This is a genomic window from Micromonospora sp. CB01531 (assembly GCF_001905095.1).
Lineage (GTDB): Bacteria > Actinomycetota > Actinomycetes > Mycobacteriales > Micromonosporaceae > Micromonospora.
On the sequence record NZ_LWLS01000102.1, the window covers coordinates 1 to 45501 of the forward strand.

Sequence of the window (45501 nt, forward strand, 5' to 3'; positions counted from 1 at the left end):
CCCCCGACGAATTAACGCCGAGCAGCACTTAGCGCTCCCGCCCGGGTGGCCCGAGCGCTTTCCTCAACTGATGCTGGAATTGCCACCGCGCCAGACGGGTTGAGCATGCAGGGCATTGCCTCGTCAGTGCGGCCGGAACCGCACTGACGAGGCAATGATCAGCGGATGGGTGTGGCGCGGGACTACTGGTTGGCGACCGTGATCGTCGTCGTGCGGTAGTTGTTGCGCGTGTCGTTGTTGGTCGGGTCGTAGTTCTGCTCGATGTTGCCGGCGGAGTCGACCGAGAACCACTTGAACGTCGTGGTCTCGGTCACGTGGAACACCTGCCCCGGCTCACGGAACTCGGTCGCCGCGTAGCGGGGCGACTCGAGGGTGGGCCGGCTGCCGTCCGTCGTGTAGTAGATGGTGGCCGGCTCGCTCGTCTCGAAGCGCACGTCGACGGGCCCAGAGTACTTCCCGCCGCCGGGGACGAGCTTGGACGTCGGCTTCTTGTTGTCCTGGCCCCAATCCGCCGCGACCCGGAACATTTCCATGATCCCGTTGGCGTACTCCATCGTCTCGGCGTGGCCGCTGACGAGCTCCGGGTTGCCCACCCAGGCCGGCTGGAACGAGCCGCCCTGCCAGTTGCCGGTGGTGGGGTTGTAGATCGAGCCGCCGACCTCCCAGCCGAAGGCGTAGATCCCGTAGTTGTGGTACAGGTCCTCGCGCACGTTGCCGGCGGAGGAGTAGAGGACGTCCGACGAGCCGCCGACGTTCTCCGGCGTGACGACGGTCTGCCGGTGCGCCTTGACCTGCGACAGGATCCGGGAGGCCGACTGCCAGTAGAACGCCTCGTCACCCAGCGGCGGGCGCGGCGTGGTGATCCGCCCGTCCGCGATGTAGGCGCCCGGCTGCCAGAACAGCTGGCCGCCGTTGGAGTGCACCGACATCATGAACTTGATGTTCCGGTACTTCTCGACCAGCCAGATGATGTTCTTCGACTCGGGCTCGGACAGCTTCTCCGGTCCCTGGTAGGTGTCGCTGACGCAGCTGGTCGACCCGCCCGAGTAGCCGTCGTGGCCCGACCCGACCCGGTAGTTCCGGTTCAGGTCGACGCCCCAGGAGTTGCGCCGGGCCGGATCGGCGTTGTCGTCCGCGCAGTGGTTCGTCATGTTCCGACGCTGCGAGGCGAAGTTGTAGAAGCTGTAGTTCGCCCCGTCGGGGTTGTTCGACAGGATGAAGAAGACGTCGGTGTTGTCGACGATCTTCTTCGTCTCCCAGTCCGACTTGTAGTTGTGCACCAGGCGCTCGGCGGACTCCAGCGACGTCGTCGCCGGCACCCACTCACGGGCGTGGTCCTGCGCCTGGATCAGGACACCTGGGTTCCTGCCGTCGCGGTGCTTGCCGATCCGCAGGACGGGGATCGTCGCCGGACCGCGCGGCACCTCGCCCTCCGGTGCGCCGGCGCGCTTCTCATTGAGGAAGTCGGTCAGCGCGACCGGGCCGGACGTCGCGGCGACGATGCCGGTGCCCGCGTTGGTCCGGTACGGGTGCGCCCGGTCGATCAGGCCCTGGGACTGGGTCTTCAGCGCCGTCGCCACCTGGGCGGCCGTGCTCGCCAGCCCACCGGAGGCATCCTTGGCCAGGAGGACGCGGACCGCCTTGCCCGCCACCTCGACCGTGAGCGGGAGGTTCGCCCCCGGCCGGTTCACGAACTCGACGGTGACGTCGTTGCCACCCTCGTGGCCCCACGCCGCAGAGCTGACGACGACCGCCGATTGCCCGGTACCGCCGATCGTGGCCTGCGCCTTACGCTGGTAGCCGTTCGTCTTGTTGGGCAGGTAGACGATCTCGGCGATGTCCGGGTACTGGCGGGCGATCTCCTCAGCGCGGCTGTAGAGCTGCTGCGGAGTCCGGTAGCCATCGACAAAGTCCCACTTGTAGGCCGGGTTCGCGGTCAGCGGCGGCGCGCCGTCCTCGAGCCAGTTGGAGACGTAGCCGGTGGTGACGCCGCCGGTCGAGCTCGTGACCCGGATCTGGCTCGGGCGTGCGTCGAGCTTGAACAGGTTCCGGTGGAACATGTACTGCCCGGAGTCGACGAACCGGCTCATCGTCCGGGCGAAGCCGAACGACGAGCCCGCGCCCGAGTCGTTCTCGAGCTGCATGGTGACGATCGGGTTCGTCTGCTGCCCCGCGGTGGTCCGAGCCTCGACGTAGAGGAAACCCTGGCCCTTCGTGGTGAACCAGTCGGCGCGGACGACCCGTACCGTCTCCTCGTGGCTGAGCAGCTGGACAGCCTGCGCGCGGCGGGCCTGGATGCCGCCGTCGGCCTCGTTGCTCCATGCGAAGCCCTCGTCGTCGCCGAGGATTTCGACGCCCATCGCCTCGAGTTCGGCGATCTGCTCGGCGGTCACCACCGCCTCGCCTTCGATGCCGTTCGGTACGCGCTTGAGGCCGTGCTCAAGGTCGAAGCCCGCGGCGACGACCTGGTCCAGCATGTCGGCGCCGGCCATCTGGATGTGTACGAGGCGTACCTGTGCCGGGTCCTCGAGCTGGGAGCGCCCCGAGCCCGCCGTCGGCTCCGCGCCGGCGGGCGCGGACGCCATGAGGACGCTCCCCACCAGGGCGGGCAGCGCGAGAAGTGCGATGCGCACTTGGGTACGTCGCATTCTCCCCTCCTTCTGCTTGTGGCATGTGGTTGAAGTGGTGGCCGACCGCGTCTCGGGCCGGTCCAACCAGGACGGTCGTGCTGAGCTCGCGCGCGGTGAGCCTGGGAACGACGATGGTCGCCGTCGTGAAAAGGATCGGGAGGTAGGTCTCCCCGCCGGGGTCGCGTCGATCTCGAACCGCTCCCACACCGGGAGTCGGTTGTGCCATTGCACCTTTTGGATGCCCTTGGGCCTATCTTGGGATGCAACCTCCCTGTGAATCCGAAGCGATCGGAGCGGGCTGGAGCCGAGGGGAGCGTATGTGCATCTATTAGCGGCGTTGTGGCGCGTGAACCGGATTTGAGCATTACTTGAGGCATCGGTGAATCGTGTCTGGACGGTCCGCCATCGCCGCTGCTGGTCGCCCACCGATCACCCGATTTCCAGGGCATTCGCCGTGCGCTCGGCGCGCCGTCAGGTGCTGGTCATGCCTCGCCGAGCCCGGTCAGGGTCGGCCGGGAAGCAGTTCATCGCCGGTTCGCCCACGCGGGACGCCGGCTCGTTCGAAGGTTACGCTGCTGGGGGAGGAGACCCGCGACCTCGCTACTGCCCGTGTCTGCTGGCCCGGTCGACGCCCTTGTGCACCCGCACCGTCCGGTCGACGAGTTCACGCAACGCGCTCTCGTCGACGTCGTCGAGCCGGTTGAGATAGAGGCATCCCTTTCCGGTCTTGTGCGGGCCGAGCCGGGCGAGCACCGAGGCGTGCCGTTCCTCGAATCCGCCCACCAGGTAGACGACGAGCTGCTGCTTGCGCGGCGAGAAACCCACCAGCGGCCAGTCGCCCGTGCGTCCGCTGTCGTAGGTGTAGCGGTAGCTGCCGAAGCCGACGATGCTCGGGCCCCACATCACCGCGGGCTCGCCGGTCACTTCGCGCAGCAACGTGCGGAGGCGTTCGGCGTCGGCCCGCCGGCGTTCGTCGGGGACCGCGGCCAGGAAGTCATCGACGCTGGCGTCGGTCGGGACGGTCACCGGCTGCTTCGATGTCGCCATGCCGGTCATGCTGCCACGGGAGTGTGACACCGAGCTCGCGATGGATGTCGACGCCCAGCCCGGACCGGGCAGCCACCACCGGTCGGCCCCGGCACAGCCGTCCTGACCGCCGCACGGCCGCCGCCGGTCGGATCTCCGCCAGTCACTGGTCGAGCCCCCGTGGGGACGGAGTTGACCGCGACGACTGCCGACGCCGACCGGCGGGAGTGCTAAGCACCTGGCGGCGGGGCCGTCCGAGGTGCCCTGGACACGGGTGTTCCGGGCGGTCGGTTCGGCGATGCTGCGGGTTGGCGTTGCCGTGGGCAGCGGGTCCCGGTCGCCGTGCGGGCGAGCGTACCCAGTGGATCGGTCAGCAGCTCCAAGAAGCCGAGTTCGGCGGCACCGACCAGGGTGGCGTCGTCGCCGAGCGCCGAGGTGTGCAGCCGTACCCGCTCCCTGGCGACCGGCAGCACGTTGGCCGCGATGCGGGCGCGGACCGGGTCGACCGCGCCCGGATACACGTCGCGCAGCATGCCGCCGAAGATCACGATGCCGGGGTTGAACAGGTTGATCAGGTTCGCCACCCCGATGCCGAGCCAGTCGCCGACGCGGTGCAGCGCGTCCCGGGCCACCGGGTCGCCGCGGCCGGCGTCGTCGACCACCGCGCGCAGGGCGTCGCGGCCGAACAGTTCGGCGGGCCGTCCGGCGGCGTCGAGCAGGGCCCGTTCGCCGACCTCCGCCTCCAGGCAGCCGCGCGAGCCGCAGCCGCAGGGCCGCCCGTCGTACGGGTTGACCACCATGTGCCCGAGCTCGCAGCCGTATCCACCCTCGCCGTCCAGCAGTTTGCCACCGACGATGATCCCGCCGCCCACGCCGACGTCGCCGTGCAGGTAGATCAGGTTCCGGAAGCCGACGCCCGCCCCGCGCTGCTGCTCGGCCAGCGCTCCGAGGTGGGCCTCGTTGCCCACGGACACCGGCAGGTCGAGCCCCAGCCGACGGCCGAGTTCGGTGCCGAACGCCTGGTCCACCCAGCCCATGTCGGGTCCGAAGCGGACCATGCCGTCGCCCGGCCGGATCATCCCGCAGTACGACGCGCTGACCCCGACGCACACCGAGGCCGGCGGCGCCGCCTCGTGCAGTTGCCGACCGAACCGGGCGAGGACCTCGACCACCCGGTCGAGGTCGGCTCCGGCACGTGGACGGGGCGCCCGCCGGCGGTCCAGGATGACGCCGCCCAGCCCGACCCGGGCGGCGACGAGCCAGCCCACGGCGACGTCGAACGCCAGCACATACACCCGGGTGGACTCGGGGCGGACCACCAGCGACGGCCGGCCCGCCCGCCCGGTGTCGGTCGGCGGGTCCTCACGGACCAGGCCGGCGGCGGTGAGTTCCGCGGTCAGCGCCATGATCGTGCTGCGGTTCAGCCCCATCCGCTCACCCAGCGCCGCACGGGAGAGCGAACCGCCCAGGTGCACGTGTCGCAGCAGGGTGCCGAGGTTACGTCGGCGGATCTCGTCCTGGACCAACCCGACCTCCGGCGGTGTTGCGGCGTCGCGGGTCCATTATCCCGGCGGCCGTGTGCGGCAGGCACCTCCTTCGTCGAGCGGTAGCACCACAGGGCCAACCGACAAGGAAGATTGTCTTGACAAGAAAAATTGTCGGTGGGAGAGTGGGGTCATGTTCGACATCGCAGTGATCGAGGACCCGGCGGCGGCCGAGGCGTCGCTGGACCCCATGCGGGCCCGGCTGCTGGCCGCACTCGCCGAGCCGGCCTCGGCGACGATGCTCGCCGCCCGGGTCGGCCTGCCTCGCCAGAAGGTCAACTACCACCTCCGCGCGCTCGAGCAGCACGGCCTGATCGAGTTGGTGGAGGAGCGCCGCAAGGGCAACGTCACCGAACGGGTCATGCAGGCCACCGCAGCGTCGTACGTGATCTCGCCGGCGGCCCTCGCGGCCGTGCGGCCCAACCCGTCCGACGCGCCGGACCGGCTGTCCGCGCGGTGGCTGCTCGCGGTCGCCGCCCGGCTCGTGCAGGACGTCGGCGCGCTCATCACCGGCGCGGACCGGGCGAAGAAGCGGGTGGCGACGTTCGCCGTCGACGCCACCGTCCGGTTCGCCTCCGCCCGCGACCGGGCCGCCTTCGCCGAGGAACTGGCCGCCACGGTGAGCGCCCTGGTCAGCAGGTACCACGACGAGAACGCCCCCGGCGGCCGCGAGCACCGGGTGGTGCTCGCCCTGCACCCCAGCGTCAACCCCACGACCGGCAACGAATCCGAGGAGTCCTGACATGACCACCACGACCAGCCCGATCATTGCCCGGACCCGCCCGGCCAGCCGTACCGTCAGCGGCACGTCCCGCCGCCAGCGCGCCCTGGGGGTGGCCGCCGCGGTGGCCGCGAACAGCATGCTCTACCTGGTCGGCCGCGCGGCCGGCGTGGACTTCACGCTCACCGACCCCGGCGCCACCCAGGCACACCCGCTGATCCTGCCGGAGATCGCCGTGTTCAGCCTGGTCTTCGGGCTGCTCGGCTGGGGTGCCCTCACGCTGCTCGAACGGTTCACCCGGCACGCCCGGGCGGTCTGGAGCGGGCTGGCCGGGACGGTGCTGGCAGCGTCGTTCATCCCGGTCTTCATCGAGCAGGCCACGGGGGACACCCGGCTGATGCTCTGCGTGCTGCACGTCGTGGTGGCCGTGGCGCTGCTGCCGATGCTCCGCCACCGGGCCGGCGCGGCCGCCCGCTGACCCACCCCCGGACCCACCACCTCCCGGCCCCAGCCAAGGCGCCGGCCACCAGTAAGCGACTCGACAGAACTCTCGACGACACCGATCACCGGAAAGGCTCCGCATCATGGGACACCACTTCGAACTGCAGAAGGACATCGAGCTGGCCGCCACCCCCGAGCAGGTGTGGGAGGCGATCGCCACCGGGCCGGGCCTCGACTCCTGGTTCATGGGCCGCAACGCGGTGGAGCCGCGCGAGGGCGGTCGCAGCAGCCTCACCATGGCCGGCCACACCGACGAGGCGACGGTCACCGCATGGGAGCCGGGGAAGCGGTTCGCCATCCGCGCCGAGTCCGGGCCGGACGGCGCCTTCAACGCCATTGAGTACCTGATCGAGGGCCGCGACCAGGGCGCCACGGTGCTGCGGCTGGTCCAGAGCGGCGTCCTCAGCGACAACTGGGAGACCGAGTACGAGGCGATGCAGGCCGGCTGGGACATGTACCTGGGCACGCTGGCCGCCTACCTCGCCCAGTTCCCCGGCCGGACCGGTGCCCCGGTCGCCGCGTTCCGCCCCGGGGCCGGCACCCCGGACCAGGCCTTCGCGGCGGTGGCCGACGCGTTCGGCATCACCGGCCCGATCACCGAGGGGCAGCGGGCCCGGCTCACCGTCGACGGCCTGCCGCCGATCGACGGGGTCGTCGACCTCGCCGGCCTGCCGACCTACTTCGGCGTTCGCACCGGCGACGCGCTCTACCGGTTCCTGCACTCCGGCAACGAGCGTGGCAACGTCCTGGTCCTCGGCCACCACATCTTCGCCGCGGACCAGGACCCGGCCCGGGTCGAGCAGGCCTGGCAGAACTGGGTGAACGAACTCCCCATCGGCTGACCGGTCGGCGGCAGCCCGTCGACCGCGACGACCGGGAACGGCCGCTCCCACGCCGGGAGCGGCCGTTCCCGCCGGACGCCTCGCGAAGGACGGCCAACCCCGCCGGGCATCCACTCCGACGGGATGCGCCGGCACCGGCCGACAGCACGAGTCATCGACATCGGGTCACCGGCTCCATAGACTCCGGTCTCTCTGCTACCACAAGTCCAGGGAGGACCACGTGCCGAGCGATATCCGACCGCACGCCATCCCGCAGTTGCTGTCCCGCCTCGCAGGCGTGGCGGTGGTGTCCGCCGCGCTGGTCGCCGCCGGTGGCGCCGCCGCGACCGCGGCACCGGCAGCCGCGCCGGCGCCCACGAAAGGCCCGTGCGCGTACACGCCGACGCCGGACGAGCCGGCCGCCCGGCCGGTGGCGCTGCCGCCGGACCCCCGACACACCCCCGACCGCGGCACCGTCCGGGTCACCCTGCGGACCAGCCAGGGCCCGATCGGGCTGACCCTCGACCGCGAACAAGCCCCGTGCACCGTGCAGAGCTTCCTGCACCTGGCCCGGCACAAGTTCTACGACCGGACGCCGTGTCACCGGCTCACCGCGTACCCGACGCTGAAGGTGCTGCAGTGCGGCGACCCGTCCGGCACCGGCGAGGGCGGTCCCGGCTACCGGTACGCCGACGAACTGCCCACCAACCTGCCGCCGGCGCCGACCGACCCGACCGGCGTGCGTCGGCTCTACGCCCGGGGCACCCTGGCCATGGCCAACGCCGGCCCGGACACCAACGGCAGCCAGTTCTTCCTGGTGCAGTCCGACTCGGCGCTGCGGCCCAACTACACCGTCTTCGGCACGGTGGACGAGGCCGGCCTGGCGACCCTGGACCGGATCGCGGCCGGCGGGATCGCCGCCACGCCGGAGGACCCGGCACCGGTCGACGGCGCGCCGGCCCTGCCGGTGGAGATCGGCCGGGCCACCCGGGGCCGCTGAAACCCCAAGCGGCCCCGCCGCGCCGAGTAGGCGTGACGGGGCCGCCGGTGGGCAACCAAGGCGTCAGGGGCGCTCGGCCCGTGGCCGTGCGTGGTATCAGGGCTCGTCGTTGAGCGTGGTGATGGCTCTGACGGGTGACAGGATCAGCCACAGGGCGGCGGAGACGCCGGCAAGGCCGGCGAGGACGAGGGTGGGACGCAGTCCAATGGTGGTGCCCAGCCAGCCGCCGATCAGCGCACCCAGGGGGCGGATGCCGTAGTTGATGGTGCTGTACGCGCCGGCCGTCCGCCCCCGGGCGCCGTCGGGCGTGACCTTGGTGATCAGGGCGTTGAGGTTGATGTCCATGAGCATGACACCGACCGAGGAGACGAACTCGACCGCAGCGAGCAACGCGATCTTCGTCCAGGTCGGGCCGCCGCCCAGTGCCAGCAGCGCCAGCGGCGCCGGGAAGAGCGCGGTGCCGATGATGGCGGTGCGGCCGACGCCGATCGCTCGGGTCACCCGCGGGGCCAGGGCCGCGCCGGCCAGGCCGCCGAGGGCGCCCGCACCCATGCCCAGCCCGATGGCGCCCGCCGACAGGCCCAGCTCGCGGCTGGCGTAGAGCACCAGCAGCGCCGACACGATGAAGGTGAAGAAGTTGACGGTGGTGGTGGCGCCGAGGGCGGCGCGCAGCACGCGGTGTCTCAGCAGCAGCGCCAGCCCGTCCCGGATCAGCTCGCGGGTCGACGAGCGGTTCGGTGCCGGCGGTGCCTCGCCGGCCGGGATGCGCCGGATCAGCAGCGCGGATCCCAGGAACGACAGGGCGTCGGCGGCGAGCGCGACGGGTGCGGTCAGGAGTTGGATCAGCGCGCCGCCGACGGCGGGACCGGCGACGAACGATCCGGCTCGACTCAGACTGAGCTTGCTGTTGGCGTCGATGTAGGCCGCGCTCGGCACGAGCGTGACGAAGAACGACGGGTAGGCCATGCTGAACAGCACCGCGCCGGCGCCGCTGAGCACCGCGACGACGAACAGCTGGGCCAGGCTGACCACGTCGAGCAGGTAGGCGACGGGCAGGCTGACCAGCACGGCCGCGCGGGCCAGGTCCGCGACGATCAGCAGCCGCCGCTTGTGCGTACGCCGGTCGACCCAGGCGCCGACGAACACGCCGAACAGGTACGGCAGCCAGATCAGGGCGGTGAGCAGGCCGACCTGGCCGGGGGTCGCGGCCAGCATGGTGACCGCGATGAGTGGGAGGGCGAGTTCGGTGATCCGGTCACCGAACTGCGAGATCGTCTGGGCCAGCCAGAACGCCCGGAAGTGCCGGCCGGTCCGGACCGTGCCGGCCGGGGCGGCGGTGACGGCGCTCATGCCTCGGTCTGCTCGTCGCCGTCGGGCTCCGGCAGGACGTACTGCAGCAGCCGTACGCCTCGAGCCCCGGCCGGCGCCTCGGCCTCCGGGCGCTGCACGTATCTGGCGATCAGGGCTTCGACGTCGTCTTTGAGCTGCTGCATCTCCTCGGCGCTGAGCATGATCCGGGTGTTGGCCATGCCCGCGGCCCGCCGCCACGCGGTGTCCAGCTGCGGCTCGTCGTGCAGCAGCCACTGCTGCGGCAGCTCGGCGCTCTGGGCGAACATCTCGCCCTGGAGTTGGCGTGCCGCGTTCTGCCCGTCGGCGTCGTCGGGCAGGTTGAACCGGAACCCCTTGGCCGCCGCCTGCCACCAGCGCTCGCGCCGGTTGGTGGCCCCGTCCCAGTCGGTCACCAGCCCGAACGAGGCCAGGTGGCGCAGGTGCCAGCTGACCACCGAGGGGGTGGCGCCCACGTGCGGCGACAGTTGGGTCGCGGTGGCCGGGCCATGGCGTTGGAGATGGCCGAGGACGGCCAGCCGCACCGGATGCGCGAGGGCCCGCAGCGCCTGTGGGTCGGTGATCTCGAAGTCCCCGTAGGGATTCTTGAGAGGCATGTTTCGAAAGTAGTCTCTCACGTCCTCGCTGGCAACGATGATTCGCTTCGAGGCCTGGACGGGGTCCGGTCAGTGCTTCTTCTTCGCCGGCTCATCGCGGTGGCCGACGATGTGCGGGGACGCGGCCAGCAGGTACACCGCGAGCGTCATCACGATCAGGCCGATGGCCTCCACGGAGATCGCCCCCGGCGTCAGCCGCAGCGTCCCACCGAGCACGCCGATGCCGACCGCGATACCGGCGAGCGGCTCGGCCGCGGCGAGCGGTGGATAGGCGACGGACAGCGGGGCGAGGTCGTACGCGCTCTGCGCGAGCAGCGTGCCCAGCAGTCCGATCAGCACCACGGCGTACGGTTGCCAGCTGGTCAGCAGCGCCAGCAGCCCCTGGGTGAACAGCCGGTGCGAGGCCGACTGGGTCAGCGCGGACTGGAGCCCGAACAGCATGCCCGCCCCGATCGCCAGCATCGGCGCTTCCTGGTTGGGGCGCAGCCGGCGCGCGGTGCGGACGAGTGCCCAGGTCAGCGCGCCGATGGCGGCCGCCGCCACCGCCCAGTCCCAGGCTGGCACGCCCTCCGGGTTGCCCGGTCCGGGACTGCCCGCCACGAGGAAGGCGACCATGCCGACGGTGACCGCGGACGCCACCGCCCAGTCCCGCCGCCGCAGCGGGCGCCGGGTCCACAGCGCCGCAACCGACAGGGCGAACAGCAGGCGCAGTACCAGGACGGGCTGCACCAGCACGACCGAGCCTTGGCCGAGAGCGAGACCGCTGAGCGCGCCGCCCATCAGGGTCGCGGCGAGACCCAGCAGCCACAGGCGCTGCCGGGCCAGATGCCACAGCAGTCCCACGTGCAGCGCCAGGCCGTCCGGGGCCTGGAAGGCGACCCGCTGCTGGATGACCGAACCGGTCCCGAGCAGCAGGGCGGCGCCGAGCGCAAGGATGAAGACCACCGAAGGGCGTACCCCTTCTTCTCCGTCCGATGCGCCGGTTCCCGGCCGGCGCCGAGCAGTTGGCCCTCGTCCGCGGCTGCCGGCGGATGAAGTTGCGGAACGAATCGGTGCGGAATCGTCTCACCTATTCCGCTGCCGCTGGAAAGGCAACGAGCGGCTGCCGACCGTCCGACTACTGGACTTCGGTGAGGATTTCGTAGATACCGGCCACCCGCAGTTGCTTTTGCACAAAAGCGCTGAGTTCACGTACGACCAACGCGGTGCCGAGTTGCTGGGCGGCCCGATGAGCGGAGAGAAGGGTCGTCAAGCCGGTGGAGTCGAGGAACGTCACATGCAGCATGTTGACCACCAGCTTGGGTGGACGTCGGCGGTTGACCTCGTTCACGACAGCGGCCAGCAGTTCGGCGGAGGTGGAGACATCGATTTCGCCGCGGACATGGAGCAGCGTCGTGCCGTCCGCCGCGAAAGACGTACTGATGGTGAAGTTACTCACGAGTCCCGTGTTCTTTCATGCGTCGATTCCCTCGTGGCTCGCCGTTGTTCGAGCACCATATGCTGCTGCCTGTCCACTCAGAGATTGCCCTCCGGCAAGGAACCTGGGCGGGGCTTTGCCAGCCACCCTGGCTATGCCGCCGAGGCGGCCCGATACGGGCAGATCGCCGGGCTGAGCGGGCGGTGGCCGACCCGCCACCGACCCGGGCCGCGCCACATCGGGTACGCGATGCTGCCGTCGGGGAGCCGGAACGGCTCGTGGGCGACGTAACCGTGCCGCGCGTACAGGTCTCGCTCGGCGATCGTGGTCGCCTCCGCGTAGGCGGGGAGCAGGGCCTGGCCCATCCGCGCGCTGCTCGTGGTGAGCAGTGCGGTGGCCCGCCTGATCCGGTGCGGCTTCGGCGCGACCGTGAAGAACGCCAGGTGGTTGTGGGGATTGGCGGGCCGGTGGGTGGCCAGGACGTCGTCGAGGTGGAGGAACCGGTCCAGGTAGTCGCCGCAGGCGACGGCGAGCTGCTCGCCGTACTCGGTCGGCGGTGGAACGGGGCCGTACCGGTGCAGCCATACCGCGGCGGCGGAGTGGCCAGGCAGGAGGTACGCCTCGCCGCAGAGGAGAGCGTGCTCGATCCAGAGGCGGATGGCGGCGGTGAGCACGGCACGTCGGTGGCGTTCGTCGGGTACCAGCCACGCGCCGACGGTGCTGCCGGCGAAGGGATCGACGACGAGCGCGACGATGTCGGGGATGTCCTGCCAACGGGCGCGGCAGACGGGCAGTGTGCGGTGCACGGAGTTCTCCTGGTTTCAGGTGATCGGTGGACGGCCGAGCGGTCCCGGTTGCGAGCGGGCGAAGCCGGCGACAGTTGTGCTCCAGCGGCAGCGGTGACGGCCGCTGAGCCGACGCAGGGATTCGCGACGACCGGGTATCGGGTTGAGCGCACCAGGCGCGGTTACCCGTTCACCACCCGGCCTTGCCGCCGTTCCGTCTCCGCTGGCGGCAGCGGCCCGGGATGCTCAGGCGGGTCTGGGGTCCGGCCGGTACGAGCGGTCCGCGAGCGGGTCGCACCCACCGGCGCACAGGCCGAGTAGGTGCAGGTCCGGGGCCCAGGAGGGCCGGCACGCGTCGGCCGGGAGGCTGATCCCGCCGTGGGTGGAGCCGCTGGCGGCGGTGCGGGCGGGAGCGGCAGGCGTCGCGCCGGGGGTGTGGCCGGGGTGGCCCGGCCATTGCACCCGGGTCAGCGCGGTGGCATCCGGTGGCTCCGCGCCGCGGCCCGCGGGCGGTGACCAGCGGGGCGGTGCCGGGGGTGCCGGATAGCTGGCGGCCAGCGATGGCGCCGGGTGGGCGAGCGCGTCGGGTGCGGTGGCCGCCGGTGCGCCGTCGGCCACCGCCGGTGGCGCGGTCACAACCGGGTCGGCGGGCGTGGCGGGTGGGCCGATGATCGGCTGGGTCAGGTCGAGCACCGGGTCCAGGACCGGCGGCAGCACGTCCACGATCGGCTCGACCAGCGGCCGGAGCACACTGCCGACCGGTTTCAGCAGCCCTGTCCCGGCGACTTCCGCAACGACGGGCGCGGCGAGGTCCACGACCCGACCGGCCACCGGGGTGGCCGCTTCGACGACGGTGTCCACGCTCGGACGGACGGGGGTGTGCGGCGCGGGCCGTGCCGGTGCCGGCACCCGCGCGGGTGGGGCGTTCGCCGGAGCCGGTGCCGGCGGCTGGCGCCTGTTCACCGCCGGCACGCCGCCCCCGACGGCGGATGCTTCAGCCCCCTCCGAACCGGGCGCGGAGTGCGGCGTGCAGCGCAGGGCACCGCCGAGGATCCGGTCGGCGCCGTCGAGCGCGTCCCCGAGGAGGCAGGATCGAGCCGGCGCGGCAGCCTGAGCCGGGTCCTCCGCGACCGCGCCGGACAGGCCCCAGACGGCGAGCACGCCGCCGAACAGGAGGATGCCACGCAGCGTCCACCTGGTCAGTCGGCCTTGACACCGCGACAACGGGCACCTCCGGAGGGAGCACCTCTGCTCACGCCACGACCCCAGATTGTGCCCGTCGTGACCGTCCGGGCACCCTCCGACACACGGGCTGGCTGAATGCCGTCGCGGTTTCCGGGTACGCAGGCGGGTCTTGACGAGTCGTAGGGAGGCCCGATGAGTGACACCGTCGGAGGCCGTGCTGGCGGGCCTGCGGGGCGGGGCGCCCCGGCCGAGCGCCTGGCGGCGGACGTGGCCGACGTGGTCCGCGAGGAGGTGCGGGCGGTGCGGGCGCAGTTGACCGACGCCGCCCGGCCGGCGGGTGTCGGTTTCCTGCTGCTGGCCGCCGCTGGCGGGTGCGTGGTGCTGGGGATCGGGGCGGCCTCGACGACCACGCTGCGGATGCTGGAGGCGGTGCTGCCGCGGCGGATGGCGGCGGCGGGACTGACGGCCGGCTACCTCGCGGCAGCCGTGTTCCTCGGCGGCCTGGGCCTGCAGCGGCTGCGGACCGCGGGCGGCAGCTCCGCACGCCTGGCCGACCAGGTCGGGAACGCCGTGTCGAGCACCGCTGGTCGGGTCGTCCCCGCCGGCACCTCCGCCGCCCGCGACGGCTGGGAGCGATGACACGACCGGGTCCGTGCCGGCCGGAACCGACCGCGGGCCAGCAGCGCCGGCAGGGAACCGCAGGGGAGGGAGCAGCCATGGGGGACAAGCACGAGCAGGCGGAACAGATGCGGCCCGAGGTGCCGTCGACCGTCGCCCGCTCCGACGACAAGGCGGTACGGACGTACAAGAAGACCCTGGAGTCGGCCGAGGAGACCTACGGCGACGGGGAGCGGGCGCACCGGACCGCGTACGCGTCGCTGAAGCACACCCACGAGAAGGTCGGCGACCACTGGGAACCGAAGGAGCACCGGGGACCGTCGGATCCGCAGGCGGCGCTGGGCACACCGGAGTCGGCGCAACGGCGGCGGCCCACCGCGCAGGGCGTGGACGTCAACGCCAGCAAGAGCCATCTCGACGAGGTGGCCCGGAAGGTGGGCATCGAGGACCCGCAGGACCTGAACAAGGACGACCTGGTCCGAGCGATCGAGAAGGCGAACGCGCGCGCCACCGCCCGGGCCCGCAAACGCTGAGCCGGACCGGCCCCGGCACCGGGGTACGCGTGGGCGGGACTACAGCCGCAGCCGAGTGGCCCGGTCGTACGTGTCGGCCGGGTCCTCGCCCTCGGTGAGGTCGACGTCCTCGACGACCCGTCCGTCGTTGAGGCGGATCAGCCGGTCGCAACGGGCAGCGATGGCCCGCTCGTGGGTGGCGAGCAGGATCGTCATGCCGTGCCGGTCGCGCAGGTCGAGCAGCAGGTCGAGGATCTGTGCACCAGTCGTCGAGTCCAGGTTGCCGGTCGGTTCGTCCGCGAGCAGCAGCCGGGGCGCACCCATCAGGGCCCGGGCGATCGCCACCCGCTGTTGCTGACCGCCGGAGAGCTGGGCGGGCAGCGCCCGTTCCCGGCCGGCCAGCCCCACCGCCGCCAGGAGCTCCCGGGCCCGGGTCGGGTGGTCGCCGCGTCCCCGTCGAGGTAGCACCGGCGCGATCACGTTGTCCAGCACGGTGAGCGCCGGCAGCAGGTGGTAGCGCTGGAAGACGAAACCGACCCGCTGCCGGTAGCGGGCCAGGGCGGCCCGGCGCAGCGCGGTGACCTCGACGTCGTCCACCGTCACGGTCCCCCGGTCGGCCTGCTCGATCGCGCCGATCATGTGCAGCAGGGTGGACTTGCCGGAGCCGCTCGGCCCGGTCAGCGCCACGACCGAGCCCGGTGCGATCTCCAGCGACACGTCGTCGATGGCGGTGAGCCGCTCGGCGCCGGCGCGGAACTGCCGGACCAGCCCCGATGCCCGGACCGCGCTGCCGGGGGTCGCATCCATGGTCACTCCTCTGCGAGTAGTCGTGCGGTGGGGAGGCGGTGCAGCAGCGCGGCCGGGACGAGCGCGGCGAGGCAGGTGACCAGCATCCCGGCCAGCGCCACGGCGGCCGTCACCAGCAGCAGCGACGGGGGCAACTCGCCGACCAGCCAGGCCGCCCCGCCCAGGCCCAGGCTCGCGCCGGTGAGCGCGCCGAGCGCGCCGAGGAGCAGTCCCTCGTATCCGATCAGGCGGCGCAGCGCGCCGTCGGTCCAGCCGGTGGCCCGCAGCGTCGCCAGTTCGGCGGCGCGGTCGCGGATGTTCAGGTAGAGCACGTCGGCCACCGCGGCCGCCCCCAGCAACACCGTCGCCACCGCCGCCATGGCGTCCGCGCCGCGCACGCTCAGCGACACGGTGTCGCCGAGCAGGCTGCCGACGATGGCGCCGCGGAAGGCGTACACGGCGGCGGCGACCACGGTCAGCGCGGCCACCCCGATGGCCAGCGCGCCCGCGCCGAGCAGGGTGCGACCGGGGGCACGGACCAGGTTCACCAGGGCCAGGCCGGGCAGCGAGCGGGGTCGGCGTACCCATCGGGCGGTGGCCACCGGCGGGCGCAGCGCGGCGGCCGGGTGGGCGCGCGCGGCCCGCAGCGCCGGCGCCAGGCCCGCGACCAGTCCCAGCAGCAGGGCCACCGGTACGGCGAGCAGCGCTCGCCGCCAGTCGACGGCGATGTCCAGCGCGGCACCGAGCGGGAACGCCAGGCCGACCGAGAGCAGCCCGGCGGCCAGCCCCAGCGCGGTGACCTCACCGAGGATGAGCGCCCCGATCCGGCGCGCCGGCCAGCCGAGGCAGGCGAGCACCGCCAGCTCGGGGCGGCGGTCCCGGACGGCGGCGGAGACCGCGTTGCCGAGGAACAGTACGCAGACCACCAGCACCAGCACGAAGAGCGCGGCGCTCTTGCGGTCCACCGCCTCGACGATCGCGGAGGCCACCCCGAGCGCGGACCAGTTCTCCGTCAGCCGCAGCTCCGGCCGGCCGAACGCGCCGGCGGGCAGCTCCACGGTCTGCGGGGCGGGCGACGAACCGAGGGTGACGTCGACATCCAGGCCGGTCACCTGGGCGATTTGCTCGGCGACCAGCCGGACCCGCTCAGCCGAGCGCTTGCTGTACCCGTGCACGTCGGCGACCCTGACCCGGATCGCGCTGATCGGCGCCGTCAGCTGTGGGCTGCTGCCGCCCTTGAGCAGCTCCGGCACGCTGGCCAGGTTGGTGAGCAGCAGCGGCGGTGCCGAGAGGTAGCCGGCCGGGTTGCCGCTCGGCTCCAGCGGCTGCCCACCCAGCGCGGCGCGGCTGCGCGCGTCGGCGCCCTCCGCCACCGGCGGCTCGTACGTCTCCAGCGGCACCTTGCCCAGATCGCTGAACCCGGCCAGCTGGTCCGGATCGAAGACCCCCACCGCCCGCCAGAGCCGGAACGCGTACGGATCCTTCGGCAGCGCCAGTGGTCGTCCGGCGCGCGAGCCGCGGTCGTCGGCCAGCCAGGGGCGGGGCAGCGGGTTGCCCGTGAAGCGTGCCCCGTACAGGTCCGGTGCGATGGGCGGTCGTGCGGCCGGCCGCAGGCTGCCGTCGGGCGACCATTCGTACCGCACGTCACCGGACTGCAGCACGTTCTGCAGTTGGCCGACGCAGCATCCGGTCCTGCCGAGTCCCGCGGCGAGCGTGGCGCGGTGCCCGTCCGCCACAGTGGACTGGCCCTCGCCGGCGGGGATGCCGGCAGTGCCGGCCAATGTCTTCTCCAGGTCCAGCCCCGGCACGCCGGCGGGACTGGTGCCCGGCAGCCGGGTGAGGCGCGCGGTCAGGGCCTCGTCGATGAAGGACCTGGCGGTGAGCAGGACCGGCAGTTCCCGGTTGACTCCGGCGCCGGCACTGGTTTCGATGATCGTGTCGTCGATGCGGATGGCGCGGCCTGCGATCACCGCGTTGGAGAGGCCGATGAGGCGTTGCTCGGCGGCGGGGTCGACGGCGGCCAGCAGGAACGGCACGCTCAGGTCGTACGCCATGACGAGCCGGTCCGACGTGGTCGTGGCTCTGTCGCCGCCGCTCAGGATGCCGGGTGAGCTCTCGAAGCGGCCGTCGGGCAGCAACCGGACGACGTCTACCCGCCAGGCCGCGCGTTCCGAGTAGGTCCCTGGTTCCCCGATCAGTGCCCATCCCGGGTCACAGACGGGCAGTGACCGCCCGTCCGGCAGCACCTCCCGCGGGACGGGCCCGCACGCCTCTTCGTAGGGATAGGACCGACCGTCCGAGTACGGGGTCGACCGGTTGTCGAACTCCACGGTGAGGCGTGGGTAGATGACCGGGTTCTTGGTGACGTAGACGTAGCGGGGCTTGCCCGGCGCGGCGGAGAGGCCGCGTTCGGCGACGAAGGTCGGGTCGACCCGGATCACCTGGCGCGCGAGCGATCGGTCCACCGCGCCGGTCAGGTCCAGCGGGGTGGGCACGGGAGTGGTGGAGTAGCCGAGCATGGCGATGGGTGCCGCCACGTCGACCCCCGTCACCGCCTGCACCTGGTCGTACTGCGCGGTGGTGATGCCGCCGTAGAGGCCGGAGAGGTAGTTGGGGCGGACCAGCCCGCGCTCGGCCTCCAACGGCGTGCGCGTCCCCTTGGGACGGACCAGGATGTCGTACGCGGCCCGGGTGCTCCGCTCCACCGTGCCGGTCACCGCCAGGCGGGAGGTGGTGGTGGCGCCGGTCAGGACGACGAAACCGGTGGTGGCCACCAGTACGCCGACCAGCAGCGCCACCGACCGTCCCGCACGGCCGCGCAGCTGCCTCCAGACGAAGTTGAGCATGTCGCGCCTCCCCGTGTGCTGCCCCACACTCTGCGCGATACATTGTGACAATGCAAGACCCTACGGGCCGGAGGCGTCCAGCCCGGATTGGAGGAGACGGTGGCGATCCAGCACGCGGTCCTGGCCCTGCTCGCCCGGGGCCCCAGCTACGGCTACGAGCTGAAGAGCGCCTTCGAGGCGGCCGTCGGCCCACAGTGGGGGCCGCTCAACATCGGCCACCTATACCAGATCCTCGACCGGCTCTCCCGCGACGAGCTGGTGGTCGCCGAGCGGCAGCCCCAGCCGGTCAAACCCGACCGGGTCGTCTATGAGATCACCCCGGCCGGCCGCACCGAGCTGCACCGGTGGCTCGCCGAGCCCAGCCCCCGCAGCGGCGGATTCCGGGACGACTTCTTCCTCAAGGTCACCGCCGCCGCCCGCTCGGGTGCCGAGGCAACCGTCCGGACCGTGCTCGGCAACCAGCGCGGCCACCTCATGCGGGAGCTGCGCAACCTCGACGGACTGCGCCGCAGGACCGACGACCCGGTGGTCCGGCTACTGCTCTCGGCCGCCACCCGGCACGTCGAGGCCGACCTCGCCTTCGTCGACGACGCCGAAGCGGCGCTGCTCGCCGACGGTGGCGCGCTGCTCGCCACCCTGGCCGCCGGTCGCAGCCGGACGGCAGCGGACGCCGCCGGCGAGGCCCGCGCTGCCGGCTGAGCTGGTCAGGCGAGGCGTTCGATCGTGGCGGGGAACAGACCATGGGCGCGCGCCACGCCGATGAGCTGGCGGAGCACCCAGGGCAGCGCGTCGCCGCCGGCTGGCTCGGCGGTCACGTCGAGGCACCAGGCGATGCCGCCGCCGACGCGCCGCAGGTCCCAGCGGACGTTCGTGTCATTGACCCGGAGCCGGCCGGTGCCGACCACGCCGGGCCGCGCCCCATCCGGATCGTCTAGTCGGAGCAGCGCGCCCAGCCGGGCCAACCGGCGGTCGTCCAGCTCACCGGCGAAGAGGATCCGGTGGACGTCCGGGCCGTCGCTCAGGCGTAGCGGCGCACCGGTGGCCAGCGGAACGTCGTCGCGGAAGTGGCCGCGCAGCTCCTCCTCGGCGGGCAGGTCGCCGCCGCCGAGGCGGTGGTAGGTCGCCTCGGCGGTGGCCCGGTCGACCGCCGCCAGGCGGGCGCGCAGCCGTGGGTCGGTGCGGACCGCCCGGGCGTACGCGGCCGAACTCCACCAGCCGCCGTCGGCCGGCGTCCACCCGGCACTGCGCAGTCGTGCCGCGGCCAGGTCGTCCGCCAGGACGAACTCCTCGACCAGCAGGCCCGCCAGCTGGCCGGGGTCCGCCTCGGCGCGCAGGACGTAGTAGTCGAGCAGGTCGCTGCTGGTGTAGCGGGCGGCGGTTTCCGTGGTCATCCCGGGACCGTACTCCCGCGCGTCGGCGGATCAGGGGAACGACACCGCGCCGGGGTGGCAGCGGGGCCTACCGAGGCTTGCCCGGCGGGCGGCCCGCGCGGATGCTGAGATGTATCGACCCTCAACGATTGAAGAGGAGCTCTGGATGCGTCGCCTGCCACTCGTCGCGCTCGTCCTGGCCGCTCTGCTCGTCGGCACCCCGGCCACCGCCCAGGCCCGGCCCGGACCGCGCCACCGCGGTGCTCGCGGAGATGCGAACCCCCGGCACCGCCTGGGTCCTCGACCCGGCCACCGGCCGGATGACCCTGACCGTCGACGGCACGGTCACCGGGGCCGAGCTGGCGGCGCTGCGGGACGCAGCGGCCCGCGGCGGCGCCGTGCTCCGCCGGGAGCCCGGCCGGTTGCGCCCCCTGATCGCCGGCGGCCAGGCCGTCTACGGTGGCGGCGGTCGCTGCTCGCTCGGCGCCAACGTCCGCAGCGGCAGCACCAACTACCTCGTCACCGCCGGGCACTGCACCAGCCTCGCCGACACCTGGTACGCCGACAGCGCGCACACCACAGTGCTCGGCTACGTGACCGGCAGCAGCTTCCCCGGCAACGATTACGGCGTGGTGCGCTACACCGGCACGGTCGACCACCCCAGCGCCGTCTACACCTATCCGGGCATGCTCACCATCTACCGCGCCGGCAACGCGTACGTCGGTCAGAGGGTCTGCCGCAGCGGCGCCACCACCGGCGTGCGGTGCGGCAGCGTCACGGCACTGAACGCGACCGTCAACTACGCCGAGGGCACGGTGTACGGGCTGATCCGGACCAACATCTGCGCGGAGCCCGGCGACAGCGGCGGTCCGCTCTACGACCCCTCGACCGGCACGATCCTCGGCATCCTCTCCGGTGGCAGCGGGAACTGCGCGAGCGGCGGCACCAGCTACTACCAGCCGATCGGGGAGATCCTCACCGCGTACGGCCTGACCATCCCCTGAGCCGGCCCGGCAAGCCCGGTGGGGTGCCGAGCGGTCAGCGGGCCACCGAGACGGCCGTGACGACCAGACCCGCGGCGACCAGGTACCGGCCGCGCAGCTCGGTAAGCGGCGGGCCGCCGTCCGCACGCGTGCCGTCCACCAGCAGCCGGGCCGCGAAGGCTCCAGTGGCAGGGTCGACCGACAGTTCGGCGTCCTCGAAGCCGAGCCAGCGCCCGGTCAGCGGGTACCACGCCTTGTAGACCGACTCCTTGGCGCTGAACAGCAACCGGTCCCAGTGCACGCCCGGGTCGGCGTCGGCGAGGCGGCCCAGCAGGTCCGGCTCACCGGCGACGGTCACCAGCGCGCCAACGCCGTCCGGCAGGGGAGCGTGCGGTTCCGCGTCGATGCCGAGGCCGGCCAGCTCGGTGACCCGGCCGACCGCCGCGGCCCGGTAGCCGGCGCAGTGGGTGATGCTGCCGACCACGCCCGCCGGCCACACCGGTTCCCGCCGCGGGCCGGAGCGGATCGGGGCCGGGGCGTACCCGAGGCGGGCGAGGGCCTCCCGGGCGCACCGGCGGGCGGTCACGAACTCGCGCTGGCGGGCCTCCACCGCCCTCGCGACGAGATCCTCCTCGCCCGGGTACGGGGACTCACCGGGAAGATCCGAGAACGCCTCGACGGGTACGGCAGCCGGCGGCAGCAGTGCCTCGATCACGCCGCACCGCCCAGGATCCGCCGCATCGGTCGCGGCTCAGCACCGCGCCGGGTCCACTCGCGCGGGTAGCCCAGCGACACCTCCTCGAAACGCACCCCGTCGTAGTGCGTGGTGCGCGGGATGTGCAGGTGCCCGTAGACCGCGACGACGGCCCGGTGGCGGACGTGCCAGTCGGCGGTCCGGTCGGTGCCGCACCACTGCGCGAACTCCGGGTACCACAGGACCTCGGTGGGTTCGCGGACGAGCGGCCAGTGGCTGACCAGCACCGTCGGCAGCGCCGGGTCGACGGCGGCCAGCCGCCGCTCGGTCTCGGCGAGCCGGGCCCAGCACCAGGACTCGCGGTCCGGGTACGGGTCGGGGTGCAGCAGCAGCTCGTCGGTGCAGACCACCCCGGCGTCGTACGCGCGCTGCAGCGACGCCTCCTTCGACGTGGTGCCGGGCGCCCGGAACGAGTAGTCGTACAGCTGGAACAGCGGCGCGACGGTGACCGGCCCACCGTCGCCGCGCCACACCGGATAGTCGTCCTCCGGGGTCAGCACGCCGAGTTCGCGGCACATCCGGACCAGCGCGTCGTACCGGTCCCGGCCGCGCAGCTGCACCGGGTCGGCCGGGTGCGTCCAGAGCTCGTGGTTGCCCGGCACCCAGATCACCCTGGCGAACCGGTCGCGGAGCTGGCGCAACGTCCGCTCCACGTGCCCGAACAGCTCGGCGACGTCGCCGGCCACGATGAGCCAGTCGTCCACCGACTCCGGTCGCAGGCCGTCCACGATGCGGCGGTTCTCGGCGTACGACACATGGAGGTCACTGACCGCCAACAGCGAACCCGTCACCCGATCGATCTTGCCATTGTCGGCCGGGGCGGGACAGGTGCGCTTGTGCGGCATTCGCCGGAGAACGATGATGGGCCGCATCGGTGTCGCGACCCCGGCGGCGAGCAGGGCCGTACGGGCTGAAACGTCGACTCTTCACGGAAGGGACGACGGCTTGCACCCGATGCTGCGTCGACTCGACGACCTCGCCGCTCACCTCGCCACCCGGCCGGACACCGTGGCGCTGCTCGGCCTCGGCTCGGCCGGCGCCGAGCACGACCGGCTGGACGCCCACTCCGACCTGGACTTCTTCCTCGTCGTCGCGCACGGCGCGGTGCCCCGCTACGTCGAGTCGGTCGACTGGCTGGCCGCGCCCGGCCCGGTGGCGTACAGCTTCGCCAACGAACGCAACGGCCGCAAGGCGCTCTACGCCGACGGGATCTTCGTCGAGTACGCGGTCTTCACCGTGGACGAGTTGCGGCGCCTGCCGTTCACCGGCGCCCGGGTGGTGTGGCAGCGGCCCGACGCGCCCGCCGGGCTGGCCGAGTGCGGGCCACCGGCACGCCCCGCCACGCCGTACGACACCGTCGAGTTCCACCTCAACGAGGCGCTCACCAACCTCTACGTCGGCCTGCACCGCGAGCTGCGCGGGGAACGGCTGACCGCGGCGCGGTTCATCCAGTCGTACGCGGTGGACCGGGTGCTCGCCCTGCTGCGGCTCACCGCTCCGGCGGCCGCGCACCGGCGGGACCCGTTCGACCCGAGCCGCCGGGTGGAGCGGGCGTACCCGCCGGAGGTGCTGCCGCTGGCCGAGATGGTGCCCGGCTACCGGGGCAACCGGGAGGCGGCCCGGGTGACGCTGGGCTGGCTGGAGCAGCGATTCCCGGTCGACCCGGTGATCGCCGCCGCCGTCCGGGCGCTCCTGGGCGAATGACGGGTGACTGCGGCGGCCAGCCCGGCGCAGGCGGCGAAGGCCGGCCCCGCAAACGAAGCTCAGCCGGTGAGCAGGTCGGCGAAGTGGTCGGTGGCGCGCAGCAGTTCCCGGGCGATCGCCGGTTCCGCCGCGGAGTGGCCGGCGTCGGGCACGATCCGCAGTTCGGCCTCCGGCCAGCGCCGCGCCAGGTCGTACGCCGACACCGGTGGGCAGCAGAGGTCGTAGCGGCCGTTGATGATGACGGCGGGAAGGTGGCGGATCCGGTCCACCCCGTCGAGGAGTTGCGTCTCGCTGGTGAAGAAGCCGCCGTGCAGCGCGTAGTGGGAGAGGATCCGCGCGATCGGCAGCGCGTGCTCGTCGGCGGTGAAGTGGGCGAGCAGGTCCGGGTCGGGGCGCAGCGCGGAGTTCACCGCCTCCCACCGCCCCCAGGCGACGGCGCACGCGCGGGCCTCGGCGTCGTCGGGCCCGTGCAGCCGCCGGTGGTATGCGCCCAGCAGGTCGTCCCGCTCCGCTTCGGGGATCGGGGCGATGAACCGGTCCCACTCGTCCGGCTGGAGGTGGCGCAGCCCGCCCTGGTAAAACCAGTTCCGCTCGCTGCGCCGCAGCAGCAGGACGCCGCGCAGGATCAGGCCGGTGACCCGGTCCGGGTGGCTCTGCGCGTACGCCAGGCCGAGGGTGACCCCCCACGAGCCACCGAACACCAGCCAGGAGTCGATCCCGAGCCGCTCGCGGATCACCTCGATGTCGTCGACCAGGTGCCAGGTGGTGTTGGCGCGCAGTCCGCCCGGCGGGGTGCTCCGGCCCGCGCCGCGCTGGTCGAACAGCACGGCCCGGTAGCGGTCCGGGTCGAAGAACCGCCGCGCCGCCGGGACGAGGCCACCGCCGGGACCGCCGTGCAGGAACACCACGGGCACGCCGTCCGGCCGGCCCACCTCCTCCACGTACAGCTCGTGTCCGTCACCGACGGCGATCCGGTGGGTGGCGTACGGCTCGATCGGCGGGTAGAGGCGGGGCTCGGTGGTCATGGCGAACCATCCTGCCCGTTCGCGGGCCGCCGGTGGGGGCGGCCGTCGGTCAGCAGGCGATGTTGCTGCCGAGGTTGTCGAGGAGGGCGTCCGCCACCCAGCCGGACACGCCGGTCGTGGTGTCCTTCAGGTAGGTCCAGGTGTAGGTCGTGTGCCCGTTGGCGGTGACCTTGTCGCCGTTGGTGAAGCACCAGAAGTCGACGTTGTGGGTGTACTGCCCATACCCCAGGGAGGCGCAGCTGGTGTGCGGGCCGGAGCGGATGTTGACGTTGCTGGCGTTGAAGAGCTGGCCGCCCGCGGTGTCGACGTTGGTGCGGGAGTGGCTGCAGGATGCGCCGGCCGGCGCCGCCGCACTGATGACGGCGACGCCGGAGCAGGCGGTCGCCAGCGCGACGGCCGTCGCGATGGAGGAAACCTTCCGCACGTTGATCAACCCCTCGAAGTCGGAGCAGCACGCAAAGTGATCCGAATATTTGCATGCTTCAAGATGCAGATCAAGAGTTCGCCGGCCGGCGTTCCGGCGGCCTGGGCGTGGTGCGATGCCGGGCGGCCGGACGACGTGCCTCGACACCGGACGGAGCCGGCGCCGGGCCGGCCGGATCCTGACCGGGACCCGGGCAGGGCACCGGTCAGGACGGCCGGCTCAGGCGTTGGCCGAGATCCCGACGTCGGGGCCCGCCGCAGGCTGCTCGGCGGTCCGCACGGCCGACTCCGCCTCCGGCGCGGTGCGTTGCGCCGGCGGACGCACCGCGAACGCGTCGAAGGCGGGGCCGTTCAGCGGCGCGCGCGAGGTGTTCGCGTCACCGGTCGGCAGTTCCCGGCCCTCGGAGCGCTCCGCTGCCGGACGGTCGGCCGCGTCCTGCCCGGCGTCGTCGCCGAGGAGGCGTGGAGCGACCTGCGGATACTCGGCGGTTGCCGCGCCGCCCGCGGCGGCTGCCATGACCGCCGCGGCGGCCAGGTCGGCCACCCGCTTCGCCTCGCGCTGCACCCGGGCCCGGGTCTCCTTGGCGTGCTGCTCGGCGAGGTCCGCCGCCCGTCGCGCCTCGTCGAGCCGCTTGGTCTCGGCCGCCAGGTCCCGGCGTACCTCGACCAGGCGCCCCTCCAGCGCGGCCCCCTCCTGCTCGACCGTGGCGATCTCCTGGCGGGTCCGTTCCAGCCGCTGGCCGACGCTGCCCAGCTCGGCCTGGAGCTGCGTGAGGGTCTCCTGCCGCTGCTGAATCTCCTGCTGCACAGTGGAGAGCTGCTCCTGGTGCGCCGCGGTCTCCTGGTCGGCCCGCTCGCGGACCTCGGTGGCGTACTGCTGGGCCTCGGCGACCAGCGCGGCGATGTCCCGTTCGGCGGCGCTGGCCCGGTCGGCCAACTCCTGCTCGGCGGCGGCCCGCCGCTCGTCCAGCTCGCGGGCCATGGTGGCCTGCCACTGGGCCAGCTCCTGCTGGGCCTTGCTCCGGGTGGCCTGGACCTCCTGCTGGATCTGGGTACGGGCCGCCTTCACCAGCGCCTCCGAGGCGGAGCGGGCCTGGTCGACCTGCTGCGCGCTCTGCTCGGCGATCCGCTTCGCCTCCTGCTGCGCCCGTTCGTGGGCGGCCTGCCCCTCGACGCGCAGCTTCTCGGCCATCTCCCGGATCGCGGTGAGCTCCGCCTGCGCGGCGGCGCGCTGCTCCTCGTGCGCGTTCTCCTGCTCGGCGCGGCGCGCCGACAGCTCTTCCTCCAGCTCCCGCAGTTGCCGGACGGCCTCCTCCTGCGCCGAGGCCAGTGCCTTCTCGGCCTGCTCCTGCAGGTCGGCGGCGCGCCTGGTCGCGGTTTCCGTGATCTGGGCGGACTGCCGCTCGGCCAGGTCGAGGATCTGCTCGACCATCGGACCGAGGTCCCGGAAGGACGCCCGGTCCACCTCGGCCGGTCGCTGCCGCAGCTCCGCCGCCTCGGCCTGGGTCCGCTGCACCTGCATGGTCAGCTCCCGCACCTGCGCGTACGCCCGGTCCCGGCCGGCCGCCGATGCGGACAGTTCGGCTTCGATCTGCTCGACATACCGGTCCACCTGGCGTTTGTCGTAGCCGCGCAGCGCCGGGTCGAACCTCGGCCGTACGGACACGTCGTCGTGGGATGCGAACGCTTCCTCGCCGTTGGACATTGCGCCATCCTCCGTCAGGTACGCCAGCGGCGGGCCGGCGGACGACCGCCCCGCAAGGGCATGATGAGGCGCAACGGTACCGTCGCCGGCGCGCGGGTCCTGCCCCACCCCGGTCCCCGGCCGGGCGCCCTGCGCGTCCAACCGGTCGTGCACCAGGTCGACCCGGTGCCAGTGAACCGGCCGCAGCGGTCCGCCGGGCCCGCCCGGCCCGAAACCGGCTGGCCGGAACCACCCTCGGGCCGCATCCTGGCCGGCATGACGACCGTACGGGAACTGGCCGCCGCCGACTGGCCGCAGCTGTGGCCGATGCTGCGCGACATGGGCGTCGGTGACGAGCCCGCCGAGACGCACCGCGAGCGCTTCCTGCGCCTGCTCGCCGACCCGCGCTGGGCGCTGCTCGGCGCGGTGGACGCCGGCGGACTGACCGGGTACGCCGCCGCCCAGGATCACGGCCCGCACCTGCGCTCCGGCGACACGCACCGCACCGCGCGCCTGCACGACCTCTACGTACGCCCGGACCGGCGCCGGCACGGGGTGGGCCGGGCGCTGCTCGCGGCGGTGACGCGGTGGGCGGCCGGGCGGGCCCGCTACCTGGAGTGGCAGGCGCACCGGGAGCGGGCGGCGCCCTTCTACGAGCGGCTCGGCCACCGCGGCGAGCCCTGCCCGCAACCCGAGTACCCGACCTTCATCGTCGACCTCGGCCCGCGCTGAACCTCACGGAAGCGGATGGGAGATGCCCCGGGCGTGGTCGGTGATGGCCGCGCCGACCACGGTGGCGGTCAGCGGCAGCACCTCCAGGCAGCGGCGCACCGCCGCGCCCATCAGCGGGTTCGGCACCCGCATGGAGAGCGTGCAGTGCGGCACCCAGCGTCCCGGCTGGTAGTGCTCGACCAGCCCGATCCCGGCCCGGGCCAGCCGCTGGTGCACCTGGGCGTGGTGGGCCAGCAACTCGGCGTTCGGGGCCGGCCCGAGCCACAGCACCCGCCCGACGAACTGCCCCGCGTGCTGGAACTCCAGCCGCAACGGCGCGGCCACCACCATCCCGGCGAGCGCCTCGGCCACCCGCTCCGGGTCGAACCGGGGCGCCACCGCGAGCGAGACGTGCGGGCGGTGCCGCTGCTCCAGCAGCGACCGCATGCTCTGCACGCCCTCGGACTCCAGCGCGTCCCAGAGCACCCGGATCCGCCGGGTGGCGTCCGTGTCGAGATACAGCTCCAGCGCCGCGACCACGCGATCACCCTAAGTGAGCGTCCGGGAACTCGGCAGGGCGCATGGTCACAAGGCGATGAAGCACGGCGTGTAGTGGATCGATATGGAGCGAGCTCCTGGTAGATCGGCGGTTGTCTAGGCCAACCGTTCACCAGGAGCTCGCTGTGTCATTGTCGCCTGCGTGTGTCTGCTCGTCATGCCCAGCCCACCCGGTGGGCGTGTCAGCACCGCCAACCTGCGGGTTCTACCCGTCTTCGTCGCTGACCGACGCCCAGTGGGCGATCATCGAGCCATTGCTGCCCGCGCCGGGCAACACTGCCGGGCGGGGCGGGCGGCCGGAGAAACATCCTCGTCGCCTGGTGTTGGACGCGATCTTCTACCTGGTGCGGGGCGGGATCGCGTGGCGGCAACTGCCGGTCGGGTTCCCGCCACCGACCACCGTCTACGACCGGTTCCGCGCCTGGGCCAAGGCCGGTGTGTGGCAGGGCATCCATGACGCGCTACGCGACCTGGTCCGCCTCTACGAGGGCCGGGACCCGCAACCGACCGCCGCGATCATCGACTCCCAGTCGGTGCGTGCAGCGGACACCGTGCCCCGAGCCGGCCGAGGATACGACGCCGGCAAGAAGATCAACGGAACGAAACGGCACCTCGCCGTGGACACCGGCGGCCTGCTGCTGGCCGTGATCGTCACGATGGCCGGGCTGCAAGACCGCGACGCGGGACACCGGCTGCTGGCCCGCCTCCGCGAACGCTTCACCACCATCACCCTGGTCTGGGCCGATGCCGGATACGCCGGACGGCTGCTCGTCTGGGCCCGCACCGTGGTGCACCTGACCGTCCAGATCGTCAAACGCAGCGAGCCGGGCTTCGTCGTCCTGCCCCGCCGGTGGGTGGTAGAGAGAACGTTCGCCTGGATCAGCAAGCATCGGCGCTGCGTACGCGACTACGAGACCAAGCCCGGCCACCACGAAGCCATGATCTACATCGCCATGATCATGACAATGTCACGCCGACTCGCCCGCACCGGCAACTGGTGAAGTTCCCGGACGCTCACTAAGAGGTGAGGTTTGCCCGGCCCGGCGGGCGGTACTGCCCCGGTGGCACCGACGGCGGAGGAGCGTGGACGAGTGGACGTGAACGATCTGCTGACCGAGGCGTACGACCGGCTGCCCGATCTGGTGGCGGCGGCGGTCGACGGGCTGAGCCCGGAGCAGTTGCGCCAGCCTCCGGCGCCCGGGGCGAACACGGTGGGCTGGCTGGTCTGGCACCTGACCCGGATCCAGGATCACGGCGTCGCCGACCTGCTGGGGGAGGAGCAGATCTGGGTCACCGGCGACTGGGCGCGGAGCTTCGGGCTGACCGCCGACCCGGACGACACCGGCTTCGGGTACGGCCCCGAACAGGTCGCCACCGTACGGCCGGAGAACGGTCAGGTGCTCCTCGACTACCACGCTGCGGTGGTCGACCGGACCCGACGGTACCTGCGCGGGCTGCGCCCCGCCGACCTGGACCGGGTGGTCGACCTGAACTGGGACCCGCCGGTCACCCTCGGCGTGCGGCTGGTGAGCCTGCTGGACGACGATCTGCAGCACGCCGGTCAGGCCGCGTACGTGCGCGGGCTCGTCGAGCGGGGCTGACCGTCGCCCGCACGCACCTGAACCCGGTCACCGCTGCCCCGCCGTGGTCTCCTCCGCCGGCCCGGAGGATCCCGCGGCGGCGGGCCGCGCCGCGACGGCGCCGGCGGGGGAGGGGACCGCTCGGGTACGCCGGGCCAGCCCCTTGTCGACGCCGACGAACAGGAGCCCGAGCAGCCAGAACGCGAACGCGAAACCGAGCGAGCTGAGCCCCACCCCGTCGTAGCCGAGCTGACCGGCGTCGACGAACGGGTACGGGTAGCGGTGCACGATCAGGCCGCGCACCAGGGCGAACCCGAGGTACGCCAGCGGGAACGCCAGCCACCAGGCCGCGTAGCGGAGGCGCAGCCGGCCGCGCTGGTCGAACAGCACCCAGTCGGTGACCGCGAGCAGTGGCACGACGGTGTGCAGGAACTGGTTGCCCAGCGCGTCGCCGAGCGCCCGGTCGGGCTGGGCCATCGCGAACGGGCTGGCCGGGTTCGCCAGCACCAGGTGGTAGACCACCCCGGTGATGGTGATGTAAAGAGTCACCGCACCCTTGAGCACGGACGGGGGCTCCGGCCGGTCGTGCCAGCACCGCCAGGCGGCGTATCCGGCGAATCCGCCGACCGCCACGTTGCTCTGGATGGTGAAGTAGGGCAGCAGCCCGGTCACCGTGGCGGGGCCGAGGGCGGTGAGCACGATGCCGGCCACCACGCTGAGCACGGCGGCCAGGCGAAAGAGGATCGCCAGCCGGCGACGCCGCGGGGTCACGGGGGCAAGCTATCAGCCCGGCCGCCGCAGGTCACCGGCCCGAGGCGCGCCGGCCGAACGCGATCGCCGGCAGTGGTCGCGCGCGACCGGACGGGGCATCCGGGGCCACGTGCCCGGCCGCTCAGCGCAGGGTCGGGCGGACCGGGGCGGACAGGTGCACGGACGGACCCGCCGGGCGGTGCGCCGGCCCCGTGACGGCCGGGGTGGCGGCGGTGGTTGCCTGGCCACCGGCCGGCTGGCCGGTAGCGGGCCCGGTGGGCGGGCTGTCGGTCCGCTCTTTCGTCCCGTTGCCGGCACCCTTTTCCTTGTCCGGCGCGTCGAGCAGCCGCTCGCAGTAGCCGGTGACCTTGTCCCGGCCGCCGGCGGTCGTCACCAGTTCGGCGAAGCGCGGCGTCTTGAGCGTGCGCCGTCGGGTCTCGTCCGGCTGCGCCAGGTACGCCTTGCAGAGCCCGGTGAGGAGAGCCGGGGTGCTCGGCTGGGCATTCGGACCGGCGGTCGGGCTGGGTTCGGCGGCCGGGGTGGGCGAGGAGCCCGGCCCGGTGGTCGGCGAGCCCGGCAACCCGACCCCGACCTTCGGCGTCGCGGTGGTCTCGGCGCCACCGCTGATCGGCGCCGGCAGCGTGTCAGTGGCGGCGGCGAGCGCCACGCCACCGGTGGCGGCGGCCAGCAGCGCGGCGAGCGCGATCTTCGCGCTGAGCAGGTTGGCGACGAACCCCTGCTTGGGGCGGGGTGCCGCCGGGAGCAGTCCGGCGCGCGCCGTGCGGAACGCCTGGAGGGCGGCCGCCTCGCCGCCGAGTTCGTGCGGGTGCGCGGCGACGCGGACGGCGGCGAGGAGCCGGACGAGCGCCTCGGGACCGTGCTGCGCGTCGGCGATCGGACCGACGAGCAGCCGCTCGACGGTCTCCTGGTCCATCCGGTGTGTGGTCATCTCGTGTCCCTCAGCGCCGCCACGCTTCGTGACGTCACATGGAAACCCCCGCCGGAAACCCGAATCCGGCGTGAGACCGCTCACCTGCGTCGGGTAGTCAGCCCATCGTCTTCGCCCCGTCGATCGACTCGCGGATGATGTCCGCGTGGCCGGCGTGTTGCGCGGTTTCGGCGATCACGTGCAGCAGCACCCGGCGCACCGACCAGCTCGCCCCCGGCTCGAACCACGGCGCGACCGGCAGTGGGTGCGCCTGGTCCAGGTCGACGGTGGCGATCAGGGCGTCGGTCTCGGCGGCCACCCGGTCGAACTCGGCGAGCAACCCGGCCAGGGTCTCGCCCTCCGCCATCCGGAACTGCCCGACCCAGTCGACGGGCTCGCTCTCCATCGCCTCGGCCCCGCCCACGGCGAACCGCATCCACCGCTCCTCGGTGGTCGCCACGTGCTTGATCAGCCCGCCGAGGCAGAGCTCGCTGACCGTGCTGCGCCGGGCCGCCTGCTCGTCGGTCATGCCCTCGACGGTCTGCCGCAGGAAGCCACGGTGCCGGCGCAGCGTCGTCAGCAGGTCGGCCCGCTCACCGGTGAGGACCTGGTCGGAGACGCTCATGTTGTCCGCCTTTCGCTTGACGATCGCGGACACCGTACGACGGCACACCGACAGATTCCGGCTTCCACACGGGACCGTCCCGGTTGCCGATTCGTCCGGTTGGCGGTGCACTGAATGACATGGGTGTCATCAAGGTGGGTACGTCATCCTGGGCCGATCAGTTGCTGGTGCGCTCCGGCTGGTATCCCCGCGCGGTCAACACCCCCGCCGGCCGCCTCGGCTTCTACGCCGAGCGGTTCGGGCTGGTCGAGGCGGACACGTCGTACTACGCGATCCCGCTGCCGGAGACGGCGGCGGGCTGGGCGGCCGCCACCCCGCGGGGGTTCACCTTCGACGTCAAGGCGTTCCGCCTCTTCACCGGCCACCACACCCCGGTCGCGGCGCTGCCCCGTGAACTGCGGCCGGCCGGCGGGCCGAGCCTGATCCGCTGGCGGGACCTGCCCGCCGGGGCGTACGACGAACTCTGGGACCGGTTCCACGCGGCGCTAGCGCCGCTCGCGGCGGCCGACCGGCTCGGTGCCGTGCTGCTGCAGTTCCCGCCCTGGCTGGCCCGCGGGGACGCCGCCAAACGGCGGATCCGGGATACGGCCCGGCGGTGCCGGCCCTGGCCGGTCTGCGTCGAGCTGCGGCACTCCTCGTGGTTCAGCGAGGAAGCGGTGGTGGACACCGTGACTTTCCTGCGCGAGCAGGGGATCGGGTACGTCTGCGTGGACATGCCGCAGGGCCACGTCTCCTCGGTGCCACCGATCCTGATCACCACCGCCGACCTCGCGGTGGTCCGGTTCCACGGGCACAGCACGGGCTGGGAGAGCGGCGACAGGCAGGACAGGTTCCGCTACGCATATGGCGAGGAGGAGCTGCAGCACTGGTCCGAGCTGCTGCGTGAACTGGCCGACCAGTGCGCCGAGCTGCACGTCCTGATGAACAATTGCTGCGGCGACCAGGCCCAACGGGACGCCGCCCGGCTCGCCGAACTGCTCGGCGTCGAGGCCGGCCGGGAGCGGGCCGGCGCCGGATCCTGACCCCGGGCCGAGCGCGGCCCCGGCTCGCTCCGTGCGTCGGGGTCAGCGGGCGTCGGGGTGGCGCGTCGGTGTCCTCGCCGCCACTCCCCGTACCGGCTCAGCCGCGCCGCCGGACGCCCTCCGGGTGCATGCCGGTGGCCTCCTCCAGCGCGTTGTCCGGCAGGTCGCCCTCGGCGCTGTCGTCGGGAAAGGTCCGGGCGGACGGCGCCGGATCCGGCGGCGCGCCCGGTCCGGCCTCAGCGGTGCGGGTCGGCTCCACCGACCCGAAGCCGTGCCGTCCGGCCGCCGGCCCGCCCGCCGCCGCCCCGCGCGCCCGGCGCTCACCCCGCCGGCCCTCCGGGACCGCGGGCTCCTCGCTGCCCTCGTCCATCGGCGAGTCCTGGCCCGCGCCCCAGGGCGGGTCGGCGTCGAAACCGTCTGTGGTGCCCCACGGCTTGCTCGCCTCGGGGCCCCGCCCCTCGCCCGTCCCCGGTCGTTTCTTGCTGCTCATCGCCACCTCACCCTGGCTGGGTTCCCGTGCCCGCGCTGAATGCCCGCCACCCGCCCGGTCATGCCGGATCGGCGTCCGCGAGCGGCCGGCGGCGCACGCCCTTGTGCGCCGCCGGCCGCTCGGCGGGTCAACGGCCGGCCGTGACCAGGTGCCGCGTGGCCGCGCCCATCGCGGCGACCTTGGCGATCGTCCTCGGCGAGCCCAGGGCGACCTTGCCGATCTTCGGCGCGCCCTTGCCGACAACCTTCCCGATCTTGGGAGCACCCATCGCGGCGACCCGCAGGCCGGCGATCTTGCCGATCTTCGGAGCGGTCATCCCGACTACCTTGCCGATCTTCGGCCCGCCCATCGCGATGACCTTGCCGGCCATCCTCGGCCGGGTGATCACCCCGCCGGCCCGGCCGAGCATGCCCCGGAGCACCTGGCCCGGCTTCTGTTGCTCGCCCATGTACGCGGTCACCACCACCAGCGCGCCGGTCAGCGCCGGCACCGCCCACTGGAGCAGCTTCATCTGCCGCTGGCAGGAGGCCACGCTCGCCGGGGTCTGATAGCTCGGCTCGGTGATCCCCTCGACGGGCGGCCCACCCGCCCGCTCCAGCTTCTTGCCGAGCATCCGGCTGTAGCCGGTGACCGCCAGCGCGCCCACGGTCAACGCGGTCTTCACCGCGCTGATCTTCCCCACCCCGGACTGCACCGCCATCCGTGGGCTCTCGGTGACCATTTCGCCGACCGCGCCGGCCAGGTGGGCGCCGATCGCCGCCGCGTTGACCGGGGTCCAGCGCGCCCAGCCCGCCGAGGCCACCGGCAGCCGCTGCGTCGAGTCGTCGACCCGAGCCGCCGCCGCGTTGACGCCGAGCGCGCCCATCAGCGAGCCGCCGAACCATGCCGCCAGGCCCAGATCGTGCATCGACCGCAACGCGGTGTGCCGTTCGGACATCTGATCCCCCTCCGCCGTGTTCGGGCGGTGCGGCATACCCACGTTCCGGCCGGCTACGCCCCCGATCGATCCCGCCCGGCGGAGCCGGCGTGCAGCCCGGCCACCCGTCAGCGGCGCGGCAGGGTGGCGGCGAACGCGGCGACCCGGGCGGCCAGCGGGGCCGCGGCGCGTACCCAGGTGAAATGGTCCAGCGGGCCGCCGGCCTCGGCCACCGTGTAGCGGTGCCGGGTCACCGGCGCGGCGGTGAGCTTGCCGCAGAGGTGGTCCAGGGTCTCGTGCGGGGTGTACTGGTCGTCGTCCACGCTCACCGCGAGGACCGGCGTACGCACCCGGCGTACCGCTGCCTCGACGTCGACCCCGGCGAGCACCGGGAACCGGCCGGTCCGGGCGGTGTACGCCCAGTCCCGGATCACCCCGCGGGCCTGCCTGCCGCCGAACCCCCAGCCTGGCCACACGCCGAGCAGCCGGGCCACCGCCGAGATCCCCTGGGTGTACGGCAGCACCCCCCAGCCGCGCAGCCTCGGGTACCCGCGCCACCAGGGCAGGCCGACCGCCACCAGGGCCAGCCCGTCCACCGCGTCCGCGTCGTGCAGCGCCTGGTGCAGCAGCGCGACCTGCCCGCCGAGGGAGTGCCCGAGCAGCAGCCGGGTACGGCCGTCCAGCCGGGGCTTGAGTGCGTCGAGCACGGCGCCGACGTCAACGGCCAGTTCGGGGTAGCCGTAGCGGCAGGTGCGTGTGGGAGCCGGCGTGCTCTCGCCGGTGCCCCGCAGGTCGACCACGACGACGGCGAGCCCGGCGCCGCGCAGCGCGGCGGCGAAGGGCCGGTAGTAGCGGGCCCGCACCCCCATCGCCGGCCAGAGCACCACCACCGGCGCGCCGGGCGGCCCGTCCGGCTCCGGGTAGACCTGGACGCCGATCCGCGCCCCGTCGACGTCGACGAACTCCTGCGTGTACTCCCCGCTCACCGGCTCAGGGTACGGCGGCAAGCTACCGGCGGGTAGCCGCGGGGGTGCCGCACCGGGCCACCGGTCCGGTCGGCGCGGGCCGGTCCGTCCCGTCCCGCGCGGCCGGGCCGAGCCGTCCCACCGCGCCGGGAAAGGCCCGTTCGACCCGGTCGACGGCCGCCAGCACCGCGGGCACCGCCAGCTCGGCCAGCGCCGGGTGGAGCCCGTCCCCGGGCGGCCGCGGCCCCGCCCAGAGCGCCTGATGCCACGGCCGGTCCGGCGGCGGGCCCCAGAGCGCGGGCGAAACCGGGCCGAAGAGCAGCACCGACGGGGTGCCGTAGGCGGTGGCCAGGTGGCCGATGCCGGTGTCGCCGGCGAGCACCAGCCGGGCGTGGGCCACCAGGGCGGCCAGCTCGCCGAGGCCGGTCCGCCCGGCCAGCACCGCCTCCGGCGGCAGCGCGGCGCCGCGGGCCACCTCCTCGGCGATGCCCCGCTCACCCGGGCTGCCGGTCACCAACACCCGATGGCCGCGCGCCGTCAGCTCCCGGGCCACCGCCGCGAAGCGCGCCGGTGGCCAGCGCCGCTCGGCGGCCTTCGCCCCGGGATGGACGATGCTGACCCCGCTGGGCCGCGCACCCGGTGCGGGGCGGCGCAGCGCCAGGTCCGTCCGGTCGGCCGGGATGCCGTACCAGGCCAGCAGCCGGCACCACCGGTCCACCTCGTGCTCGTCGGCCCGCCACGGTGGACCGTCCTGGTGCCCGGCCTCGGCGTTGGCGAAGGCGAGCAGCCGGCCGGGCCTGACCTCGGCCAGCCTCCGGTGGGACTGCGGGCCCCGGCCGTGCAGGTTCACCGCCAGCGCGACCGTCGGTCCGGACCACCCCAGGTGGCCCAGCCCGTCCGCCTCGACCAGGCGGTCCACCCCGCCGACCAGCTCGACCAGCGGCGCCAGCCAGCGCGGCGCGACCAGCGCCAGCTCAGCACCGGGGTACGCGGCGCGCAGCGCGCGCAGCGCCGGCACCCCGGTGGCGAGGTCGCCGACGCCGAGCGCGCGGAGCACGAGGATCACGGGTACGAGGACTCCTGCTCGGCGCAGACCACCAGCTCGCGTACGGCGCATCCCGGCGGCTGGGCGAGGGCGAACAGCACCGTCTCCGCGGTGTCGGCCGGGTCGTTGAGGATCGCGTCCGGCCCGGGCCGGTACTTCTCGTCCCGGTCGTCGAAGAACGCCGTCCGCATGCCACCCGGGATCAGCAGCGTCACGCCGACCGAACCGGCCAGCTCGGCGGCGAGCGCCCGGGTGAAACCGACCACCCCGAACTTCGCCGCGCAGTACGCGGTGGCGTCGCTGACCGCCTTGACACCCAGCGTGGACGCCACGGTGACCACCGTGCCGTGCCCGCGTTCCAGGTACGGCACGGCCGCCCGGACCACCGCGGCGGTGCCGAGCAGGTTGATCGTCACGATCCGGTCCCAGGTGTCGCCCGGCACGTCGGCCAGCCGCCCCGGCACGTCCACGCCGGCGGCGGTCACCACACCGTCGAGCCCGCCGGCCTGCTCGGCCAGCTGGCAGGTGGCCGCCTCCGCGGCGCGGGTGTCGGCGAGGTCGCACTCGACCCAGGGCACCCCGTCGGCCGGCGCCCGCCGGTCGAGCACGTACGGCCGCCCGCCGGCCTTGGCGACCGCGGTCACCACCGCCGCGCCCAGACCGCTCGACCCGCCGGTCACGAGGACCGCCCTGCCGTTGATGTCCCGGCCAGCACTCCGCTGACGCTCGCTCATACTGCCGCTCCCTTGACGAGGTGGAGGCCGCGCTGGTGCGCGGCGGAGATGGTGCCGGTGGTGGATCGGCCGGCCAGGTAGGGGACGGTGACGACCCGGCCGCCCCAGCGGTGGACCAGATCCGCCTCGGGCAGCTCCGGCCCGCCGTCCTCCCCGGCGTAGTCGCCGCCCTTGACCCAGACGTCGGGCCGCAGTCGGGCCAGCACCCGGTGCGGGGTGGGCTCGTCGAACACCATCACCGCGTCGACACAGTCCAGGGCGGTCAGCAGCCGGACCCGATCCGCCTCCGGGTTGACCGGGCGCTCCGGCCCCTTCAGCCCGCGTACGCTGCGGTCGGAGTTGAGGCAGACCACCAGGCAGTCGCCGAGACGGCGGGCCGCCTGGAGGGTGGCGACGTGCCCGGCGTGCAGGATGTCGAAGCAGCCGCCGGTGGCGACGACCGTGCCGCCATCGGCGCGTACCGCAGCCACCAGATCCTCGGCGGTGCGGGCGGCGGCAGGTGCCGGGGGCTGCGCCGGCTCGCGGTGCAGGCCGGCTGCCCCGCCCGCCGCCACGTACGCCGACGCGGCGGCCACCGCCGCGCCGACCGCCTCGGAGACCAGCGCGCCGTCGCCGAGCGCCAGGGCGGCGGTGGCGGCGAACCGGTCGCCGGCGCCGCAGGTGTCCTCGACCCGGTCCGGAATGGACGGTGGCGGCACGACCAGCGGGGTGCTGCCGGCGTGGCAGAGCGCCGCGCCGTCCGGACCCATGGTTACCGCGACCGCGCCGACCCGCCAGCGGCGCCGCAGCTCGTGCCCGGCCCGGGTCGCGGTGGACAGCGCCGAGCCGGCCCCCGCGTCGCCGGTGAGTTGCCGCAGCTCGGCGAGGTTCGGCGTGGCCAGCCGGGCCCCGGCCACGGCGGCCGGGCCGCGCGGGTGCGGGTCCCACACCACCGGGGCGGACGCCTCGGCGAGCGCGGCGCGCAGCGTCGGCTGCCGAACCAGGCCGCGACCGTAGTCGCTGACCAGGATGGCCCGGGCCTGGGAGAGCACCTCCAGCACCGCCTCCGGCGGCTCGCCGGGCGGCTGCGGGCCGCCGCCCCGGTCCAGCCGAAGCAGCGTCTGTCCGCCCGCCCGCAGCCGGATCTTCTCGGCGGTCGCGCCGGGCAGCTTCATCGGATAGACCGCCACCCCCGCGTCGGCCAACAACTCGGCCAGGCGGGCCCCACAGGCGTCGTCGGCGAGCGCGGTGACCAGCGCGACCTCGGTGTCCTGGGCGGCGGCGAGCAGCGCGGCCAGTCCGGCCCCGCCGGGCCGGTCCACGGCGGTGCGCTCGTCCAGCACCGGTACGGGGGCGTCCGGGCAGACCCGGTTCACCGTGCCCGTCACGTCCCGGTCCAGCAGGGCGTCGCCGACCACGACGAGCGGCCCGCTCACCGCTGCACCCAGCCGGTGCCGGTGGACCCGTTGCGGTGGTGCCCGTTCCGCCCGTGGCCGTCGACGCTGTGTCCCGTGCCGCGGTGTCCGTTGGCGGTGTGCCCGTTCGCGCGTTGCCCGTTGGCGGTGTGTCCGCTCGCGGTGTGCCCGTCGCGGAGGAGCGGGACGAGCGGTGGTGCCCACCCGGTGATGCGGGTGCCCCGGGGCTCGGTCACGGTCGTGGTGGGCAGCTGCCGGATCAAAGGGAGGGCCTGGTCGACGTACTCGCAGAGCACGTGGGTGGCGACCAGGTGCAGCTCCTGCACTACCTGGCTCTCCGGCGAGTCGATGGCGAGGACTTCGTGGCAGGCGTCGGCGAGTGGGTTGGGTGTCGGGCCGGTGAAGGCCCAGCAGCGCAGTCCGGTTTCGTGTGCGGTGTGGGCGGCGGTGAGCAGGTTGGTGCTGGTGCCGCTGGTGGACAGGAGTAGGAGGATGTCGTCGGTTCGGCCGTGGGCGCGGACCTGGCGGGCGAAGACCTCGTGGTAGCCGTAGTCGTTGCTGATGGCGGTGAGTGCGGAGGTTTCGGCGTGCAGGGCGATGGCGGACAGGGGTTCGCGGTCGTCGCGGAGTTTGCCGACGAGTTCGGCGGTGAGGTGCTGGGCCTCCGCGGCGCTGCCCCCGTTGCCCGCGACGAGGATCCGTCCGCCCCGGGCGAGCGTCCAGGCCAGCTCCGTGCCCCAGTCGGCGAGCCGCTCGGCCTCCCGCCGGAACGGCAGCAGCGCCGCCGCCAGCCCGGACAGGTGCGCGTCGATCATGTCGCCCCGGGTCATCAGGCCACCGCCCGGGCGGGACGGGCGACCGTGGTCACCGTGGCGTAGACCGCGCTGAGTTGCTCGGCGCAGCGCTTCCACGAATACCGGCTCCGGATCCGGTCCAGCGCCGCCGTGGCGTACGCGAAGCGGCGCACCTTGTCGGCGAGCAGCCGGCGGATCGCGGTGGCCAGCGCGCGGGGGTCGCGCGGCGGCACCAGGTCGCCGGTGAGCCCATCGACGACGGTGTCGGCGATGCCGCCGACGTTGCTGCCGATCACCGGTACGCCGCAGGCCATCCCCTCCAGCGGGGTGAGTCCGAACGGCTCGTACCAGGGGGCGGCCACCAGCACGTCCGCCGACCGGTACCAGCCGGCCATCTCCTCCCGGGGCACCCCGCCGACCAGCCGGACCCGGTCGGCGACCCCGCAGGACTCGGCGAGCGCCCACAGCCGCCGGGCGAAGGCGTCGACGGGCAGCAGTTCGGCCGGCGGGCCGCCGACCACGACGCACTCGGCGTCCGGCACCGCGGGCAGCGCCCGGACCACGTCCAGGAAGCCCTTGCGCTCCACCAGCCGGCCGGCCGTGAGGATGCGCGGCCTGGCCGGGTCGCGCGGCGCGGCCGGGCCGTCAGGGTGGAACACGCGCTGGTTGACGCCGGAGGGGACCAGCGCCATCCGGGACCGGGGTACGCCCATCCGGACCAGCTCGGCCACCTCGTCGCTGCACTGCACGACGACCCGGTCGACGGCCCGCCCGAGCGCCCGTTCGTAGCCGATCCGTCCTGGTGGGCTGGTGTCCCGGGCGCCCTGGTGGCGGCGCTTCACCGTGCCGAGCGCGTGGTACGTGAGCACGGTCGGCACCCCGGTCCGCCGGCCCGCGTGCACAGTGGCCAGTCCGCTCATCCAGAAGTGTGCGTGGGCCACCTCCGGGGTCCAGCCGTCGCGCCGCCAGGTGTCGGCCAGCCAGCTGCCGAACTCGCCCATGTACGGCAGCAGTTCGTCCTTCGGGACCCGCCGTGGCGGCCCGGCCGGCACGTGGCAGACGTAGTAACCGTCCGGGGTCGACACGGCGTCGGGCAGGGTGGGGGAGTCGCGGCGGGTGTAGACGCGGACGTCGTGTCCCTCGCCGGCCAGCGCGGCCGCGAGTTCCGCCACGTGGGTGTTCTGGCCGCCGGCGTCCTCCTCGCCGAGGACGGCGAGCGGGCTGGCGTGCTCCGAGATCATCGCGATGCGCATGTTTCCTCCTCCATCAGCCGGTCCCAGTCGACGAGGAACCGGTCGAGCCCGAAGCGTTCCTTCGTCACCTCGCGCGCCCGCGCCCCGAGCCGGTACGCCGCGTCGCGCTCCTCGGCGAGCCAGCGGGCCGCCTCGACCAGCGTGTCCACCCGGGTGGAGAGCACCCCCGCATCGGGCGGCACGGCGTCCACCGCCTCGGTGGTGGCGAGTGCGATCACGGGCATGCCCATGGTCATTGCCTCGATCAGGCTCAGTCCGAGGGATGTCCAGCGGCACAGGTGCAGGTACGCCCGTCGTCGGGCGAGTTCGGTGTGCATGGCGTGTTGTGGGAGGTCGTCGTGGCTGGTGAGTCGGTCGGGTGGGAGTTCGAGGTGGTCGGCCAGGCCGGTGACGCCCATGCCGTAGACGTCGAGTGGGGCGATCTCGGCGAAGCGGGGGAGCAGGTCGGTGCCGGTGACCCGCCAGCGGCGTACGGGTTCGTTGATGACCACGGCGAGGCGGTTCAGCTCGCCGGTCCACTCGACGGCCGGTGCGACCACACCGTGCTCGATGACGGTAGTGCGGGTGGCGCCGTTGTCCCAGAACAGCTCGTTGAAGTGGGTGACGTGGGCGATGATCAGGTCGTTCCGGTCGGCCATCGGGTGGCGGGTGTTCGGCACGTCGCCCTTGGGGGTGTTGTGCTCGACGTAGATCGCCGGCACGTCGCGGCCCACCCGGCGGCCCAGCCACTGCTCGGCCAGCTCCAGCTCCTCGGGCCGTTGCAGGACGACCAGGTCGACCTCGGTCCGCCCCAGTTCCTGCGGGGTCACCTCGACGGCGTTCGCCGGCCAGGCGTACGTCCGCGCCCGCCCGAGGCCGTACGGACCCCGGTCCGGGGTGACCGGCACCAGGTAGCGGTGTCGTCCGTGGACGAACGACGTCGTCCAGGAGCCGTGCACGTGCCACAGCAGAACGTTCATGCCTCTCCTCACGATCGGGCTGGTCGGGCGCGGCGGACGGGGCGGTCAGTCGGGCGCGTCCAGGAGCCGCACGGCGGCAACCACCTCGGCCGGGTCGACGCCGGCCAGACAGGGGTGCCCGGCGACCGGGCAGACGGCCGCGCGAGTGTCCCGACACGGCGCCCCGGCGTCGCCGAGCCGGACGGTCGGCACCCGGTACGGTCCCCACTGTCCGAACGGGACGGTGGGGGCGAAGAGGCTGACCACCGGGGTACCCACGGCTGCGGCGAGGTGGGCCGGCCCGGTGTTGCCGACCACCAGGCAGCGGGCGCCGGCGATGATCCGGACGAGCCCGGTGAGGTCCGTCGACCCGCCGAGGTCCACGCCGCCGCCGGCGGCGGCGACCCGCGCAGTCAGGTCCCGCTCGTTCGGGCCACCGGTGACGACGACCCAGCGCCCGTCGGCGACCAGGGCGGCCACGATCTCGGCGCAGCGGTCCGCCGGGCAGGCCCGGGCCGGCACCGACGAGCCGGGGTGCACCACCACGTAGTCGTCGGTCGGTACAGGGACCGGGTGGTCCGGCGCGGTTTCCGTCCCGGTCGGTGGCTCCAGGTCGTCCCGCAGCCGTAGTCCCGGTTCGTCGTCGGGGGGGAGGGTGTATCCGGCGGCGGCGGCGAGGGAGAGGGCTCGTTCGGGTTCGGGTATGCCGGTGGGGACGTGGTGGCGGATGTCGAGCAGGGTGCCGGGGTAGTCGTCGCTGATGGCGCTGATGCGGGGTATGCCGGCGAGGCGGAGGAGCAGGGCGAGGGGTAGGGGGGACTGGTGGAAGGAGGTGAAGATGATTGCTTCGTCGGCGTGGGTGGTGGTGAGGCGGGTGGTGAGGTGGTGTATGTCGTGTGGGTCGACGGGTTGGGGGTTGCCGTCGATCCAGGGCAGTGGCCATTCGATGATTTCGTCGATGCCGGGTAGCAGGTCGGCGGCTGCGCGGCCTTGTGGCCCGCAGAGCAGTACGACCCGGTCGGCGCCGGCCGCGACCGCGCGGATGCCCGGGCCGGTGACCAGCACGTCCCCGGCCGCGTCGCTGCGCACCACGAGGACCGTCCCGGCCCGCCCCGCGCGCGGCGTGACCGGCCGGACCGTCCGCGTCCGGCGCAGGATCTCGTCCACCGCGGCGGGCAGGTCCCGGGCCACGGTCGGCGCCTCGGCGACCTCCTCCGGGCGGGTGACCGGGGTGGGGACCAGGATGCCGGTCGCCCCGGCGGCGAGCGCGGCCGTCATGTCCCGGCCGATGTCGCCGACCAGCACGCACCGGGCCGGCGTGGTGCCGAGCGCCCGGGCGGCGGCGTGCACCAGACCCGGCGCCGGCTTGCGGCAGCCGCAGCCGTCGGTGTCGTCGTGCGGGCAGATCTGCCAGTCGTCGAAGGGGCCGAGCAGCTCCTCCACCCGGGCGTTGACCCGGCGCAGGTCCTCAGCGGTGAAACAGCCCCGCGCCAGGCCGGACTGGTTGCTGACCACGGCCAGGCGCAGCCCGGCCGCGCGCAACCGGTCCAGCGCCTCCCGCGCGCCGGGCACCGGGCGGACCTTCTCCGGGTCGCCGTTGTAGGGCACATCCTCGACGAGCGTCCCGTCCCGATCCAGCAGCACCGCGTCGAACAGGGCGGGACCGGTTGACGTCTTGGCCGCCCAGTTGCCTGAGGCAAGCGAAGGGAACGTCATCGTCCCGCCTCGGTTCCGTCCGCCGTGACGACCGCCCCGGCGGGCTGCGGGCGGGCGTGCCACCAGCCGCGTACCCAGTGGACGACCGCGAGCGGCGGGATGAGCGCGCTGGTCGCCAGCATGGTGACGACCTCGTCGTGGGTGCGCGGGCCGGGCGCGATGCGGACCCGGGCGAAGTCGCCGGTGCCGGCCGCCCAGCCCAGCCCGGCGACGAGGGCGGCCGCTCCGAGGGCGCGCCGCCGGGCACCGGGACGGGCCACGGCGCGCAGCACGGTGGCGGCCAGCGCGACCGCGCCGGCCGTGGCGACCGCGACGTGCCCGGGCCGCCGGCCCGGGGGCAGGTCGAGCGCGGTCCGCCAATTCCGGCCGTACAACCGGCGCAGCAGCGCGTCGTCGGCGTTACCGCGCTGGGTGCGCAGGCTCACCCAGCGGCCCTCGGGGCGTACCGGATGGGTGACCCGGCGCTGGCCGCGGACCAGGTCCCAGCCGGCCAGCCGGACCCGGTGGGCCAGTTCGGCGTCCTCCCGGTAGGCCCGGGGGAAGCGCTCGTCGAACCCGCCGACGGCCGCGAGGGCGGCCCGGCGGTAGGCCATGTCCGCGGTGATCCACCTGCCCTCGGCCAGGCCGGCGGTGGCACGTTCCCAGTCGGTGGGGCGGCGGTCCGCCGGCAGCGGCACGGTCACCACGCCCTGCACCCCGCCGATCCGGCCGGGCACCGCGAGGTCGGCGCGCAGCCGCCGGGCCCAGTCCGGCGCCGGCACCACGTCGTCGTCCAGGAAGACCACCCACTCGCCGCGGGCGGCGCGCCAGCCCAGGTTGCGGGCCGCCGCCGGGCCCGCGCCACGACCGGTCAGCACCTTCGTGTACGCCGCCAGCGCCCCCGGCACGGCCAGTTCCCCGATCTCGTCGCGCCGGTCGTCGACCAGCAGCAGGTCGGCCCCGGGCAGGTCGCCGAGCTGACCGGCGAGGGTGTCCAGCAGCACGGCCAGGCTGGGCCGGCCGAGCGTCGGCACCACCACGCTGATCACCGGCCACCGCCCAGCGCCCGGCGGTGCACCGCGAACGGACCGAGGGCGAGCAGGTCCACCGGCGCGGAGCCGAACAGCTCCATCGCCTCCCGCGGGGTGTCCACCATCGGCCGCCCGGCGGTGTTCAGCGAGGTGTTGACCACCACCGGCAGCCCGGTGCGCCGCTCGAACTCGGACAGCAGCTCGGCCACCAGTGGCTCGGTGTCGGCGTGCACGGTCTGCACCCGGGCGGTGCCGTCGACGTGGGTGACCGCCGGGATGCGGTCCCGCCACTGCGCCTTCACCCGGTGCACGAAGAGCATGTACGGGCTGGGGAAGACGCCCTCGAAGAGCTCCGCGAAGCGTTCCGCGCGGACCATCGGGGCGATCGGCCGGAACTGTTCCCGGCCCTTGACGTCGTTCATCCGGCGGGTGGTGTCCGGGTCGCCGGGGTGGGCGAGCAGCGACCGGTGGCCCAGCGCCCGCGGGCCGTACTCGCTGCGCCCCTGGTACCAGGCGACGATGCCGTTGTCGGCGAGTACCCGGGCCGCCTCCGCGGCGATCGACGCCGGGCGCCGGTACGGCAGCGCCGCCCGCCGCAGCTCGGCCTCCAGTTCCTCGTCCGACCAGCCGCGGCCCAGGTCCGCCCCGGCCATCGGAGTGGACCGGTCGCCCAGCTCGCCGGCTACGTGCAGGGCCGCGCCCAGCGCGGTGCCCGCGTCGCCGGCCGCCGGCTGCACCCAGACGTCCCGGAACGGCCCCTCGGCGGCGAGCCGGGCGTTGGCCACGCAGTTCAGCGCCACCCCGCCGGCCAGGGCCAGGGTGCTGGCGCCGCCGGCGGCGTCGTACAGCCAGCGGGAAAGGCCGAGGACGACCTCCTCCAACCGGGCCTGCACGCTGGCGGCGAGGTCGGCGTGGTCGTCGGTCAGCTCGCCGTCGGCGGTGCGCGCCTTGGCCATGCCGGCCCAGTCGATCCGCTCGACCTGGAACCCGCCGTCGTCGGTGACCCGGACCAGCTCACGGAGCATGCCCAGATGCGTCGGCCGGCCGTACGAGGCGAGCGCCATCACCTTGTACTCGTCGCTGGAGTGCAGGAAGCCGAGGTGCCGGGTCAGGTCCTCGTACAGCAGGCCGAGCGAGTGCGGAAGTTGCTGCGCGTACAGGGATGACAGCCGTCCATCGCGGTAGACACCGGCCAGGTGGCTGGCCACCTCGCCGCGCCCGTCGAGCACCAGCACCGCGGTGTCGTCGCCGGCCGGCGGGGCGGCCAGCCCGGCGGAGGCGGCGTGCGCCACGTGGTGCGGCACGAACCGCACCTTCTCCGGGTCGAGCCCGGGCAGGGCGGCGGCGAGGAACTGCGGCGCCCTCGTGGCGTAGTCGACCCGCAGCCAGTCCCACGGGTCGTCGAGTCCCAGCTCGACCGCGTCGCGGTAGAGGCCGGGGTCGAAGGAGTACGCGACCGCGTCGAGGCTGTCGACGTCGATCCCGGCGCTGGCCAGACACCAGGCGGCGGACAGCTCGGGCAGCTCCCAGGCGGCGAAGGGCACCGGGCGCTTGCCGTGCTTGCGGCGGCTGAACCGTTCCTCTTCGGCGGCGGCCACCACCCCGCCGTCGACCACGAGGGCAGCTGCGGGGTCGTGGAAGATCGCGTTGATTCCGAGGACGCGCATGAGGCAGTCCCTACCCCCGCCGACCCCGCCTAACCTATAGATCATCGACTTCTGCTCAGGAGCGCGGCGTCGCCTGTGGATATTCGGATCAGTGACCAAAGACATCCCAAGAGCTTGAATGTCAAGC

At 73.7% G+C, this 45501-nt stretch carries 46 protein-coding genes; 13 read left to right on the forward strand and 33 right to left on the reverse strand.

The genetic code is table 11. The features are described 5' to 3' along the window. Positions 1–182: 182 nt before the first annotated feature. The 3 genes from A6A27_RS30985 to A6A27_RS30995 all read right to left on the reverse strand — a co-directional run bounded on the left by A6A27_RS30985 (position 183) and on the right by A6A27_RS30995 (position 5182). The gene (locus A6A27_RS30985; RefSeq protein WP_073838192.1) at positions 183–2648 is read right to left on the reverse strand and encodes a M14 family metallopeptidase; all 2466 of its coding nucleotides are present in this window, start codon (positions 2646–2648) and stop codon (positions 183–185) included. Positions 2649–3230: 582 nt separating this feature from the next. Next, a complete protein-coding gene (locus tag A6A27_RS30990; RefSeq protein WP_073838193.1) occupies positions 3231–3677 on the reverse strand; it encodes a DUF1801 domain-containing protein in 447 nt (148 codons plus the stop codon). Between the two features lie 209 nt (positions 3678–3886). Next, positions 3887–5182 (reverse strand): ROK family transcriptional regulator, encoded by a 1296-nt coding sequence (locus tag A6A27_RS30995; protein WP_083673006.1) that lies wholly within the window; start codon positions 5180–5182, stop codon positions 3887–3889. 151 nt (positions 5183–5333) lie between these two features. On the opposite strand from A6A27_RS30995, the gene A6A27_RS31000 reads away from it, so the two are divergent. From A6A27_RS31000 to A6A27_RS31015, 4 genes are all read left to right on the forward strand, one after another. After that, positions 5334–5942, forward strand: a complete 609-nt coding sequence (locus A6A27_RS31000) for an ArsR/SmtB family transcription factor (protein ID WP_198940520.1) — start codon at positions 5334–5336, stop codon at positions 5940–5942. A gap of 1 nt (position 5943) precedes the next feature. After that, positions 5944–6399, forward strand: a complete 456-nt coding sequence (locus tag A6A27_RS31005; RefSeq protein ID WP_073838194.1) for a DUF6069 family protein — start codon at positions 5944–5946, stop codon at positions 6397–6399. Positions 6400–6505: 106 nt separating this feature from the next. Then, on the forward strand, positions 6506–7264 hold the full coding sequence (locus A6A27_RS31010) for an SRPBCC family protein (protein ID WP_073838195.1): 759 nt from the start codon (positions 6506–6508) through the stop codon (positions 7262–7264). A gap of 220 nt (positions 7265–7484) precedes the next feature. Then, positions 7485–8243, forward strand: a complete 759-nt coding sequence (locus A6A27_RS31015; RefSeq protein WP_073838196.1) for a peptidylprolyl isomerase — start codon at positions 7485–7487, stop codon at positions 8241–8243. A gap of 96 nt (positions 8244–8339) precedes the next feature. Here A6A27_RS31015 and A6A27_RS31020 read toward each other — a convergent pair whose 3' ends face one another. The 6 genes from A6A27_RS31020 to A6A27_RS31045 form a co-directional block, all read right to left on the reverse strand. Next, positions 8340–9593 (reverse strand): MFS transporter, encoded by a 1254-nt coding sequence (locus A6A27_RS31020; RefSeq protein ID WP_073838197.1) that lies wholly within the window; start codon positions 9591–9593, stop codon positions 8340–8342. Continuing rightward, positions 9590–10186 carry an ArsR/SmtB family transcription factor gene (locus A6A27_RS31025; protein WP_073838198.1) on the reverse strand — a complete coding sequence of 199 codons (597 nt, stop codon included), beginning with the start codon at positions 10184–10186 and terminating at the stop codon, positions 9590–9592. The genes A6A27_RS31020 and A6A27_RS31025 overlap by 4 nt, the downstream gene beginning before the upstream one ends. Before the next feature lie 69 nt (positions 10187–10255). Next, a complete protein-coding gene (locus A6A27_RS31030) occupies positions 10256–11131 on the reverse strand; it encodes a DMT family transporter (RefSeq protein WP_073838199.1) in 876 nt (291 codons plus the stop codon). A 172-nt stretch (positions 11132–11303) separates the two neighbouring features. Beyond that, on the reverse strand, positions 11304–11624 hold the full coding sequence (locus tag A6A27_RS31035) for an STAS domain-containing protein (RefSeq protein WP_073838200.1): 321 nt from the start codon (positions 11622–11624) through the stop codon (positions 11304–11306). Between the two features lie 131 nt (positions 11625–11755). Next, entirely contained in the window at positions 11756–12409 is a 654-nt protein-coding gene (locus A6A27_RS31040) for a hypothetical protein (RefSeq protein WP_073838201.1), read from the reverse strand. 225 nt (positions 12410–12634) lie between these two features. Continuing rightward, positions 12635–13612: a hypothetical protein gene (locus A6A27_RS31045; RefSeq protein ID WP_143194261.1), complete on the reverse strand. Its 978-nt coding sequence runs from the start codon at positions 13610–13612 to the stop codon at positions 12635–12637. 153 nt (positions 13613–13765) lie between these two features. Between A6A27_RS31045 and A6A27_RS31050 the strand changes: the two genes are divergently transcribed. Further along, entirely contained in the window at positions 13766–14212 is a 447-nt protein-coding gene (locus tag A6A27_RS31050) for a phage holin family protein (RefSeq protein WP_073838203.1), read from the forward strand. Between the two features lie 77 nt (positions 14213–14289). Further along, on the forward strand, positions 14290–14724 hold the full coding sequence (locus A6A27_RS31055) for a ChaB family protein (RefSeq protein WP_241825532.1): 435 nt from the start codon (positions 14290–14292) through the stop codon (positions 14722–14724). A gap of 39 nt (positions 14725–14763) precedes the next feature. Here the strand turns inward: A6A27_RS31055 and A6A27_RS31060 are convergent, their stop codons facing one another. After that, complete coding sequence (locus tag A6A27_RS31060; protein WP_073838204.1) at positions 14764–15510, reverse strand: ABC transporter ATP-binding protein; 747 nt, start codon at positions 15508–15510, stop codon at positions 14764–14766. A gap of 2 nt (positions 15511–15512) precedes the next feature. Further along, on the reverse strand, positions 15513–18335 hold the full coding sequence (locus A6A27_RS31065) for an FtsX-like permease family protein (RefSeq protein ID WP_073838205.1): 2823 nt from the start codon (positions 18333–18335) through the stop codon (positions 15513–15515). A gap of 99 nt (positions 18336–18434) precedes the next feature. Between A6A27_RS31065 and A6A27_RS31070 the strand changes: the two genes are divergently transcribed. Next, positions 18435–19034 (forward strand): PadR family transcriptional regulator, encoded by a 600-nt coding sequence (locus tag A6A27_RS31070; RefSeq protein WP_073838206.1) that lies wholly within the window; start codon positions 18435–18437, stop codon positions 19032–19034. A 5-nt stretch (positions 19035–19039) separates the two neighbouring features. Here A6A27_RS31070 and A6A27_RS31075 read toward each other — a convergent pair whose 3' ends face one another. After that, a complete protein-coding gene (locus A6A27_RS31075; RefSeq protein ID WP_073838207.1) occupies positions 19040–19726 on the reverse strand; it encodes a hypothetical protein in 687 nt (228 codons plus the stop codon). A 251-nt stretch (positions 19727–19977) separates the two neighbouring features. Between A6A27_RS31075 and A6A27_RS31080 the strand changes: the two genes are divergently transcribed. Further along, positions 19978–20709 carry a S1 family peptidase gene (locus A6A27_RS31080; protein WP_143194262.1) on the forward strand — a complete coding sequence of 244 codons (732 nt, stop codon included), beginning with the start codon at positions 19978–19980 and terminating at the stop codon, positions 20707–20709. A gap of 34 nt (positions 20710–20743) precedes the next feature. Here A6A27_RS31080 and A6A27_RS31085 read toward each other — a convergent pair whose 3' ends face one another. After that, positions 20744–21403 (reverse strand): 4'-phosphopantetheinyl transferase family protein, encoded by a 660-nt coding sequence (locus tag A6A27_RS31085; protein WP_073838208.1) that lies wholly within the window; start codon positions 21401–21403, stop codon positions 20744–20746. Beyond that, the gene (locus A6A27_RS31090) at positions 21400–22287 is read right to left on the reverse strand and encodes a metallophosphoesterase family protein (protein ID WP_198940521.1); all 888 of its coding nucleotides are present in this window, start codon (positions 22285–22287) and stop codon (positions 21400–21402) included. The genes A6A27_RS31085 and A6A27_RS31090 overlap by 4 nt, the downstream gene beginning before the upstream one ends. 100 nt (positions 22288–22387) lie before the next feature. On the opposite strand from A6A27_RS31090, the gene A6A27_RS31095 reads away from it, so the two are divergent. Continuing rightward, a complete protein-coding gene (locus tag A6A27_RS31095) occupies positions 22388–23146 on the forward strand; it encodes a hypothetical protein (RefSeq protein ID WP_143194263.1) in 759 nt (252 codons plus the stop codon). Positions 23147–23205: 59 nt separating this feature from the next. Here A6A27_RS31095 and pip read toward each other — a convergent pair whose 3' ends face one another. The 3 genes from pip to A6A27_RS46960 form a co-directional block, all read right to left on the reverse strand. After that, positions 23206–24171, reverse strand: coding sequence for a prolyl aminopeptidase (pip, locus tag A6A27_RS31100; protein ID WP_073838210.1), 966 nt, complete (start codon positions 24169–24171; stop codon positions 23206–23208). 49 nt (positions 24172–24220) lie between these two features. After that, on the reverse strand, positions 24221–24595 hold the full coding sequence (locus A6A27_RS31105; RefSeq protein WP_073838231.1) for an SH3 domain-containing protein: 375 nt from the start codon (positions 24593–24595) through the stop codon (positions 24221–24223). Between the two features lie 219 nt (positions 24596–24814). Continuing rightward, positions 24815–26299 (reverse strand): DivIVA domain-containing protein, encoded by a 1485-nt coding sequence (locus tag A6A27_RS46960; RefSeq protein WP_073838211.1) that lies wholly within the window; start codon positions 26297–26299, stop codon positions 24815–24817. A 255-nt stretch (positions 26300–26554) separates the two neighbouring features. On the opposite strand from A6A27_RS46960, the gene A6A27_RS31115 reads away from it, so the two are divergent. Further along, positions 26555–27010 carry a GNAT family N-acetyltransferase gene (locus tag A6A27_RS31115; protein WP_073838232.1) on the forward strand — a complete coding sequence of 152 codons (456 nt, stop codon included), beginning with the start codon at positions 26555–26557 and terminating at the stop codon, positions 27008–27010. A 3-nt stretch (positions 27011–27013) separates the two neighbouring features. On the opposite strand, the gene A6A27_RS31120 is transcribed toward A6A27_RS31115, so the two are convergent. Beyond that, complete coding sequence (locus A6A27_RS31120) at positions 27014–27529, reverse strand: 2'-5' RNA ligase family protein (RefSeq protein ID WP_073838212.1); 516 nt, start codon at positions 27527–27529, stop codon at positions 27014–27016. Between the two features lie 197 nt (positions 27530–27726). Here A6A27_RS31120 and A6A27_RS31125 point away from each other — a divergent pair, with 197 nt between their 5' ends. Further along, positions 27727–28548: an IS5 family transposase gene (locus A6A27_RS31125; RefSeq protein WP_073838213.1), complete on the forward strand. Its 822-nt coding sequence runs from the start codon at positions 27727–27729 to the stop codon at positions 28546–28548. Between the two features lie 90 nt (positions 28549–28638). Further along, complete coding sequence (locus tag A6A27_RS31130; RefSeq protein ID WP_073838214.1) at positions 28639–29148, forward strand: mycothiol transferase; 510 nt, start codon at positions 28639–28641, stop codon at positions 29146–29148. A 27-nt stretch (positions 29149–29175) separates the two neighbouring features. Here A6A27_RS31130 and A6A27_RS31135 read toward each other — a convergent pair whose 3' ends face one another. The 3 genes from A6A27_RS31135 to A6A27_RS31145 form a co-directional block, all read right to left on the reverse strand. Then, positions 29176–29898: a Pr6Pr family membrane protein gene (locus A6A27_RS31135; RefSeq protein WP_073838215.1), complete on the reverse strand. Its 723-nt coding sequence runs from the start codon at positions 29896–29898 to the stop codon at positions 29176–29178. Between the two features lie 121 nt (positions 29899–30019). Continuing rightward, positions 30020–30826 carry a hypothetical protein gene (locus A6A27_RS31140; protein WP_143194264.1) on the reverse strand — a complete coding sequence of 269 codons (807 nt, stop codon included), beginning with the start codon at positions 30824–30826 and terminating at the stop codon, positions 30020–30022. A gap of 97 nt (positions 30827–30923) precedes the next feature. Continuing rightward, positions 30924–31430, reverse strand: a complete 507-nt coding sequence (locus tag A6A27_RS31145) for a DinB family protein (protein WP_073838233.1) — start codon at positions 31428–31430, stop codon at positions 30924–30926. Positions 31431–31549: 119 nt separating this feature from the next. On the opposite strand from A6A27_RS31145, the gene A6A27_RS31150 reads away from it, so the two are divergent. Continuing rightward, complete coding sequence (locus A6A27_RS31150; protein ID WP_073838217.1) at positions 31550–32452, forward strand: DUF72 domain-containing protein; 903 nt, start codon at positions 31550–31552, stop codon at positions 32450–32452. Positions 32453–32549: 97 nt separating this feature from the next. Here A6A27_RS31150 and A6A27_RS31155 read toward each other — a convergent pair whose 3' ends face one another. The 12 genes from A6A27_RS31155 to A6A27_RS31210 all read right to left on the reverse strand — a co-directional run bounded on the left by A6A27_RS31155 (position 32550) and on the right by A6A27_RS31210 (position 45374). Further along, a complete protein-coding gene (locus A6A27_RS31155) occupies positions 32550–32942 on the reverse strand; it encodes a hypothetical protein (RefSeq protein ID WP_073838218.1) in 393 nt (130 codons plus the stop codon). Positions 32943–33069: 127 nt separating this feature from the next. Continuing rightward, entirely contained in the window at positions 33070–33879 is an 810-nt protein-coding gene (locus tag A6A27_RS31160; RefSeq protein ID WP_241825533.1) for a hypothetical protein, read from the reverse strand. Between the two features lie 107 nt (positions 33880–33986). Continuing rightward, on the reverse strand, positions 33987–34844 hold the full coding sequence (locus tag A6A27_RS31165; protein ID WP_073838219.1) for an alpha/beta hydrolase family protein: 858 nt from the start codon (positions 34842–34844) through the stop codon (positions 33987–33989). A 22-nt stretch (positions 34845–34866) separates the two neighbouring features. Continuing rightward, positions 34867–35889 (reverse strand): glycosyltransferase family 9 protein, encoded by a 1023-nt coding sequence (locus A6A27_RS31170; protein ID WP_073838220.1) that lies wholly within the window; start codon positions 35887–35889, stop codon positions 34867–34869. Then, on the reverse strand, positions 35886–36602 hold the full coding sequence (locus A6A27_RS31175) for an SDR family oxidoreductase (protein ID WP_073838221.1): 717 nt from the start codon (positions 36600–36602) through the stop codon (positions 35886–35888). The genes A6A27_RS31170 and A6A27_RS31175 overlap by 4 nt, the downstream gene beginning before the upstream one ends. After that, complete coding sequence (locus A6A27_RS31180; RefSeq protein ID WP_073838222.1) at positions 36599–38017, reverse strand: PfkB family carbohydrate kinase; 1419 nt, start codon at positions 38015–38017, stop codon at positions 36599–36601. The genes A6A27_RS31175 and A6A27_RS31180 overlap by 4 nt, the downstream gene beginning before the upstream one ends. Beyond that, positions 38014–38826: a D-sedoheptulose-7-phosphate isomerase gene (locus tag A6A27_RS31185; RefSeq protein WP_083673010.1), complete on the reverse strand. Its 813-nt coding sequence runs from the start codon at positions 38824–38826 to the stop codon at positions 38014–38016. Before A6A27_RS31185 ends, A6A27_RS31180 begins: the two co-directional genes overlap by 4 nt. Continuing rightward, a complete protein-coding gene (locus A6A27_RS31190; RefSeq protein ID WP_073838223.1) occupies positions 38826–40043 on the reverse strand; it encodes a glycosyltransferase in 1218 nt (405 codons plus the stop codon). The genes A6A27_RS31185 and A6A27_RS31190 overlap by 1 nt, the downstream gene beginning before the upstream one ends. Further along, positions 40028–41002 carry a glycosyltransferase gene (locus A6A27_RS31195; RefSeq protein WP_073838224.1) on the reverse strand — a complete coding sequence of 325 codons (975 nt, stop codon included), beginning with the start codon at positions 41000–41002 and terminating at the stop codon, positions 40028–40030. Before A6A27_RS31195 ends, A6A27_RS31190 begins: the two co-directional genes overlap by 16 nt. Before the next feature lie 45 nt (positions 41003–41047). Further along, a complete protein-coding gene (locus A6A27_RS31200; protein ID WP_073838225.1) occupies positions 41048–42697 on the reverse strand; it encodes an HAD-IIIA family hydrolase in 1650 nt (549 codons plus the stop codon). Then, complete coding sequence (locus tag A6A27_RS31205; RefSeq protein WP_073838226.1) at positions 42694–43725, reverse strand: glycosyltransferase family 2 protein; 1032 nt, start codon at positions 43723–43725, stop codon at positions 42694–42696. Before A6A27_RS31205 ends, A6A27_RS31200 begins: the two co-directional genes overlap by 4 nt. Next, positions 43722–45374: a carbamoyltransferase family protein gene (locus A6A27_RS31210; protein ID WP_073838227.1), complete on the reverse strand. Its 1653-nt coding sequence runs from the start codon at positions 45372–45374 to the stop codon at positions 43722–43724. Before A6A27_RS31210 ends, A6A27_RS31205 begins: the two co-directional genes overlap by 4 nt. Positions 45375–45501 lie beyond the last annotated feature (127 nt).

Excerpts from the sequence above, each read along its gene's own strand:
- A6A27_RS30990 (WP_073838193.1), bottom strand. The coding sequence starts at position 3,677 with ATGGCGACATCGAAGCAGCCGGTGACCGTCCCGACCGACGCCAGCGTC.
- A6A27_RS31060 (WP_073838204.1), bottom strand. The coding sequence starts at position 15,510 with ATGGATGCGACCCCCGGCAGCGCGGTCCGGGCATCGGGGCTGGTCCGG.
- A6A27_RS31000 (WP_198940520.1), top strand. The coding sequence starts at position 5,334 with ATGTTCGACATCGCAGTGATCGAGGACCCGGCGGCGGCCGAGGCGTCG.
- A6A27_RS31050 (WP_073838203.1), top strand. The coding sequence starts at position 13,766 with ATGAGTGACACCGTCGGAGGCCGTGCTGGCGGGCCTGCGGGGCGGGGC.
- A6A27_RS46960 (WP_073838211.1), bottom strand. The coding sequence starts at position 26,299 with ATGTCCAACGGCGAGGAAGCGTTCGCATCCCACGACGACGTGTCCGTA.
- A6A27_RS31010 (WP_073838195.1), top strand. The coding sequence starts at position 6,506 with ATGGGACACCACTTCGAACTGCAGAAGGACATCGAGCTGGCCGCCACC.
- pip (WP_073838210.1), bottom strand. The coding sequence starts at position 24,171 with ATGACCACCGAGCCCCGCCTCTACCCGCCGATCGAGCCGTACGCCACC.
- A6A27_RS31115 (WP_073838232.1), top strand. The coding sequence starts at position 26,555 with ATGACGACCGTACGGGAACTGGCCGCCGCCGACTGGCCGCAGCTGTGG.
- A6A27_RS31055 (WP_241825532.1), top strand. The coding sequence starts at position 14,290 with ATGGGGGACAAGCACGAGCAGGCGGAACAGATGCGGCCCGAGGTGCCG.
- A6A27_RS31140 (WP_143194264.1), bottom strand. The coding sequence starts at position 30,826 with ATGACCACACACCGGATGGACCAGGAGACCGTCGAGCGGCTGCTCGTC.
- A6A27_RS31020 (WP_073838197.1), bottom strand. The coding sequence starts at position 9,593 with ATGAGCGCCGTCACCGCCGCCCCGGCCGGCACGGTCCGGACCGGCCGG.
- A6A27_RS31080 (WP_143194262.1), top strand. The coding sequence starts at position 19,978 with ATGCGAACCCCCGGCACCGCCTGGGTCCTCGACCCGGCCACCGGCCGG.
- A6A27_RS31155 (WP_073838218.1), bottom strand. The coding sequence starts at position 32,942 with ATGAGCAGCAAGAAACGACCGGGGACGGGCGAGGGGCGGGGCCCCGAG.
- A6A27_RS31210 (WP_073838227.1), bottom strand. The coding sequence starts at position 45,374 with ATGCGCGTCCTCGGAATCAACGCGATCTTCCACGACCCCGCAGCTGCC.
- A6A27_RS31075 (WP_073838207.1), bottom strand. The coding sequence starts at position 19,726 with ATGACCACGGAAACCGCCGCCCGCTACACCAGCAGCGACCTGCTCGAC.
- A6A27_RS31175 (WP_073838221.1), bottom strand. The coding sequence starts at position 36,602 with ATGAGCGAGCGTCAGCGGAGTGCTGGCCGGGACATCAACGGCAGGGCG.
- A6A27_RS31195 (WP_073838224.1), bottom strand. The coding sequence starts at position 41,002 with ATGAACGTTCTGCTGTGGCACGTGCACGGCTCCTGGACGACGTCGTTC.
- A6A27_RS31150 (WP_073838217.1), top strand. The coding sequence starts at position 31,550 with ATGGGTGTCATCAAGGTGGGTACGTCATCCTGGGCCGATCAGTTGCTG.
- A6A27_RS31145 (WP_073838233.1), bottom strand. The coding sequence starts at position 31,430 with ATGAGCGTCTCCGACCAGGTCCTCACCGGTGAGCGGGCCGACCTGCTG.
- A6A27_RS31160 (WP_241825533.1), bottom strand. The coding sequence starts at position 33,879 with ATGTCCGAACGGCACACCGCGTTGCGGTCGATGCACGATCTGGGCCTG.
- A6A27_RS31200 (WP_073838225.1), bottom strand. The coding sequence starts at position 42,697 with ATGACGTTCCCTTCGCTTGCCTCAGGCAACTGGGCGGCCAAGACGTCA.
- A6A27_RS31090 (WP_198940521.1), bottom strand. The coding sequence starts at position 22,287 with ATGCCGCACAAGCGCACCTGTCCCGCCCCGGCCGACAATGGCAAGATC.
- A6A27_RS31065 (WP_073838205.1), bottom strand. The coding sequence starts at position 18,335 with ATGCTCAACTTCGTCTGGAGGCAGCTGCGCGGCCGTGCGGGACGGTCG.
- A6A27_RS31025 (WP_073838198.1), bottom strand. The coding sequence starts at position 10,186 with ATGCCTCTCAAGAATCCCTACGGGGACTTCGAGATCACCGACCCACAG.
- A6A27_RS30985 (WP_073838192.1), bottom strand. The coding sequence starts at position 2,648 with ATGCGACGTACCCAAGTGCGCATCGCACTTCTCGCGCTGCCCGCCCTG.
- A6A27_RS31005 (WP_073838194.1), top strand. The coding sequence starts at position 5,944 with ATGACCACCACGACCAGCCCGATCATTGCCCGGACCCGCCCGGCCAGC.
- A6A27_RS31185 (WP_083673010.1), bottom strand. The coding sequence starts at position 38,826 with ATGACCCGGGGCGACATGATCGACGCGCACCTGTCCGGGCTGGCGGCG.
- A6A27_RS31190 (WP_073838223.1), bottom strand. The coding sequence starts at position 40,043 with ATGCGCATCGCGATGATCTCGGAGCACGCCAGCCCGCTCGCCGTCCTC.